This is a genomic window from Spirillospora sp. NPDC048819 (genome assembly GCF_040650055.1).
Lineage (GTDB): Bacteria > Actinomycetota > Actinomycetes > Streptosporangiales > Streptosporangiaceae > Spirillospora.
Window position 1 is genome coordinate 394,460 of record NZ_JBEZGN010000001.1, and the last position, 57,671, is coordinate 452,130.

At 70.5% G+C, this 57,671-nt stretch carries 49 protein-coding genes, 1 tRNA gene and 2 pseudogenes (2 of these 52 running past the window's edge); 15 read left to right on the forward strand and 37 right to left on the reverse strand.

Annotated elements, in window-relative coordinates; translation table 11 throughout:
- Window positions 1-1,761, reverse strand: partial view of an NHL repeat-containing protein gene (locus AB0C35_RS01940; RefSeq protein WP_358449415.1) — the 5' portion only. Its footprint begins 588 nt before the window's first position; 1,761 of the gene's 2,349 nt are visible here — the first part of the coding sequence; the start codon lies at window positions 1,759-1,761; the stop codon falls past the left edge of the window.
- Window positions 1,758-2,606 carry an enoyl-CoA hydratase/isomerase family protein gene (locus AB0C35_RS01945; protein WP_358449417.1) on the reverse strand — a complete coding sequence of 283 codons (849 nt, stop codon included), beginning with the start codon at window positions 2,604-2,606 and terminating at the stop codon, window positions 1,758-1,760. The genes AB0C35_RS01940 and AB0C35_RS01945 overlap by 4 nt, the downstream gene beginning before the upstream one ends.
- A 112-nt stretch (window positions 2,607-2,718) precedes the next feature.
- Here AB0C35_RS01945 and AB0C35_RS01950 point away from each other — a divergent pair, with 112 nt between their 5' ends.
- Complete coding sequence (locus AB0C35_RS01950; RefSeq protein WP_358449419.1) at window positions 2,719-3,342, forward strand: TetR/AcrR family transcriptional regulator; 624 nt, start codon at window positions 2,719-2,721, stop codon at window positions 3,340-3,342.
- A gap of 36 nt (window positions 3,343-3,378) precedes the next feature.
- On the opposite strand, the gene ricT is transcribed toward AB0C35_RS01950, so the two are convergent.
- From ricT to topA, 8 genes are all read right to left on the reverse strand, one after another.
- Window positions 3,379-4,221, reverse strand: a complete 843-nt coding sequence (ricT, locus tag AB0C35_RS01955) for a regulatory iron-sulfur-containing complex subunit RicT (RefSeq protein WP_358449421.1) — start codon at window positions 4,219-4,221, stop codon at window positions 3,379-3,381.
- Between the two features lie 66 nt (window positions 4,222-4,287).
- Entirely contained in the window at window positions 4,288-5,292 is a 1,005-nt protein-coding gene (locus AB0C35_RS01960; protein ID WP_358449423.1) for a hypothetical protein, read from the reverse strand.
- Window positions 5,293-5,428: 136 nt separating this feature from the next.
- Window positions 5,429-6,310 (reverse strand): fructosamine kinase family protein, encoded by an 882-nt coding sequence (locus tag AB0C35_RS01965; RefSeq protein WP_358449425.1) that lies wholly within the window; start codon window positions 6,308-6,310, stop codon window positions 5,429-5,431.
- Between the two features lie 2 nt (window positions 6,311-6,312).
- Complete coding sequence (locus tag AB0C35_RS01970; RefSeq protein WP_358449427.1) at window positions 6,313-6,792, reverse strand: low molecular weight protein-tyrosine-phosphatase; 480 nt, start codon at window positions 6,790-6,792, stop codon at window positions 6,313-6,315.
- A 144-nt stretch (window positions 6,793-6,936) separates the two neighbouring features.
- Window positions 6,937-8,544, reverse strand: a complete 1,608-nt coding sequence (locus AB0C35_RS01975; protein ID WP_358449429.1) for a S8 family serine peptidase — start codon at window positions 8,542-8,544, stop codon at window positions 6,937-6,939.
- Between the two features lie 232 nt (window positions 8,545-8,776).
- Entirely contained in the window at window positions 8,777-9,919 is a 1,143-nt protein-coding gene (locus AB0C35_RS01980) for a DNA polymerase III subunit delta' (RefSeq protein WP_358449431.1), read from the reverse strand.
- A 100-nt stretch (window positions 9,920-10,019) separates the two neighbouring features.
- Window positions 10,020-12,092 (reverse strand): dTMP kinase, encoded by a 2,073-nt coding sequence (tmk, locus tag AB0C35_RS01985; protein ID WP_358449433.1) that lies wholly within the window; start codon window positions 12,090-12,092, stop codon window positions 10,020-10,022.
- Between the two features lie 28 nt (window positions 12,093-12,120).
- A complete protein-coding gene (gene topA, locus AB0C35_RS01990) occupies window positions 12,121-14,826 on the reverse strand; it encodes a type I DNA topoisomerase (RefSeq protein WP_358449435.1) in 2,706 nt (901 codons plus the stop codon).
- 254 nt (window positions 14,827-15,080) lie between these two features.
- Between topA and AB0C35_RS01995 the strand changes: the two genes are divergently transcribed.
- Window positions 15,081-15,266 carry a DUF5703 family protein gene (locus AB0C35_RS01995; RefSeq protein ID WP_021596264.1) on the forward strand — a complete coding sequence of 62 codons (186 nt, stop codon included), beginning with the start codon at window positions 15,081-15,083 and terminating at the stop codon, window positions 15,264-15,266.
- 276 nt (window positions 15,267-15,542) lie between these two features.
- On the opposite strand, the gene AB0C35_RS02000 is transcribed toward AB0C35_RS01995, so the two are convergent.
- The 3 genes from AB0C35_RS02000 to AB0C35_RS02010 all read right to left on the reverse strand — a co-directional run bounded on the left by AB0C35_RS02000 (window position 15,543) and on the right by AB0C35_RS02010 (window position 19,829).
- On the reverse strand, window positions 15,543-17,603 hold the full coding sequence (locus AB0C35_RS02000; RefSeq protein WP_358449438.1) for a chaplin: 2,061 nt from the start codon (window positions 17,601-17,603) through the stop codon (window positions 15,543-15,545).
- Between the two features lie 137 nt (window positions 17,604-17,740).
- Window positions 17,741-18,430, reverse strand: coding sequence for a hypothetical protein (locus AB0C35_RS02005; protein ID WP_358449440.1), 690 nt, complete (start codon window positions 18,428-18,430; stop codon window positions 17,741-17,743).
- Between the two features lie 79 nt (window positions 18,431-18,509).
- Entirely contained in the window at window positions 18,510-19,829 is a 1,320-nt protein-coding gene (locus tag AB0C35_RS02010) for a M20/M25/M40 family metallo-hydrolase (RefSeq protein ID WP_358449442.1), read from the reverse strand.
- A 116-nt stretch (window positions 19,830-19,945) separates the two neighbouring features.
- Between AB0C35_RS02010 and AB0C35_RS02015 the strand changes: the two genes are divergently transcribed.
- The 4 genes and pseudogenes from AB0C35_RS02015 to AB0C35_RS02030 all read left to right on the forward strand — a co-directional run bounded on the left by AB0C35_RS02015 (window position 19,946) and on the right by AB0C35_RS02030 (window position 23,086).
- Window positions 19,946-20,034: transfer RNA gene (locus tag AB0C35_RS02015), tRNA-Leu, on the forward strand.
- A 323-nt stretch (window positions 20,035-20,357) separates the two neighbouring features.
- Window positions 20,358-21,728: a glucose-6-phosphate dehydrogenase gene (gene zwf / locus AB0C35_RS02020; RefSeq protein ID WP_358449444.1), complete on the forward strand. Its 1,371-nt coding sequence runs from the start codon at window positions 20,358-20,360 to the stop codon at window positions 21,726-21,728.
- A 323-nt stretch (window positions 21,729-22,051) separates the two neighbouring features.
- Window positions 22,052-22,210 (forward strand): annotated as a pseudogene (locus AB0C35_RS02025) (IS5/IS1182 family transposase); the annotation flags it as partial.
- Entirely contained in the window at window positions 22,187-23,086 is a 900-nt protein-coding gene (locus AB0C35_RS02030; protein WP_358449851.1) for an ABC transporter substrate-binding protein, read from the forward strand. The pseudogene AB0C35_RS02025 and the gene AB0C35_RS02030, both read left to right, overlap by 24 nt.
- 124 nt (window positions 23,087-23,210) lie before the next feature.
- Here AB0C35_RS02030 and AB0C35_RS02035 read toward each other — a convergent pair whose 3' ends face one another.
- From AB0C35_RS02035 to AB0C35_RS02060, 6 genes are all read right to left on the reverse strand, one after another.
- Window positions 23,211-23,924 carry a VWA domain-containing protein gene (locus AB0C35_RS02035; protein WP_358449446.1) on the reverse strand — a complete coding sequence of 238 codons (714 nt, stop codon included), beginning with the start codon at window positions 23,922-23,924 and terminating at the stop codon, window positions 23,211-23,213.
- Window positions 23,925-23,938: 14 nt separating this feature from the next.
- Window positions 23,939-25,201 carry a hypothetical protein gene (locus AB0C35_RS02040; RefSeq protein ID WP_358449448.1) on the reverse strand — a complete coding sequence of 421 codons (1,263 nt, stop codon included), beginning with the start codon at window positions 25,199-25,201 and terminating at the stop codon, window positions 23,939-23,941.
- A complete protein-coding gene (locus AB0C35_RS02045; protein ID WP_358449450.1) occupies window positions 25,198-25,929 on the reverse strand; it encodes a protein phosphatase 2C domain-containing protein in 732 nt (243 codons plus the stop codon). Before AB0C35_RS02045 ends, AB0C35_RS02040 begins: the two co-directional genes overlap by 4 nt.
- Before the next feature lie 623 nt (window positions 25,930-26,552).
- The gene (locus tag AB0C35_RS02050) at window positions 26,553-27,692 is read right to left on the reverse strand and encodes a hypothetical protein (RefSeq protein ID WP_358449452.1); all 1,140 of its coding nucleotides are present in this window, start codon (window positions 27,690-27,692) and stop codon (window positions 26,553-26,555) included.
- Complete coding sequence (locus tag AB0C35_RS02055; protein ID WP_358449454.1) at window positions 27,689-29,803, reverse strand: hypothetical protein; 2,115 nt, start codon at window positions 29,801-29,803, stop codon at window positions 27,689-27,691. Before AB0C35_RS02055 ends, AB0C35_RS02050 begins: the two co-directional genes overlap by 4 nt.
- A complete protein-coding gene (locus AB0C35_RS02060; RefSeq protein WP_358449456.1) occupies window positions 29,800-30,399 on the reverse strand; it encodes a hypothetical protein in 600 nt (199 codons plus the stop codon). Before AB0C35_RS02060 ends, AB0C35_RS02055 begins: the two co-directional genes overlap by 4 nt.
- A gap of 386 nt (window positions 30,400-30,785) precedes the next feature.
- Between AB0C35_RS02060 and AB0C35_RS02065 the strand changes: the two genes are divergently transcribed.
- On the forward strand, window positions 30,786-31,289 hold the full coding sequence (locus AB0C35_RS02065) for a hypothetical protein (protein ID WP_358449458.1): 504 nt from the start codon (window positions 30,786-30,788) through the stop codon (window positions 31,287-31,289).
- Window positions 31,290-31,317: 28 nt separating this feature from the next.
- Here AB0C35_RS02065 and AB0C35_RS02070 read toward each other — a convergent pair whose 3' ends face one another.
- The 5 genes from AB0C35_RS02070 to AB0C35_RS02090 form a co-directional block, all read right to left on the reverse strand.
- Entirely contained in the window at window positions 31,318-32,061 is a 744-nt protein-coding gene (locus AB0C35_RS02070; RefSeq protein WP_358449460.1) for a Crp/Fnr family transcriptional regulator, read from the reverse strand.
- 183 nt (window positions 32,062-32,244) lie between these two features.
- On the reverse strand, window positions 32,245-32,451 hold the full coding sequence (locus tag AB0C35_RS02075) for a cytochrome P450 (protein ID WP_358449853.1): 207 nt from the start codon (window positions 32,449-32,451) through the stop codon (window positions 32,245-32,247).
- Between the two features lie 138 nt (window positions 32,452-32,589).
- A complete protein-coding gene (locus tag AB0C35_RS02080; protein ID WP_358449462.1) occupies window positions 32,590-32,928 on the reverse strand; it encodes an alpha/beta hydrolase in 339 nt (112 codons plus the stop codon).
- Window positions 32,925-34,241 carry an MFS transporter gene (locus tag AB0C35_RS02085; RefSeq protein WP_358449464.1) on the reverse strand — a complete coding sequence of 439 codons (1,317 nt, stop codon included), beginning with the start codon at window positions 34,239-34,241 and terminating at the stop codon, window positions 32,925-32,927. Before AB0C35_RS02085 ends, AB0C35_RS02080 begins: the two co-directional genes overlap by 4 nt.
- Before the next feature lie 30 nt (window positions 34,242-34,271).
- Window positions 34,272-34,676: a nuclear transport factor 2 family protein gene (locus tag AB0C35_RS02090; RefSeq protein ID WP_358449466.1), complete on the reverse strand. Its 405-nt coding sequence runs from the start codon at window positions 34,674-34,676 to the stop codon at window positions 34,272-34,274.
- Window positions 34,677-34,760: 84 nt separating this feature from the next.
- Here AB0C35_RS02090 and AB0C35_RS02095 point away from each other — a divergent pair, with 84 nt between their 5' ends.
- The gene (locus AB0C35_RS02095) at window positions 34,761-35,315 is read left to right on the forward strand and encodes a TetR/AcrR family transcriptional regulator (protein ID WP_358449468.1); all 555 of its coding nucleotides are present in this window, start codon (window positions 34,761-34,763) and stop codon (window positions 35,313-35,315) included.
- Between the two features lie 1,020 nt (window positions 35,316-36,335).
- Window positions 36,336-38,051 carry a protein kinase gene (locus tag AB0C35_RS02100; protein ID WP_358449470.1) on the forward strand — a complete coding sequence of 572 codons (1,716 nt, stop codon included), beginning with the start codon at window positions 36,336-36,338 and terminating at the stop codon, window positions 38,049-38,051.
- Between the two features lie 197 nt (window positions 38,052-38,248).
- On the opposite strand, the gene AB0C35_RS02105 is transcribed toward AB0C35_RS02100, so the two are convergent.
- From AB0C35_RS02105 to AB0C35_RS02115, 3 genes are all read right to left on the reverse strand, one after another.
- Window positions 38,249-38,620, reverse strand: coding sequence for a hypothetical protein (locus AB0C35_RS02105; protein WP_358449472.1), 372 nt, complete (start codon window positions 38,618-38,620; stop codon window positions 38,249-38,251).
- Between the two features lie 1,286 nt (window positions 38,621-39,906).
- The gene (locus tag AB0C35_RS02110; RefSeq protein WP_358449474.1) at window positions 39,907-40,716 is read right to left on the reverse strand and encodes an FHA domain-containing protein; all 810 of its coding nucleotides are present in this window, start codon (window positions 40,714-40,716) and stop codon (window positions 39,907-39,909) included.
- 28 nt (window positions 40,717-40,744) lie between these two features.
- The gene (locus AB0C35_RS02115; protein ID WP_358449476.1) at window positions 40,745-40,909 is read right to left on the reverse strand and encodes a hypothetical protein; all 165 of its coding nucleotides are present in this window, start codon (window positions 40,907-40,909) and stop codon (window positions 40,745-40,747) included.
- 247 nt (window positions 40,910-41,156) lie between these two features.
- Between AB0C35_RS02115 and AB0C35_RS02120 the strand changes: the two are divergent.
- Window positions 41,157-41,603: pseudogene (locus tag AB0C35_RS02120) on the forward strand (ABC transporter substrate-binding protein); the annotation flags it as partial.
- 110 nt (window positions 41,604-41,713) lie between these two features.
- Here AB0C35_RS02120 and AB0C35_RS02125 read toward each other — a convergent pair.
- The 10 genes from AB0C35_RS02125 to AB0C35_RS02170 all read right to left on the reverse strand — a co-directional run bounded on the left by AB0C35_RS02125 (window position 41,714) and on the right by AB0C35_RS02170 (window position 53,254).
- Complete coding sequence (locus AB0C35_RS02125) at window positions 41,714-42,388, reverse strand: hypothetical protein (protein WP_358449875.1); 675 nt, start codon at window positions 42,386-42,388, stop codon at window positions 41,714-41,716.
- Window positions 42,389-42,472: 84 nt separating this feature from the next.
- On the reverse strand, window positions 42,473-43,114 hold the full coding sequence (locus tag AB0C35_RS02130) for a hypothetical protein (RefSeq protein ID WP_358449478.1): 642 nt from the start codon (window positions 43,112-43,114) through the stop codon (window positions 42,473-42,475).
- 128 nt (window positions 43,115-43,242) lie between these two features.
- Window positions 43,243-44,967, reverse strand: coding sequence for an alpha/beta fold hydrolase (locus AB0C35_RS02135; RefSeq protein ID WP_358449480.1), 1,725 nt, complete (start codon window positions 44,965-44,967; stop codon window positions 43,243-43,245).
- A gap of 64 nt (window positions 44,968-45,031) precedes the next feature.
- Window positions 45,032-45,790 (reverse strand): maleylpyruvate isomerase family mycothiol-dependent enzyme, encoded by a 759-nt coding sequence (locus AB0C35_RS02140; RefSeq protein ID WP_358449482.1) that lies wholly within the window; start codon window positions 45,788-45,790, stop codon window positions 45,032-45,034.
- Window positions 45,787-46,401 carry a TetR/AcrR family transcriptional regulator gene (locus AB0C35_RS02145; RefSeq protein WP_358449484.1) on the reverse strand — a complete coding sequence of 205 codons (615 nt, stop codon included), beginning with the start codon at window positions 46,399-46,401 and terminating at the stop codon, window positions 45,787-45,789. The genes AB0C35_RS02140 and AB0C35_RS02145 overlap by 4 nt, the downstream gene beginning before the upstream one ends.
- A 193-nt stretch (window positions 46,402-46,594) precedes the next feature.
- Window positions 46,595-47,785, reverse strand: a complete 1,191-nt coding sequence (locus tag AB0C35_RS02150) for an ABC transporter ATP-binding protein (protein WP_358449486.1) — start codon at window positions 47,783-47,785, stop codon at window positions 46,595-46,597.
- An 18-nt stretch (window positions 47,786-47,803) separates the two neighbouring features.
- Complete coding sequence (locus AB0C35_RS02155) at window positions 47,804-49,594, reverse strand: ABC transporter permease subunit (RefSeq protein WP_358449488.1); 1,791 nt, start codon at window positions 49,592-49,594, stop codon at window positions 47,804-47,806.
- Window positions 49,595-49,654: 60 nt separating this feature from the next.
- A complete protein-coding gene (locus AB0C35_RS02160) occupies window positions 49,655-50,740 on the reverse strand; it encodes an extracellular solute-binding protein (RefSeq protein WP_358449490.1) in 1,086 nt (361 codons plus the stop codon).
- 151 nt (window positions 50,741-50,891) lie between these two features.
- Window positions 50,892-52,175, reverse strand: coding sequence for a M24 family metallopeptidase (locus tag AB0C35_RS02165; RefSeq protein ID WP_358449492.1), 1,284 nt, complete (start codon window positions 52,173-52,175; stop codon window positions 50,892-50,894).
- Between the two features lie 470 nt (window positions 52,176-52,645).
- The gene (locus AB0C35_RS02170; RefSeq protein ID WP_358449494.1) at window positions 52,646-53,254 is read right to left on the reverse strand and encodes a MarR family transcriptional regulator; all 609 of its coding nucleotides are present in this window, start codon (window positions 53,252-53,254) and stop codon (window positions 52,646-52,648) included.
- A 161-nt stretch (window positions 53,255-53,415) separates the two neighbouring features.
- Here AB0C35_RS02170 and AB0C35_RS02175 point away from each other — a divergent pair, with 161 nt between their 5' ends.
- The 5 genes from AB0C35_RS02175 to AB0C35_RS02195 all read left to right on the forward strand — a co-directional run.
- Window positions 53,416-54,891 carry an aldehyde dehydrogenase gene (locus AB0C35_RS02175; RefSeq protein WP_358449495.1) on the forward strand — a complete coding sequence of 492 codons (1,476 nt, stop codon included), beginning with the start codon at window positions 53,416-53,418 and terminating at the stop codon, window positions 54,889-54,891.
- Between the two features lie 79 nt (window positions 54,892-54,970).
- Window positions 54,971-55,507, forward strand: coding sequence for a cupin domain-containing protein (locus AB0C35_RS02180; protein ID WP_358449497.1), 537 nt, complete (start codon window positions 54,971-54,973; stop codon window positions 55,505-55,507).
- A gap of 128 nt (window positions 55,508-55,635) precedes the next feature.
- Window positions 55,636-56,616, forward strand: a complete 981-nt coding sequence (locus AB0C35_RS02185) for a VOC family protein (protein ID WP_358449499.1) — start codon at window positions 55,636-55,638, stop codon at window positions 56,614-56,616.
- Entirely contained in the window at window positions 56,613-57,407 is a 795-nt protein-coding gene (locus AB0C35_RS02190; protein ID WP_358449501.1) for an aspartate dehydrogenase domain-containing protein, read from the forward strand. The genes AB0C35_RS02185 and AB0C35_RS02190 overlap by 4 nt, the downstream gene beginning before the upstream one ends.
- A protein-coding gene (locus AB0C35_RS02195; RefSeq protein WP_358449503.1) for an alpha/beta fold hydrolase crosses the window boundary here: on the forward strand, window positions 57,404-57,671 show its start. The gene runs 605 nt beyond the window's last position; the window shows 268 of its 873 coding nt (coding positions 1-268); it begins with the start codon at window positions 57,404-57,406; its stop codon lies off the right edge, out of view. The genes AB0C35_RS02190 and AB0C35_RS02195 overlap by 4 nt, the downstream gene beginning before the upstream one ends.

Below are 57,671 nucleotides of genomic sequence, written 5' to 3' on the forward strand. Positions count from 1 at the left end.
GGAGCCGTCGACGTCCACGGCCTGCGGGTAGTTGCCTCCGGTGAAGCTGATGTCGGAGGCGCCGGACGTCCGGTAGGAGAGGTTGAAGACGTGCTGCTGGTTGCCGGACGAGTCGTAGACGCGCAGCGAGCTGTCACCGGTGTACGGCCATGGCAGCGCGGCGTCGGCGGCGACCAGGACGGCGACCTGGCCGCCGAAGACGCTGAGACCGGTGACGCCGTACGAGACGTCCGCGAACTCTCCCTGATAGGTGCCGTCCAGGCCGTACTTGTAGACGACGGTGTTGGGGGTGTCGCTGACCAGCAGGGTGTCCGTGCTGCCGGGCAGGACGTCGAGCGCGCCCGCGGCGTGCAGCTGGCCGGCGAGGGTGCGGGGATGGCCCCAGAACTCGTGGTCGGCCGTGCCTCCGACACCGGCCGACACCGAGCAGCGCAAAATCTCCTGGCGGGTCGGGTGCTCCCAGCATTTCTTGATGCGGTGGTTGCCGGCGTCGCTGACGAGGAGGACGCGGGCGTCCGCGTAGAAGGTGCCCCAGGCCCAGATGTCCTCGGTGACGCGGGTGCCGTCGGGCTTCTCGACCGGGACGACGTCGTTCGGGAGCTGGAACGCCTGATCCTCGGTCAGCTTGGTGGCGGGCAGCCGGATCTCGACCTGGTGGATGCCGAGCCTGCCGTACGCCCAGGAGGCCGCGGCATCGCTGCTCAGGCTCGTCCGGTACGACGCGGTGTTGGTGCCGAGATTGGGGAAGCGGACGATGCGCCCGGCGTAGGTGTCGGCGACGTACAGGTTGCCCGCACGGTCGGTGCGGACGCCCCTGGGCCGCTTGAGATGCTCCGCACCGCCGTCGACGGTGAAACGGCCGAGGATGTCGACCAGGGCGAGGCCGCCGTCCGCGGCGACCTCGAACACCTTGATGCGGTTGTTGCCCTGGTCGCAGACGTACAGGTAGGTGCGTGAGCCGTCGGGTGACCGCCAGTACGTCATTCCTTGCGGGATGCGGAACCCGTCGCGCTTGAGCGGCTGACCGGCGTAGTCGTCGTAGTGGGTGGAGTCGGTGCCGTAGTCCTTGTCCTGACCGGGCAGGATCGGGCCGCCCTTGGAGCCGACCGTGGCGACCGGTGTCAGGCCCCAGGTGACCGGGTCGATCCGGAAGCCCTTCACCCGGTGGTTGAACTCGTCGGAGACGTAGAGGAGTCCGCCGGGTGTCACGGCCATGTTGCGGGGCAGCTTGAGGTCGTCGCCGCCGCCGGTGCCCTCCTGGCCGAAGGACGTGACGTACTGGAACGCGCCGGGATCGGCCGGGTCGGTGCGGAAGAAGTGGAGCCGGTGCAGGCCCGCGTCGTTGACGTACAGGCCGGCCAGGCGGTCGTCGGCGGCCTCGCCCTTGGACAGGAAGTACAGGCCGATCGGCGCGGCGATCTCCGGGACGGACGCGGCCGGGCTGTCCGGAGCCAGCGCGGTGTCGCCGTCGTCGAGCGCGCCGATGGCGCGGCCGTCCATGTCGTGCACCCGGATGATGTGGTTGCCCATGTCCGCGACGTAGACGCGGGCGTCGGCCGGGTCGCCGGTGACGGAGTCGCGGTCGGTGGTGACCGTGGTCGGGGTGTTGAACTGGTACCGCTGGTGCGGGACCTCGCCGGTCAGCTCGGCGCCGCGGTCCTCGTCGGCGAAGGTGATCACGGTCTCCGCCTCCGCGGGGGCGGCCAGCAGGGCCGCGGTCAGAACCGGCGCCGCGAGGAGCGCGGACCATCGTCGTCTCATGCCGGGCCTCCGTTGAGGAAGGCGATCATGCCTTCGCGGGATTCGGGGGTGGTGACCTGGCGGACGAAGGCGCGGCGTTCGGCGTCCAGGCGTGCCGCCACTGCGTCGAGGTCGGGGGTGAGGAGGCGCTTGGTGACGGCGACGGCGCGGCGCCCGGTCAGCTCGGCGGCGGTGTCGCGGGCGGCCCGGCGGACGTCGTCGTGGAGGCCGTGGGCGAGCCCCCAGGCGACGGCGGTGCGGGCGTCGATCGTCTCGTTGAGGAGCTGGACGGCGGCGGCGCGGGAGCGTCCGATGCGTTCGGGCAGCAGTGCGGTCCAGCCGCCGTCCGGACCGAAGCCCACCACGGTGTACCAGGGGGCGAAGGTCGCCTCGGGGCCGACCAGGACGATGTCGGTGGCCAGGACCAGGCCGAGGGAGCCGCCGGTCACGGGGCCGTGCACGGCCGCGACCGTGGGGACCTCCAGGCGCAGCAGCGCGAGGACGGCCCGGTTGAGGAGGCCGACGATCTCGTCGGCGTACTCGGCGAGGGCCTTGTCGCCCGCCTCACCGGAGCGAAGCGACCCGGGGGGTGTGGGGGGTCGCCCCTCCACAGGCGACTCGACGGAGCGAGGCGACCCGGGGGCTTCCACGGGCAACCCGGCGTGTTCGGCGAAGGCGCGGACGTCGCCGCCGGTGGAGAACGAGCGGCCCTCGGCCGCCAGCACCACCGCGCGCGTCTCGTCCGGAAGGCCCTCGACCGCCGTGAGGAGATCGGTCAGCAGCTGCGGGACGAGGCTGTTGTGCCGCCGCGGGCGATCCAGGGTGATGGTCGCCACGCCGGCGGCCGACTCCGTTCTGACCAGCATCGACCTGCCTTTCCGAGGCGAACATGAGACCTGAGTCACCTGGAAGGTACGCAGCCGCGGGTCAGCCCGTCAAGAGTGGAATGAGAGGTGATTCACCTGTTATCTTGACGTCATGAGCGCCGTCGAGACACCCACAAGCGCCCGGGGCACACCGCTGTCCAGCCGGGGCGAGCGCACCCGCCGCAAGTTGCTCGACGCCGCCGAGCGGGTCTTCGCCGAGCTGGGCTACTACGACGCCTCGATCGTCAAGCTCACCGAGGCCGCCCAGGTCTCGCAGGGCACCTTCTACATCTACTTCGAGAGCAAGCAGGAGATCTTCGACGAGCTCGTCGGCGATCTGAACCGCCGGGTCCGGCGCGCGATGCACGAGGCGTCCGCGCAGGGCACCACCCGGGCGGAGAGCGAGCGGCTCGGCTTCGCGGCGTTCTTCCGGTTCACCGCCGAACATCCGGCCCTGTACCGGATCATCCGGCAGGCCGAGTTCGTCTCCCCCGCCGCGCTGCACCAGCACTACGCCAAGATCGCCGAAGGCTACATCGCGGGGCTGCGCGAGGCCATGGACGACGGCGACGTGGCCGAGGCCGATCCGGAGGTGCTCGCCTGGGCGCTGATGGGGGTCGGCGAGCTGATCGGCATGCGCTGGATCCTGTGGGACGGGCCGGAGCCGCGCGAGGTCCCGCCCGAGGTGTTCGAGCAGATGTACGGGTTCATCACCCGCGGTCTCCTGCCCCGCTAGCTTCGCCGCGCGAGCGGTGCGTGAGCGGTGCGCCGGTCATCCCGCGTCGTCGCCGTCGTCCGGGCCGGGGTTGTACAGGGCGTCGTGCTGGCGGCGCGGCGAGCAGACCGAGGCGGACGGGCAGGAGCAGCGGCCGCCGCCGTTGAGGCGGACGGTGACCTTGTCCGAGGGGACGTTGCGTCCCACGACCTGGCCGGGGCCGTTCGGGGTGTCCACGCGGGAACCCAGCGCCGGCATCCGCTCGTGCGCCTTGACGTAGAGCGGGTGCTCGTACTTGAGGCAGCACATCAGGCGGCCGCAGGCGCCGGCTATGCGGAGGGGGTTGACGGGGAGGTCCTGTTCCTTCGCCATGCGGACGGAGACGGGCTCGAAGTCCTTGAGGAACGTGGCGCAGCACAGGTCGCGGCCGCACGGGCCGATGCCGCCCTGGAGGCGGGCCTCGTCGCGGGGGCCGACCTGGCGCAGTTCGACGCGTGCCTTGATGCCGCGTGCCAGGTCGCGGACGAGGGCGCGGAAGTCGACCCGGTGCGGCGCGCTGAAGTAGATCTTGAAGACGTTGTCGGCGTCGAGGTAGTCGACGCCGATGACCTTCATCGGGAGTTCGTGCTTGCGGATGAGGCGCTTGGCGATCGTGCGGCCCTCGGCGCGGCGGCGGCGGTTGGCCTCGTCGCGGGCCAGATGCTCGTCGGTGGCGGGGCCGGCGCACTCGGGCAGGCCGCCGATGTCGTCCGACACCCACTGGGGCGCCCACACGCACTCGGCGACCTCGGGGCCGGAGTCGGTGGGGACGAGGACCTTGTCGCCGACCTGCGGGGTGTGCGGACCTGGGTCGAGGTAGTAGAGCCGGCCGTACCGGGTGAAGCTGACTGCCATCACCATGCCCACGGTTTCGCTCCGTTCGCCCGGTTTCGTGCGATCCACTCTAGGCCGTCCGGGCGGCCGGGCTCACCAGGCGGCGTCGGCGAGGTCCTCTCCGGGGACGGCGGGGGCGCCCCGCGTGTAGAGATCACCGGCGGTCGCCAGGAGCCGCCCGCCCGTGTGGGCGGCGTCGAGGCCGGTCAGTTCGCCCTTCACCTCCTGCCGCCACAGAACCTTGGTCGGCTGCCCCGCCAGGGTGTACGCCTGGAGGGACAGCTGGGAATCCTTCACGATGCCGGCGACGATCGTCCTGCCGGTCAGGATCGCCGTGGTGCTGCCCTTGGGAAGGGTCAGGACGGGCTTGCTCAGCTTCAGGTCGCCTGCGGCGCCGCCGGTGTCGAGCGTCCGGACCTGGTGGCCGGTCTCCTTGAAGTCGCCGTCCACCGAGCGGACGGGGCTCCACACGAACGAGAGCGTGGCACCGGACCACGACAGGCTGCCGACCCGGCCGGACGACTTCGTCGTCCACACCTTGTGGGTGCCGGTGGCGACTGAGACGACGTCCACGCGGCTGCGGGCGCCCTTGTAGGTGACGAAGGCGACCTGGCCGCCGTCCGGGCTCACGGCGAGTTCCGACCACGGCGTGGACACGCCGGGGACGGTGGCCTTCGGCAAGTCCTGGAGATCCTTGGGACGTCCGTCCTCGTCGAGGAGGAGGCGCTGGAACGTCACCTTGCGGTCGGCGTATGACGCAACGACGTAGGAGCCGTCCTTGGCCGCCGCGACGCGCTGGAAGCGGCGGCCCTGCGGCGCGGCGACGGGAAGCCCGACGTCGGCGCCGGTGTCGATGTCGCGGACGACGAGCGCGGTGCCGGACGTGGTGACGCCGACGACGAACCGGGGCTCGGTCCTCTTCGCCTCCGCGGCGGCCTTGGCCTCGCGCGGCTTCTCGTCGGCGCGCTGATGGCGCTGCACGACGTCCACGCCCCCGCCGATGAACAGCGCGGCGGCCGCGGCGGCGCCGAGCGGGACGAGGCCTCTCCAGGAGCCGAGACGTGTCCCGCGGGGTCGCTCCTCACGCCTGTCGTCCATGGGGTCGCCCTACACCTGCCCTTTCATGGCTCGTTGCCTGACCAGTCGTTTCTACCTCATCCACATCGCACGAACAGCCGTGAACGCGGAGTTGCCCCGTCGCGGCCGAGCCGCACGCCCAGGCCGGGGGGCGGCGTCAGCCGAGCGCCGCCCGAGCGGCCTCCACCAGGGAAGCACGATACGAGCCGCCGAAGAGCGCCACATGCACGAGAAGGGGATGCAGCTGGTGCAGCGGAACCCGCGCACGCCACCCGTCCGCCAGCGGCGCGGCCTCGTCGTACGCGGCGAGGACCCGTTCGAGGAGCGGGGTCCCGAACAGCGCCATCATCGCCAGGTCGGTCTCCCGGTGGCCGCCGTGCGCCGCCGGGTCGATCAGCATCGCCCGGCCGCCGGTCCACAGGACGTTGCCCGACCACAGGTCGCCGTGGATGCGGCTCGGCGGCTCCGGCGGGCCGGCGAGCACCTCGACGTCCGCCGTCACCCGCTCGATCAGCCGGACGTCGCCGGACGACAGGTGGCGGGCGGCGAGGCGCAGGAACGGTTCGAGGCGGCGCTCGGCGTACCAGCGGGGCCAGTCCCGGTCGTCCGGCGTGTTGTCGAGCGGGAGGTCGGCGATGAAGCCGTCCCAGGACGCCCCGTAGGACGGCGGGCGGGCGCCGGTGTGCAGGGCGGCCAGCTCGCGTCCGAGGCGCTCGGCGGCGGACGGGGCGGGCGGCGCGGACGGCAGCCACGGCAGGACGAGCATGTGGTCGCCGGCCGCGACCACGTCGGGGACCGGCGTTCCAGGGCCTGCCTCGCCCAGCCAGCGCAGCCCCGCCGCCTCAGCCGCGAACACGCCCGCCTCAGCGGCGGCCGCCGGGAGGCCGGCTCCCCGCGGTGATGTGGACGCCGCCTTCACGAACACCTCGCGGCCGTCGGCCAGGGACGCCCGGTGCAGCGTCCACGCGTGGCTGGAGCCGAGGCCGCTCAGGTCGTCGACCCGTGTTCCGAGCAGCCGCTCAAGCCTGTCCCGCACCACGCTCAGCCGACCTTGAGCGCGGTGCGGATCTCCTCCAGAAGGCCCGGCATGGCCGCCTCAACCTGCTCCAGGACGAGGTCGAAGCCGTCGAGGCCGCCGTAGTAGGGGTCGGGGACGTCCAGGTCGGGGCCCGCGTCAGGGTCGAACTCGCGCAGCAGCCTGACCTTGGCGGCGGTCTCCTCGTCCGGCGCCATCGACCGCAGCGCCTGCAGGTGCCCGTCGTCCAGCGCGAGGATCAGGTCGTAGCGGCCGAACCAGCCCTCCTCGAACTGCCGGGCGATGTGCGCGGACCGGTAGCCGGCCCGCCGCAGCGTCTCCACGGTCCGGGAGTCGGCGTCATCGCCCACATGCCAGTTTCCGGTGCCCGAACTGTCCACCTCGACGTCCAGGCCCTCCTCCTCGACGTGGTGACGCAGAACCCATTCGGCCATCGGTGAGCGGCAGATGTTGCCGGTGCAGACGAACGTGACTCGGTACGACATGCCTCCATGATGGCCGACCCGCGCAACCTCGACGGCCGACCTGCCACCTCGCACGCCCGCCACCTCTCTCGCCCGCGGCCGGACGGCCCTTCACGAAGACACGGCCCCCGACCGTTGCCGGTCGGGGGCCGCGCTTGGGGTGGGTCAGCGCTGGACGGCGTTCAACGCGTCCACGATGCCGTTGCCGAAGAACCCGTTCCGGCTCTTCGACCCTTCACAGGTCTGCGTCGAGGTCTGCTTCACCCACTCGCCGTCGACATTGCGGTACCAGACGTACTCGACGGTCCGGGGGCTCGGGCATTCCTTGGCGGTGGCGGTGCCGCGCAGCACGTGCTCGACCGAGCGCGGGCTGAGTGTGAGGCCGCCGTGGCGCCGGTCCCTGTGCCCATACTTGCTGACGATGAGCGCGGCGACGCCGACGGCGTGCGGCGACGCCATCGAGGTGCCCTGGATCGACTGGTAGTAGGCGCAGTCGTCACCCTTGCAGCTGCGGATGAGGTACGGCACCTTCGGCGTCCCGTCGGCGTTCAGCTCGCCGCGGGCCTTCGCGAGCCGCTCGGGGTAGGCGGCCCAGATGCCGGCGCGGTCGTCCGGACGCTGGTCGGGCGTGTCGACCTTGTCGCCGCCGGGCGCGGCCACCGCGACGTAGCCGTCGCCGAAGCTGCTGTAGTACGACTTGCGGCCGCTCGGGCCCGTCGACGACACCGGGATGACGTGGTCGCCCTCGGACGGCATCGACACGCAGCTCGCCGGGATCGTCCGCTCGTACGGCTCCTCACCCGGCATGGACGGGAAGTCGGGGCTGCTGGAGTCGGTGTTCGTCTTGGTGTAGTCGACGAAGTCGTTGCCGGCGGCGGAGATCAGCGTGACGCCCCGCTCGTGCGCGAAGTCCAGCGCACGCTGCGTCGCCTTGATGATGGTGCGCTGCTCCAGTTGCGCCTCGGGACTGTCGGCCGGGTTGTTGCCGCAGTTCCAGAGCCACGGGTCCACGTAGTAGCTCATGTTGACGACGTCGATGCCGTGCTTGGCCGCGTACGTCAGGCCGTCGACGGTCGGCTGCAGGAAGAAGTAGCCGGAGTCCTGTCCGACGCGCAGGTTGACGATCGACACGTTCGGGGCGACGCCCGCCATGCCGATCCCGTTGCGCGGCGACGCGATCGTGGACGCGACGTGCGTGCCGTGGTCGTTGTCGTCCCAGTCGTTGGGGTCGACGCACGACGTGAACTCGCACGGCCCGTCGACCTCGTTGCCGTTGGCGTCCGTCGGGATGTCGTGGGTGAAGTTGCGGCTGAGGCGGCGGTTGAAGTTCGCCTTGATGTCGGGGTGGTCGCCGTCCACGCCCGTGTCGAGGATGCCGACGAGCACGCGCTTGTCGCCGGGCTCCTTCTCGTAGGAGCCGTCCGCCGTCGCGTGGATCTGCTTCATGTCCCACTGCAGGTCGGCGAGCGGCTCGGTGTCCTTGGACGGCTTCCCGGTGAGGGACACCTTGGCCTTGGTCCCGACGGTCTCCTCGACCATCGCGGCCTTCTTCTTCGGCTTCTTCGGCGCCGTGCCGATGATCCGGTTGTGCGCGACGCCCTCCAGGGCCCTTTCGCGCATCGCGGCGCGAATGAACTCCGGATTGTCCGAACGGACGGTCGCGACGCCCACGTCACGGTTCTCGTGGACGATCTTGCCTCCGGCCTCTCTCACCGCGTGGTGAGCTCTGCCCGGTGAGACGCCCTCCTTGTAAAGGACGACGTACTCCGACACCTCACCCTTCGCTTGCGCCGGATTCGGGGCCGCTGATGCTGGGAACGCGAGGGCCGTCACTGTGGTGACGGCGCACGCGGCGGAAATCAAGGCTCGCCGCAAAGCAGACCTCCTGGCCGTTGGGGGGATAGCCCGGTCGGTTGTTGATCAGCCAGGCGACGTTACTCGCGTTCTTGTTGAGAGTCGTGTACGAGAATGTAACGAATGGGGAGAGCTCTTGTAAGGCCCTTTATCACCCGGTTCGCAAGGCGAGGGTGAGCGCCTCCACGGCCAGCAGCGGGTTGACGTTCGCGTCCAGCCGCTCCCGGCACGCCATGATCGCGTCCAGCCGTCTGAGCGTGTCCTCGGGACGTCCGTTCCCCGCCGCCGTCCGCAGCTCGGGACCCAGTTCGGTGTTCACGAGGTCGCTGGCCGCCCCGAGCTGGAGCGTCAGCACGTCCCGGTAGTAGGACGCCAGATCGAGCAGCGTCCGGTCCAGGGCATCGCGTTTGACCCGCGTCGCGCGGGACTTCTGCCGGTCCTCCAGATCCTTGAGCGCCCCCGCCGTCCCCCGCGGCATCCGACCCTTGGCGCTCTCACCGAGAGCCTGCCGCAACGTGGACGTCTCCGCCTCGTTCAGCTCCTCCGCCTGCGTCTTCGCCTCCGCCTCGGCCGCCTTGACCAGCGCGTCCGCCGCCATCACCGCCGGGCCCACCGACGTCAGCCGGCGCGGGACCGCCATCACCTCCGCCCGGCGGCGCCGCGCCTCCCCGTCGGTCGCCAGCCGCCGCGCCCTGCTGATGTGCCCCTGCGCCGCCCGCGCCACCACCTCGGCGGTGTCCCGGTCCACGCCGTCCCGCAGGACGAGGGCGTCCACGACCGCGTCGATCGGCGGGGTCCGCAGCGTCACCAGCCGGCACCGCGACCTGATCGTCACCAGCAGGTCGTCCGGCGACGGCGTGCACAGCAGCCACACCGTCCGCGCCGGGGGCTCCTCGATCGCCTTCAGCAGGGCGTTCGCCGCCTGCTCCGTGGCCCGGTCGGCGTCCTCGAACAGCACGACCTGCCAGCGGCCCATGCTCGGCGACGACGCCGCCCGCAGCACCAGCGCGCGGGTCTCCTTCACCCCGTACGACAGGCCCGCCGGGCGGACGACCTCCACGTCCGCGTGCGTCCCCTGGAGGACCTGGTGGCAGGATGCGCAGTGCCCGCAGCCGCGCGGCGTCTCCTCGCACTGCAGCGCCGCCGCGAACGCCCGCGCCGCCGCGGACCGGCCCGCGCCGGGCGGTCCCGTGAACAGCCACGCGTGCGCCAGGCCGCCACCCGTCCCGTCGGCGGCCGACGACAGCTCGGCGACGACGGGCTCCTGCCCGACCAGGTCGTCCCACACGCTCATGCGAGAAGGCTAACCGGACCCGCAACCGCTGCGGGACACTCTCAGCCGCCGGGCAAGGCCCCGCCGGCAATGACATGACGCCGGGGCCCGGCCACGACGGTCAGTAGTCCCTGATGGCCGGGAAGGTGCTCGTGGCGTCCTCGGTGCCGGCGGGCACGGGGTCGGGGAGGATCTCGCGGATGCGGTACTGGATCTCGCGGCTCAGCTCGCCCTGCGCGCGGCTCGCGTCCAGGATCAGGTAGCGGTCCGGGTCGGCCTCGGCGAGGGCGTGGAAACCGGCGCGGACGCGTTCGTGGAAGTCCTGCGACTCCGACTCGATGCGGTCGGCGGGCGCCGAGAGCCGGTTCAGGCCCGTCTGCGGCGGCACCTCCAGCAGGACCGTCAGGTCGGGGACGAGGCCGCCGGTGGCCCACGCGTTGACGCGGGCGATGTCCTCGACCGCCTGCTGCCGCCCGAACCCCTGGTAGGCGAGGGACGAGTCGACGTACCTGTCGCTGACCACGATCGCGCCGCGCTCCATCGCCGGCTTGATCACGTTGGCGACGTGGTCGGCGCGGTCGGCGGCGTACAGCAGGGTCTCGGCGCGGTCGGACAGGCCGGTGGTGTCGCGGTCCAGCAGCATCGCGCGCAGCCGCATTCCGATCTTGGTGGCGCCGGGCTCGTGCGTGGTGACGACGTCATAGCCGTGGTCGCGCAGCCAGATCGCCGCCAGCCGCGCCTGGGTCGTCTTCCCGGCGCCCTCGCCGCCCTCGAACGCGATGAACACGCCGCGCTCGCGGCGGGCGGGCTGCTGCGGCAGCGCGACGGCCTGCTCCGGCGGCGTGTAGATCTCGCCGTGCAGGGCGGCCCGCAGGTCGGGGACCAGCGGGATGCCGCGCCGGTCGTCCAGCCGCCGGTACGCGACGAGGCTCGTCAGCAGGGCGAGGACGGCCGCGATGAGCAGCGCGACGCCCGATCCGTCGATGTCGTAGACGCCGCCGCCGAGTTCGAGGCGGTGCGAGCCGACCGCTCCGGCGATCAGCGGAACGCCGGCGAACGTGATCACCGCGGTGACGAGGGCGACCGACCGCAGGTAGGCGGACGGGCGGACCTCGTCCGGCGCGTCCGGGTCGGTGACCGCGGCGACGCCGTTCGACCAGGCGGCCCCGGCGAACATCCCGAGGAACCCCGTCATGAACACGACGACGACGAGGTTCTGCACGAGGGCGATGACGATCAGCGCGAGCGCCGCGGCGATCACCGCGAGGCCGAGGAGCCGGCGGCGGCTGAACGGGACGAGGGCGCGCGGCCCGAGGAACGCCCCGAAGCCGAGCCCCAGCGTGAGACCGGCGAGGACGCTGCCGTAGCCGGCGTCCCCGCCGCCCAGCCCGCCGGTGTGCACCCGAGCGACGGCGACGACCGCGCCCGCCGTCAGGGACGCCGCGGCGACGGCGACGCCGAGGCCGCGCGCGGCGGCCGTCCCCGGACCCTGGAAGATCGACTTCAGCGGAGCGGGGACCGGGATCGACCACGTCGCCGGGATCTCGCGGATCAGCGCGACGGCGGCGGCCGAGGCGAGGAACACGGCGGCGGTCGCGTACAGGGCGAGGTCGGCGCGGGAATCGCGGCCGAGCGTCCCGTCCGCGATCAGGGCGAGGACGGCGAACAGCAGCGCCGCGACGGGCGCCGGGCCGAACAGGACACGGGTCGCGGACCGGCGCGCGGCGGCGCGCAGATCCTCGTCCGGCACCACCGCGGGCAGCGCCGCACGCGCCGCCGGCGCCCACAGCAGGCTCAGGCAGGCGACGAGGAACGCGGCGGCGAACGTCCACGGCAGCATGTTCACGAGCGGCACCGTCACCACGACCACCAGCCGCAGCACATCGGCGATGATCAGCATGAGGCGGCGGTCGGCGCGGGCGGCGAGCATGCCGCCGAGCGGTGCGAGCAGCACCGCCGGCAGCAGCATCAGCGCGAGCACGCCGCCGGCCGCCTGCGCGCGGGTCGCGGCGTCGTCGTCGCGGGTCAGCGACACGGCCATCGCGGTCAGCGCCGGGACGGCGAGCCACAGGCCGAGGCCGGACAACGACAGTGCGAACCGGAGCCGCCGCAGCGGCCCGATCGACGAATGTGACGAAACGCCCGGCGGCGGTGATGCTGCGGGGTGCGGCCGGGGTGCGCCCGTTCTGGTCATGTCGGTCAGGGTATCGGCGTGGATGTCCCTAGGAGCCGGACTTTGCGGAGGTTCGGCGGCGCGTTGTGGTCTTCTTCGCCGTCTTCTTCTTCCCGCCACCCGCGGCCACCTTCTCCCGCCGCTCAGCGAGCAGCTCCGCCGCGCGCTGGATGGTGATCGACTCGACCTCGTCGCCCTTGCGCAGGCTCGCGTTCGTCTCGCCGTCGGTGACGTACGGGCCGAACCGGCCCTCCTTCACCACCACCGGCTCCCCGCTCGATGGGTCCTTGCCGAGCTCCCGCAGCGGCGCGGCCGCCGCGGCACGGCGCCCACGCTGCTTCGGCTGCGCGAACAGCTCCTTCGCCTGCTCCAGGGTCACGGTGAAGAGATCCTCCTCCGAACCCAGCGAACGGCTGTCGGTGCCCTTCTTGATGTACGGGCCGAACCGCCCGTTCTGCGCGGTCACCGGCTCCCCGTCCAGCTCACCGAGCGTGCGGGGCAGCGACAGCAGCTTCAGCGCGTCGTCCAGCGTGATCGTGTCGAGCGACATCGACTTCAGGAGCGAACTGGTGCGCGGCTTGGCGGCCGCGGCCTTCTTCGTCCGCTTCTTCTCCCCCTCGGCGGGCGGCGCCGCCTCCGGGATCATCTCGGTGACGTAGGGGCCGAACCGTCCCGACTTGGCGACGATCGTGCGGCCGGTCTCCGGGTCGGTGCCGAGCTCCCGGTCGCCGGACGGCTGCGCGAACAGCTCCTCGGCCTTCTCGGAGGTCAGCTCGTCCGGCGCGATGTCGTCGGGGATGTTGACCCGCTCGCCGTCCCGATCCAGGTAGGACCCGTACCGGCCGACCCGGACCATGATGTCGGAGCCCTTGATCGGGAAGGAGCTGACGCCCTTGGCGTCGATGTCGCTGATGTCGCTGACCAGCTCCTTCAGCCCCTCCTCGCCGTTGGCGCCGAAGTAGAAGCGCGTCAGCCAGCGGACGCGCTCGGCCTCGCCGCGGGCGATCTCGTCGAGACCGTCCTCCATGTGGGCGGTGAAGTCGTAGTCGACCAGGTTGCCGAAATGCAGCTCCAGCAGGTTCACCACGGCGAACGCCAGGAACGACGGGACCAGCGCCGTGCCCTTCTTGAACACGTACTCGCGGCCCAGGATCGTGCCGATGATCGCGGCGTAGGTCGACGGGCGACCGATCTCCCGCTCCTCCAGCTCCTTGACCAGGCTGGCCTCGGTGTAGCGGGCCGGCGGGCGGGTCGAGTGGCCCTCCGCGTCCACGGTGTTCGCGGTCAGCGGGTCGCCCTCGGTCAGGTTCGGCAGCCGCCGCTCCTGGTCGTCGCGGTCCGTGGACGGGTCGTCCGCGGACTCCACGTACGCCTTCAGGAACCCGTAGAACGTGATCGTCTTACCGGTCGCGTTGAACTCGGCGCGCTCGTCCCGGGTCGACAGGCCCGTCACGCGGATCGACACCGACTGCCCGACCGCGTCCTTCATCTGGGACGCGATCGTCCGCTTCCAGATCAGCTCGTACATCCGGAACTGGTCACCGGACAGGCCCGTCTCCGCCGGCGTGCGGAACGTCTCGCCCGCCGGGCGGATCGCCTCGTGCGCCTCCTGCGCGTTCTTCACCTTGGACGCGTAGACGCGCGGCTTGTCCGGGACGTACTCGCCGCCGAACAGCGCCGCCGCCTGCCGCCGCGCCGCCGTGATCGCCGTCTCCGACAGCGTGATCGAGTCGGTTCGCATGTAGGTGATGAAGCCGTTCTCGTACAGCTTCTGCGCCACCGACATCGTGTACTTCGCGGAGAAGCTCAGCTTCCGGCTCGCCTCCTGCTGGAGGGTCGTCGTCCGAAAGGGGGGATACGGCTTGCGCGTATAGGGCTTGCGCTCGACGGACTTGACCTCGTAGGGCCGTCCCCGCAGCCGATCGGCCAGCCCCCGCGCCGCCTCCTCGTCCAGGTGCAGCACGTCCCGCGACTTCAGGGTGCCGTCCGACGCGAAGTCGCGGCCCTGCGCCACCCGCTTGCCGTCCACGGACAGGAGCCCGGCCTTGAACGCCTTCGGCTCCTCCTCCTTGCCCGTGTCGAACTGAGCCGCGATGTCCCAGTAGTGGGCGGGGACGAACGCGATCCGCTCCCGCTCCCGCTCCACGACCAGCCGCGTCGCCACCGACTGCACCCGGCCCGCCGACAGCTTCGGCATGACCTTCTTCCACAGGACGGGGCTGACCTCGTACCCGTAGAGCCGGTCCAGGATGCGGCGCGTCTCCTGCGCGTCCACCAGCCGCATGTTCAGTTCGCGCGGGTTCGCGGCGGCGCGCTGGATCGCATCCTTGGTGATCTCGTTGAAGACCATCCGGTGCACGGGGACCTTCGGCTTCAGGACGTCCTGGAGATGCCAGGCGATCGCCTCGCCCTCCCGGTCCTCGTCCGTCGCGAGGTAGAGCTCGTCGGCCTCGGCGAGCAGCTTCTTGAGCTTCTGGACCTGCTGCCGCTTGTCGGCGTTGACCACATAGAGCGGCTCGAACTCCTGCTCGACGTTCACGCCGAGCTTGGCCCACGACTCGCCCTTGTACTTCGCCGGCACCTCCGCCGCGCTGCCCGGGAGGTCCCGGATATGGCCGATACTGGACTCCACGATGTACCCACGACCCAGGTACCCCGCGATCGTCTTCGCCTTCGCGGGCGACTCGACGATCACCAGGCGGGTACCGGCGCCGTTGCCCCGGCCACTGTTCGCGGTGCCGTTCTTGGCTGGCACAGTCGCTCCAACCTCGCTGTCTTGGTCCTCTTGCCTTACACGGGCTCTTTCTTACCGGCTTGCTACAACGTCAGATGAGGGCGCGTTCATGCCCGCGGGTCACTTCCGCCGCCTCACCACCGTCGTTCCGCCCCGGGGACGGGATTCTCACCGCCGCGCGCCCCAGACAGGATGACATGCCGCCGGACGCCGCGCGGACCGGGTCGCCACCGTACGGTGCCGCATCCCCGGTAGACCAAGTAATAATGGTCGCAATGGCGGAGTACACCTACCTCGTCCTGTCACTGCCCCGCGGCACCACCCGTGATACCGCCCGGCAGATCCTGACCGAGCACGCGGAGCGCGGCGGCTGGGAGATCGATCGGTTGCGCCTCTACCCAGACGGCCGCCGCCGTATTCAGCTCCGCCGCAAGGTCATCCGCGCCGTCCGCACGTTCTGAGCCTGCCCCGCCGCCCGGAGCGTAGCATTACGTACGTTCCAAATGACGCAACGTGAGTGTATTGCCAGGTGACGGGTGCAGGTGACAGGTCCGGCGAAGGGCCTGGTGACAAGTCCGGCGACAGGGCTTCTCTGGCGACAGGGCTTCGCCCGTCCCGGGGACCGCGCCTTCCGGGACGGGCGAAGCGTCTCGCTCACCGCCGCTGCACAGCACGCCGCGGCGGCCTCAACTCCTCGGCAGATCCTCAGCGGATCCGCGCGGATCCACAGCGGATACTCAGCGGCGTCCGAACCTGGTCCCGCGGGACAGCCCCAGCAGCCCGGCGGCGAAGGCCAGCATCGCGGCCGCGCCGACCGTCCACGTCGTCCCGGCCTTCGGCTTCGGCCCGATCGTCTCCTCCGCCGCGACCGGCCGCACCGGCCCGATCACACCCGTCGCCGGTGCCGAGAGCGCCCCGGTCTCCGGAAGTCCCGCCGCCGCGTTCTGCGCGGACGGCACGACCGGCGTCGAGGGCAGCGCCGTTCCGCCCGGCACACCGGGGATCGTCCGCTGCCCCGGCGTGCCGGCGGCGGGCAGGTTCCGCGTCCCGAGCAGCGACACCGCCCCGGGCGCGCCCCCGCCGGCCAGGGTCGGCAGGCCATCGACACCCTGAACCGACCCGACCGGGAGCTGACCCACCGGCGGCGTTGCGGTCCTCGCGCCACGCAGAATCGCGGGGTTCGGCACGGAGCCGAGCAGTCCGTTGGCCTTGGGCAGACCGCCCAGCCCGGAAACGCCGCCGGTGACGGGCAGACCGTCCTTCGACCGCGCGTCGCTACCGGGCACGCCGCCCACCTCGGGCAGCGACTTCGCGGGCAGGTCCGTCGTCTTCGCCAGGCCGCCGACACCGGGGAGGCCATCGGTCGCGTGTGCTCCGTCCACCTGGGTCAGGACGTTCGTCACGGGCGATCCGTTCAGCTCGGACAGGCCACCGTCCACGGGCAGTCCAACCGCCTTCGACCGCGCGTCATCCGCCGGGCCGCCGCCCACCCCGGGCAGCGCCTTCGCCTCCGGCAGGCCGGTCACCGTGAAAAGGCCGTCGGCCACGTTCAGGCCGCCGACTCCGGGGACGCCGCCGGTCGTCCGGTAGTAGGGGTCGTAGCCGCCGTAGCCGGGCTCGTCCTGGCACAGAGCCGACGCCAGGCCGACCACGGCGGCGGCGTTGCCGCACACGTCCGCGGGCGCCGTGACCGGCGCATTCGCCTGGTTGCCGCTGCCGGCGCCGTGCTCGCCGGACGTCCACGCACCGGACCCGTGCGAGCCCTTGACCAGCGTCTGCCCCTGGCAGTTCGCCGCCGCCACGCCCACGATCGCCGCGGCGTTGCCGCAGACCTCGACGGGGATGGAGATCGGCGCGTTGACCTGGTTTCCGGACAGGATCCCGCCCGTCCCGGACGTGTGCTGGTCGCCGCCCGAGCTGCTGCGCACGTGGGCGCCGCCCTCGCAGAACGCCCCCGCCTGCCCGACGATCGCCGCGGCGTTGCCGCAGGCGCTCAGCGGGATGCTGATCGGGGCGTTGGCCTGGTTGCCGGCGAGGACGCCGAAGTCGCCGCCGGTCGTCTGCCCGCCCGTCCGGTGGCCGCCGTTGCGGACGGACGCGCCGCCCTCGCAGGCCGCCGCCGCGCCGCCGACCGCGTTCCCGCAGACGTCGACGGGAATGGAGATCGGCAGGTTCGCCTGGTTGCCGCTGCCCACACCGAACACGCCGGACGTCTCCTGTCCGGACCCGGTGTGGCCGCCGTTCTTGACACTGGCGCCGCCTTCGCAGCCCGCCACCGCGGCGCCGGCGATCGCCACCGCGTTGCCGCACACGTTGACGGGGACGGAGATCGGCGCGTTCACCTGGTTGCCCGCGATGGCGCCGCCCGTCCCGTCGGTGACCTGGCCGCCCTTGCCGCCGCCCTTGACCTTGGCGCCGCCCTCGCAGCCCGCGTCCGCGTGCCCGAGCACGCCGGCGCCGTTGCCGCAGACGTTCACCGGCAGGGAGACGGGGGCGTTGACCTGGTTTCCGGAGGCGACGCCGTGCCCGCCGGACGTCTGCTGCCCGGCGCCGTCGCGCTTACGGATCTTGGTACCGCCGTGGGACGTGGCGTATGCGGTGCCGAGCAGGGAGGCGCCGTTGCCGCTCACATCGACCGGCGCGGAGACCGGCGCGTTGACCTGGTTTCCGCTCAGGACCCCGCCGGCGCCGTCCGTGACGTCGGCGAAGGCGTTGGAGGGGAGGGCGGTGACACCGAGGGCGACAAAGCCCGCGGCGAACACCGCGGCACGGGATGTGCCTTTTGCCCGCGTTCGCATGTTGCTCCGTTCATTGAAGGGGGGAGACGCACGGTTCTCGCGTGCGTCGTGGGATGTGCCGTGCGGAGGGCACGGCGAGTGACCGGACCGGCGCGCCCGAGCCGCACGGGCACGCGTCCGGAGCCTGTGACCGGGTGTTAGTCGGGCGCGAAGGACGGCTCGTCCGCGGCGGTGCGGACGGCCGGGGGAACCGCGCCGAAGAGGCGCGCATCCGAAGCGCGCGGCGGGGCCGGAGCCCACGCGACGACGTTCGGGAACCCCGCCGTCACACCGTGCAGGGCGGACGCGCCGGCCGGCGCATTGCCGTCCGGCCGATCAGGCGCGTGGAACGGCACCGGATGGTGCTGAACGACCTTTTGTGCCACAGGGCCGCCGACGGCCGAAGCCGTCCGGGCAACCTTGGAAACCGCCCGCACGCGCTCCTGCGCCTCAGGCACCCCGTGTGCCTCAGACACGGAACCGGTCGCGGAAACCGCCGGAACACGGCCCTCGTGCGCGGCCTCTCGAACGTCCGGGACCACCGGCAGCGGCTCCGCGTCCGGCGTCACCTTTACGATCTCTGGCGATTTCTCCGCCACGGCCCGCACGACCCGGCGCACCGGTTCGTGCTTGTGGACGGTCTCGACCGCGTCCCCGAGCACGGGCGTCTTCGCGACGACCCGCGTGACGGGCATCTCCTCGGCGTGCGCGGACTGCGCCGCACACCCGAGGAGCCAGCCCGCGATCAGCAGCCCGCCGAGGACGAGCAGCCGCTGGAAGGCCCGGCCGGCGACGACGCGGCGCAGCCGGGCGGAATCCGCCCGAAGCCGCGCCGCGTCACCCGCCACAGGACACCCTCCGTCACCACCGCGCCATCCTCAACGAACGGTGACGATAGCACCACGGAGCGCATTGGCGATGGCAAATTCAGGAGCGATCGAGGAATTTGTCGAGGACCCTGACGCCGAATCGCAGACCGTCCACGGGAACGCGCTCGTCGACCCCATGGAACATTCCGGAAAAGTCCAATTCCGGGGGCAACCTCAGCGGCGCGAAGCCGAAGCACCGCATGCCCAGCCGCGCGAACGACTTGGCGTCCGTCCCGCCGCTCAGGCAGTACGGAACCGGCAGGGCGCCCGCGTCCTCCGAGGTCAGCGCCGCCTCCATCGCGGCGACGAGCGCCCCCTCATAGTCCGTCTCGATCGCCTGGTCATGGTGGACGAAATCGCGCTGAACGTCCGGCCCGAGAAGTTCGTCCACTACCGCGAAGAACTCCTGCTCATATCCGGGCAAAAACCGTCCATCCACCTGTGCCGTGGCACTCTGCGGAATGACATTCGTCTTATACCCGGCGTCCAGCCGCGTCGGATTGAGCGTGTTCCTGAGCGTCGCCCCGATCATCCGCGCCAGCGGCCCGATCTCCTCCAGGCACTTCTCCGGCCGCTCCGGATCGAACTCCACCCCGTACGCCATGCACGCCCGCTCCAGAAACGCCCGCACCGACTTCGTCAGCCGCACCGGGAACTCATGCGACCCCAGCCTCGCGACCGCCGCCGCCACGGCCGTCACCGCGTTGTCCGGATGCACCATCGACCCGTGCCCCGCGGTCCCCCTGGCGGTCAGGTTCATCCACGCGATGCCCTTCTCCGCCGTCTCGATGAGATACATCCGCTTGTCCCCGGGCACCGTCAGGCTGAACCCGCCGACCTCCCCCACGGCCTCGGTGCACCCCTCGAACAGCTCAGGATGCTCCTTCACCAGCCACTGCGCCCCCCACTTGCCCCCGGCCTCCTCATCGGCCAGGAACGCCAGCACCACGTCCCGCGGCGGCCTGCGCCCCTCCCTGAGCCGCTGCCGCACCACGGCCAGGATCATCGCGTCCATGTCCTTCATGTCCACGGCCCCGCGACCCCAGACGCACCCGTCCACGATCTCTCCCCCGAACGGGTCGTGCGTCCAGTCCTCCGCCCGCGCCGGCACCACATCGAGATGCCCGTGCAGCAGCAGCGCGTCCCGCCCGGGGTCCTCCCCCTCGATCCGCGCCACGAGACTGGCCCGCCCCGGATGCGACTCGAGGATCCGCGTCTCCAGCCCGACCTCCTCGAGCTCGGCCGCGACATACTCCGCCGCCACCCGCTCCCCCGGCCCCGAGTGATCTCCCGGGTTGCTCGTATCGATCCGGATCAGCTCCTGGCAGAGCCGGACGACCTCGTCCTCAGCGGTCGGCTGCTGGCCCACAGTGATCACCTTCGCGCCTCGCGTCCACAGCTGTCGCCCCCATGGTGCCCCGTCGATCGACTTCGCCGCGACTCGTCTCCTTTGGTATGGTGAACCGGCCGCAGCCGCGCTGCGGCCTGCAACCGGTCCGGGTGGCGGAATAGGCAGACGCGCTAGCTTGAGGTGCTAGTGCCCTTTACGGGGCATGGGGGTTCAAGTCCCCCCTCGGACACCAGCACCCATTGAAGCGTCAGGTCTATGACCTGGCGCTTTGCGTTTCTCTGGCCATGGAGCCACTTGATGACCTCCAAGAAACTGCAGGTCAGAAGCGTGGGGATTCGGGTCCCCGGTTTGGTTGACGGAGAAGCGAATGCCGCCTTCGGGAAGCCCTTCGTCCGTCGACCATCTCACCAACGAGCACGGAACGACACGCGAACCGGGGTCGATGGAGACGAGGCGACACGTTCTGACCATGACCGAGCGCTATGCGACCCGTGGGACGCTTGTTCTCCGGATGGCCGAGGCGTCAAGCTGTGAGCCGAGGAGAGGGGGCCGGCGATGGAGCGGGCCGACGCGATGGTGCTGTTCGGGATCACCGGGAATCTGGCGTACAAGATGCTGCTGCCGGCGTTGTACCAGCTGACGGCGGACGGGGTGCTGGACCAGCCGATCGTGGGGGTCGCCAAGACCGACCTCGACCTGGCCGGGCTGCGAAGTCGGGCCCGTGAGGCCTGCGAGGCCAAGCACGACAAGGTGGACGACGCGGCGTTCGAGAAGTTCGCCGGGAACCTCCGGCTCGTCGCCGGCGACTACACCGACGGCGCCACCTTCGATGCGATCCGTGGCGAGGTCGGCGATGCGGGATTCCTCACTCACTATCTTGCGGTTCCTCCTTCGCTGTTCGCGACGGTCGCCGAGGGCCTGGCCAAGGTCGACCTGAACAGGAACGCCCGGATGGTCGTCGAAAAGCCGTTCGGCAACGACCTGGAGTCGGCGCGGGCGTTGAACGCCGAGTTGCTGAAGTTCTTCGACGAGGACCATCTGAGGCGCGTCGACCACTTCCTCGGCAAGGAGCCGATCGAGGACCTGCTGATGTTCCGGTTCGAAAACATGCTCCTGGAGCCGATCTGGAACCGTCACTACGTCGACAACGTGCAGATCACGATGGCCGAGGACTTCGACGTCGCCGACCGTGGCTCGTTCTACGACGCCAACGGCACGATCCGCGATGTCGTCCAGAACCACCTTCTGCAGATCCTCGCGCTCCTGGCCATGGACACGCCGCCGTCGACCGACTCACGCGCCTTCATCGACGAGAAATGGCGGGTGCTGCGCGCCGTCGAGGCCGTTGCACCCGGCGATGTCGTCCGCGGCCAGTACGACGGCTACCTCGCCACCGAAGGCGTCCGTGAGGGTTCGACCACCGAAACCTACGCTGCGCTGTGCCTGCGCATCAACAACTGGCGCTGGGCCGACGTCCCGTTCTACATCCGCTCCGGTAAAGCACTGGGCACCACCGATCTGGAAGTGGTCGCCCAACTCCGCACCCCGCCCATCAGCTTCTTCGACGGCGCCCCAGAGCCCAATCTGATCCGCTTCCGCATCCAGCCCGATGCGGGGGTCACATTCGACCTGCTCGCCAAGGTCCCCGGACGCGACAGCACCCGGCGAGTCCCGCTCAGCGTGGACTTCACCAAGGTCCTGGGCCCGATGGAAGCGGCCTACCAGCGCATCCTTACCGACGCGATGACCGGCGACCCCCGCCGCTTCGTCCGCTTCGACCTGGCCGAAGAATCCTGGCGCATCATCCAGCCCGTCCTCGACCTCCCCACCCAGCCCCTCCCCTACGCCAAAGGAACCTGGGGGCCGGACGAAGCCACCACCTTCGTCCCCGGCGGCTGGCACGAAATCTCCACCACCTTCGACTGACGCGTACGGGCCTGGATATGGGCCCGAGGGTGGCGACAACGACGATGCCGAGAAGCCGCAGACCGCCTCCCTCACCCGCGCCCAGTAAACGCCGTGGCACGGTTCACCCCGACCAGCCAAGCAGCACCCGAGATGTTGCCGTTCTCCAAATCCAGCGCCTCGAAGAACCTCGGCCACGGATCCAGACGATCAGAAGACTGAAGAAATTCCAACCTGAGTCCGCAGGTCACGGGCCGGTTGCGTTCCGCGCGGCGTGAGCGACAACGAGAGAGCTCCTGGTAGATCGAGATTTGCGACGATCTTGACCACCAGGAGCTCCGACGCTGTTCTATCGCGCTGCCCTCGATCTGTCTCGCTCGGCCCCCACGTTCGTGGCCGATCTGATCCGCAAGCACCGGGGCCGGGTCGGGTCACGGTGGCGGCGGTTGCCGCCGGGCCGCCAGGCGCTGCCGGTCCTGGTGCACCTGCGCCGCAACGAGACCCCGGCCGCGCTCGAGCCGGAGATCAAGGCGAAGAAGGTGCTCACCGTGCCGTCCTCGTTCGCCTCCTCCCTCCTGAAGAGCGACTACCTGGCGGTGCTGGGCACCACCTACGACATCGACATGATCAACGGCCTGGACTACTTCGTGAAGGAGGGGAAGGTCGCCGAGGGCGACACGGTCGGTCACATCTACTTCGAGGGCGAGTACGGCGCCAATGCGCTCAAGGGAAGCTCCTGGGCGGCGGAGCGGCTCGGCCTGACGCTGAAGGGAATCCAGATCAAGGCGACCGATGCGGATCTCACCGCCCAGGTCACCAGGTTGAAGGCCGATGGCGCCAAAGCGATCCTGCTCAGTGCCTCCGCCCGCCAGACCGCGTCGGTCACCGGCGTGACCCGCTCGATCGGCATGGACGTCCCGATCCTGACGCAGGCGCCCGGGTTCGACCCGGCCCTGCTGGACACTCCCGTCCGCGATGGCCTGGAGAAGCACCTGACCGTCCTGACGTCCTACGCGCCCTACGGGGCAGACATGCCCGGCCCCAAGGAGGTCGCCGCCGCGTTCGAGGCCAAACACCCCGACGCGCCCGCGGACGCACTGATCGGCTACGGCTACGTCTCCGCGCAGGTCCTCGGGGAAGCGCTCAAGCAGGCATGCGCGGACAAGGACCTGACCCGCGAGGGACTGCACGCCGCCTACCGGAAACTGAAGAGCGTCGACACCGGCGGGCTGATGGCCCCGATGGACTTCACCGTTCCCGGCGCGCCCGCGTCGACCCAGACGTTCATCACCAAGGTCGACGCGTCGGTCAAGGGCGGCCTCGTCCCGGCCGGGGGGCTCTACCGCGCTCAGATCACCCCGGACTACAAGCCGAACTGAGCGATCGTCCGCCCGGCCTCCCGTGCGGCCGGCGGCGCCCTTGGGTACCGAGGTACTGCTGGAACGCCGTCGGTGGATGCGGCCGGTAGGTCGAGTCTGCCGAGCGGACTCAATATGGACGTCGTTAGTCGACGGTCTCCAGCGGCACCGACTTGTAACCCTCGACCTCATGCGGCACCTGGAGCCGCTGCACCGAGGCGGAGGCCACGAGCGTCTGCATCACGGAGGTCAGCGCGCTGGACAGCGCCTTCTTGTTCTCTGCTTCCCTTCCGGGCTCCGCGATGTACGCGGCGAGCGTGCTCACCTCTTCGAGGATCGCCTCGCTGGCGCCGCCGAAGCCGTACGTGATGAGGTTGGGACGCGGGCGCCAGCCGGGATCGCGCAGCGCGGCGAAGGATGAGCGCCAGGCCGCGCCATCGCTCGGAATCCCGTCCGTCAGTAGGAAGACCACCGGCCGGTACGCCCGGACGCCGTTGCTCCGAAGGTTGCCGATGTCCCCTTCGATCTGGTCCCGCAGCAGGTCGAACATCGCACCGTAGACGGTCGTCCCCCGGCACTCGACCACCGGCAGACCGGTGAGCTGGGAGATGTCGGTCATCGGAAGGACCACATGCGGACGGGTGTTGAACGAGACGATCGAAAGGTGGATGAACTCCGCCACCCTCGGGCTGGCGTACAAGGTGTCGACGACCTCCGTCAGCGTGCTGTTCAGAAGGTGCTCGAAGTCCTTCATCGAGCCGGACGTGTCCAGCACCAGGTAGGTCGGCAGGCCTTTCTGCCCGCCGGGTTCGCGCTGATCGGCGTGTTCGGCGGCGTTCGAATCGGCGTGCGGTTCCAATTCTTCTCCTCGGGTCAGGATCGCAGGGCGATCACGGCGAGCAATGCGATGATCAGGAGCACGGCGATGACCCAGGCGGGGGAGCATCCCGATCTCCTTCGATCCGGTGGACGCCCCTTTCCGGGGTCGGTCTGCGGGGTGAAGGCCGACGAATCGGACGGTGCCCCGTGCAGGACGCGCGTCGGGATGTCCGGACGGGGGCCGGCCGGTGCGTCCCGCCGCGTTGCGTGCGGGGTCTGCGTCCGGGGCGGCGGGCTTGTCGGTGATCGCCCACCGGTCGGCCGCCACGGAATCGTCCCGGTCACGTTGGCTCCTTCGGGAGCTCCGCATCTCAGGCGCCGACCAGCAGACGACCTCCCGGAGTGGACGGCGGGGTGGCCCTTCCCGGTGCGCGGCCGGCCAGTGGACGGCTCACTCATCGCCGCGAGGATCTCCTCGAGCCGGGGGCGGGCATCGGGCGTCGGGGCGCCGATGCACTTGGCCAGCAGGTCGATGAGGTCTGGGTAAGCCGGGTACAGCGCAGCCATTCCCTCGACCGCTTTGAGTCGTTCCTGCCGGAGCCCCGTCGTCGTGCGGGCTACGAGCAGCGCCACCTTGTACCGGTCCGTATGAGTGGTGAGCGGTCGCGACTTGTCCGCCAACGGGTCGTCCCAGTTGTGCGTTTCCAGGTGGTCACGTTTCCCCATCCGCGCGGTGTCCATATCGATCACCAGGACGCGATCGGTGCCGGGGGCCCAGAACGCATTCGCGAAAGACCAGTCCCCGTAGACCAGGCCCTGGCGCTCGAAGAGCGCGGCGACCGCGACGATCTCCCGCATCGCCGCGAGCCGCAGCTCCGGCGTCGGCACCGGCAGGCCCAGCCGCCTGATGTCCCGGTCGGAATTGGCCAGCAGGTCCAGTTCGATCGTCTGCCGCCGGGTGCGCCCCTGCAGCAGCGCAAGGTCCCAGGAGAAGCCGTCGTCCGCGCGCGCCATGATCGTGCCGACGGTGCGGTATCCGTCGACCACGCGGGAGACCGGCCACGCGACGCTCCGGTCGACTAACGCGAGGTCCTCCGGAGACATCCGCCGGGGGAGCTCGATGAGGTCATCCAGCGCGATGTGCCCGATCCGCGCCGAGGGCTTGTAGCGCTTGACCAGCCACCCCGGGTGGCCGGGAGCCTCATGGATCACCGACGACTCCCCGTTGTCGCGGGCGATGACGGCGGACGCGTCGTGGCCCTCGACGTCGCACAGCCGGACCGTCCGGGGGAACGGGGAACCCGACCACGTCCTCACCGGGGTCCTCCTCCCCGGCTCGGGCACCACACGACCACCGCGGTCCGGTCGTCCAGTTCTCCCTTCGCCTCGAAGCCGACGTCGTCCACGAAGTCGCTGATGTGGGGCGGTCGCGTCCAACGGGCGGCGAACCAGGCGCCCAGGTCGGGATGGGCGAGCGCGTCACCGATACCGTCGGTCGTCAACGCCATCACCGCGCCCGGCGCCAGCTGGAACGTGGTGCAGGCAGGGTGCGGATGATGGGGCAGGAACGCGCTCAGCCTGCTTCGGTCGAAGCCGCTTCGCTCGTCCCCGGCGACCTGCCGCCACGATGAGCCTTCGCGGATCCACGCGCCGACGTCCGCGATCGACCACACCCGCACCCGCCGGGTGCCGTCCGTGGCGGCGTCCAGGTCGACCGCGGCGGCAAGGACCGCCGCGCGCACCGCTTCAGGACCGATCCCGCGCTGGTCCGCGGCGCCCGCCATCTGCCGCGCCGCCGAGACGAACCACTCCCGCGCCCGTGTGCCTGCCGGCCCGCCGGCGGCATCGGACCACAGGTGCCGAACGAGTGCGGTCGTCGCGACGTTCGCCCCGATGTGGGAGTGCGAGCTGTCGGACATCCCGTCGGCGATCGCGACGATCAGGTGGCGGCGGCTCTGGTCCACCGCGATCCGAAAGGCGTCCTGGCGCGGCTCCGCCGGTTCGTCGCATCGGTGGCCGGGGCCGACGATCGACGCGGCCCGCACTTGGAGGTCCCCCGCCTGGGCGCCGTCCGCCGTGATGCCGGACGGGCCGGGCTCGAGCGGAAGGAGCCAGGGGCGCCGATGGGCCGGGCCCGATGTTCCGAGCGGCCGGGGAAACCCCCCTTCCGCTCGGTGCTCGGAGGCCGGCCGCGCTGTCCGTTCCCCGGGGGAACCCGATGCCGCGTCCGCCTCCGTGACGGATGCTCCTTGCGAAGCGGGCATCGGTGCGGGGGTGGACGCCGCGCCGGGAGCACGGGCCAGACCTCGTCCGAATGCCGGGGGCATGGCGTCCGCCACCGGAGAGTCGCACGGTGCCGGAAGGGCCGGTGCCGGACGTGCGGAGGGCTGCTCGGCGGCCACGTACCGCTCCTTCCGATGCCGAACCTCGGCGAGGTCGTCCCTTCGTGCCTGGAGCAGGAGAGAGCAGACGATCAGGGCCGCGGCCATGGCGAGGCAGATGCCCGCCGCGGCTCTGTGGGTCCCGACCAGCACGCCGCCCGTGAGCATGACGAGAAGGGCCGTGGCCGCGACCGCTGCTCGCCGCCTCCGCACGTACATCTCCCGATGCGGTCCGGTGTGCGCACCTCGCCGGAATGCCCGGCCACGGCCGGCGGCGTCACCGCGCCTCATGCTTCCCGGTCTTCGTCGCGGCCCCCGAACGTCTTCCAGCCGGCGACGCCGTCGCCCGTCGAAGACTCGGCCGGAGTCTGCGTTCCGGCGGGAGCCGCAGGCCGAGCCGTGGGCGGAGGCGGCGGAGCGGGAGGCGTGGACGGCGCGTCGATGTATGACCACTCGGACGCTTCAGGCTCTGAGGAACCGTTCGCGTCCGGCTTCCAGTCCGTTCTCGAGTCCGGCTTCGGGCCGTCGATCGCCGGTGGCGCGGTCGGAGGCGGGGGGATGGCCGGCGCGCCGAACGCCGTGACCGCCGTCGAGTCCGCGACCCGCTCCAGCGGCTGCAGCAGCAGCCCGCGCATGTTCTCGACGTCCGCTTCCTGGATGAAACCCTGATCGACCATCCGGTCGAACAACGCCATCTGGGCGTTCTGCGTCATCTCCCGGCGCTGAGCGATCATCCGCAGGACCTCGCCGACCTGGTCCGGGTTCCGGGTCAGGAAGAGGAACAGCAGTTCGTCCTCGCCCTTCGCCGTCCGGCGCAGCGCCTCGATGCGCTGCCGCTCGAGTTCCACGTTCTGCCTGTCGGTCACCATGTCGCGCTCCAGGCCACGCGTCTTGTGCTGGAACTCGGCCGTGTGCTCGTCGATGTGCAGGCGGACCGCGACCTTGAAGAGCGTGATGCCCTCCTCCAAGACGAGCGGGCCGTGCAGCTGCATGTCCTGGAGTTCACGCTCGGCGGTGGTGCAGTCGTCGATGTCGTAACGTCGGGTGACCTGCCAGAAGCGCTCCAGAAGGCGGGCTTTCACGGTCTCCAAAGCATCCTCGACCGCGTAGGTGACGATGACCTCGGGAGCGGTCACCCCCCACGTCACGTCCGCCTCGAGTTGGAATCGCATCGCGTCGTAGCGGCTCGGCACGCTGGCGCTGATGGTGTCGTGACGCCGGCGCACATCGACCATGTACCAGTTCTTGTACCTGTGGGCGTCGAAGATCGACGCACGGCCGAACGGGGGAACGGCCACGCCGCTGCGATCCGAGTAGACGATCGCCATGCCCGGTGAAGGAGCCGGGCCACGGTCGCCGAAGGTCACATACCCGGAACCAACGATGAGGTCGGACTCGGTGGAGTCGGTCCCTTGGGGCGAATTCATCGGAGTGTCCTCCTCGCATCGAGAGCCGCGATGACCGCGGCCATGCTTTTTGGAGCGTGCGACCACCGGGACGCGGTGATCCGAACGATGCGGTCGGTGCGGCGGTCGAAGCGGACGGCCGCGAGAAGCCAGCCGAGGAGGGCGGGGCCGGACGGGGTCTCCTCCAGCAGCCGCGCCCATTCTCCGAGCACGTCCTTGGCGGCTTCGTGCAGGTCGGCGGAGTTCAACGTCGCGTGCCACAACCGGACGATCTCGTGCGCCATGGCGGGATCCTGTTCGGCGTGGCGCAGCAGCGTCGGCCGCCACGCGCCGTCGGCGGCCACCTGCCCGAGGTCGGCGGCGGCCAGCAGGAACCCCAGCCGTCCTGTGACACGGACCCCCGGACGGCGGCTGGTCACCCACTCGAGGAGCAGGCTCAGCGCCACGGACGCGAACGCGCCGTCCCGGTACTCCAGCATCTCGGCGACGCTTGTGCACACGGCCTCTTTGACCTCGGCGCGGTCGTCGTCGGCGAGACGCTTGAGCAGGGTCACGGCATCGTCGCAGTCCCGCGCCGCGTCTTCCTTCAGAGTCACCCGCCAGGCGCGGGCGGCGGTCGCGCGGAGCAGCGGTCTCGTGCCGTCCGTACTCCACGCGTTGACCAGACCGGTCACGGCGTCCCGCAGTTCCCCGCGTTCGGCGACGACGCTCAGCGCGGTGGCCGCCGCGTCGCGCGCCTCGTCGTCGTTCGACCTGGCCCACGGCAGGATGATCGCGGAGCGGATCTGGTCGAACGACTCCGCCGCGAGGATCCCCGTCGTGACGGCGGCCCTGATCCGGACAGTGGGCACCTCGCTCCGTACACAGAGTCGTAGCCAGGTCAGCAAGTTCGGCCTGATCTCGTCGTACTCCTCCCAGACGAGCAGCAGCAGCCGCCGAGCCAGCCCCCGTTCCTGGAACCGGACGACCAGTCCGGGGGCGGTGCCGCCGTGCCGCGCTGGGATTTCCGACCGGACGAGATGCGCCCCGATCGCGCGCAGCCGGCCACTGCGGGTGCCGCCGAACGGCGTCGGCGTCCGGGCCGGCTGGTCCGCGGGTTCGAGCCGCCGGGTGAGCAGTTCCGCTGAGTTCGCGACCAGGTCGTAGTGCTCCCCGCCGAGTGTCGCGACCGCGATGGCGAGAGTCTGTGTCGCCAGGTCCGCCATGCCGGTGAACCATCGCTCCAGGTCGGGAACCTGCTGCATCGCCAGCTGGGCACGGACGGTATCCGCGATCGGATCTTGCGCGATGGCGAGCAGACAGGCGAGCCGGACGGCCTGGGCGGGTGACGCGTCCCGTAGTTGATCGCGGCACAGGTCGGCGACGTCGGGGTCCCCCAGCAGGTGCTGAGCCCGCACGGGCGTCACCTTTGCCGTGAGGTGCGATCGCAGCACCTCGTGCGGGTCGGGCGGCGACACGTCCACGATGTGCCGTTCCAGGTCCGGGTCGGTGAGGCCGGCGGTGTGGGTGGTGGTGATGACGAGCCTGCGGTCGCCGCCGAGTTCGGTGGCGAGCCGGTCGATGTCGAACGCCCGGAGCTTCTCCGCGGCCTGCGGAGGCGGGTCGGCCAGGAGGTGACCGCCGGGCCCCAGGTCGGCGCCGGTGAGGGAGCCGAGGTCGGTCTCTGGATGCAGCCGCTGCACCGTCCCGAGGGCCAGGCCGAGCAGCAGCCGCCGGGCGAGTGCGTACCTCCCGGTCCCGTCCGAACCGCGCAGCACCACGACGCGGCGCTCGCGCACCGCCGCCTCTGCGAGGCCGAAGCGGGCCGGGGGGACGAAGCACCGGTCCAGCGCCAGATCCTCTTCGGTGAGCGCCACGAGGCGGATGCGAGTGACGGCGCCCGTGACGGTGATGTAGTTGACGTCACGTCCGACGAACTGGTCGGCCGTCACCGTCGCGCGCGCAAAGTAGGACCGAGCGTCGTGTTCGGCCCCGAGTCGCTCGCCGGTCTCACCGGGGTGTGCGGCGCGCTGCGAGAACTCTCGGCCGAGGTCCTGCGCGTCGCGCGGCTCCCGGTCTTCGGCGTCCGGCTGCGCGAGGTCCTCGGGCTCGTCCGCGGCGCCGTCCTGCGGCTCCGGCCCATCGGCGGTCATCGGCCGGCCTCGCCCAAGTTATTGTTAAAATCGCGTCCGATGAACTGCCTCGCCTGGATGTGCGCCCCGGCGTAGTCGCCGACGCGGCCTTCCGCTCGCGCGGCGGGTGGCGGCGCGCCGGGCGCTTGGGGGGTGGGGGAAGCGTCCGCGTTCATGTCGGTCCCGGTGTTGCGGTCGGTGCCGGCGGAGTCCAGGTCGAACTCGGTCAGGTCGTGTCCGGGCACCAGAACCCAGGCACGGCCCGTGAACTCCTTCATCCGCACGGTCACCTGCCGGAAGTCCGCGGGGTCGAGCGTCGTGTGCTCCTCGGCGACCGTCTCGGCGAAGACCCGCTCGGAGAGGATGACCGCGAGCGCTGCGCCCGTGCCGTCCAGCGCCCGGCGCAGCGCTTCGCTGTCGCACAACCGGCTCGCGACCACCAGTCCCGCGCCGGCGTAGCCCTTCGCCGCCGGGAGCGCGGGACCGTAGTGGACGGCCATGCGCAGCCGCAGTTCGCGGCCGGACGGGACGTCCCGGTTGTGCCGGCGCAGTTCCGCGTGCAGGTGCCGGACGTAGTCGTCCACGACGCGCGGTTCGGGCTCACCGTCAGGGAGCACGGAGACCTCTCCGTCTCCGGCCTCCTGAGTCCACCAACGGGAGCGCCGCAGTCCGGCTCGGTCGCCCGCGCCGTCGAGCACCGCACTCAGGTCGCTCTGTATACGCCGTTGCCAGTTTCCGGTGGCACCTCCGTAGCCCTTCGCGTCGAATGAGACCACCAGCCGGCGTGCGAAGTCATCGCCTTCCGCCACTGTTCCCAACCCCTTCATCGGTGGGTGTTCGCGGAAAGAGTGCCACCACACGCTGGGACAGATGTCGCATAAATACGGTGTCTCGCCATTCCAATGTCAGCGAGTCCCACCTTGCACTGGAGAACGTCGGATTAATACGTGATCGCTCTCCGACCGGTGGGTTTCACTGGTGCCGAATCACAAGAAGGAGGCACATGAACCAGCAGGAGACGGACACAGCGGGCCCGGCGGCGGATGAAACGGCCGACGTCACGGCGGACGACGTGGCGGTCGCGCTGGCCGTCATGACGGCCGGTCAGGCGTATGTGCAGCAGGCCGACATGAAGGTGTCCATCCTCATCGCGCTCCAGGCCGGTGCGGTCGTCGGGCTGACCGCCGCCCGCGCAGCCGGCTCGGCTCCCGCGACGATCTCCACCGCGTTGTTCGGGGTTTTCCTCACTGCGTCCCTGGTCGCCGGGTCCCTACTGCTTCTGGCGCTACGCCCGCGCCTCAGAGGGGACATGGCGCCCAGCCGCTACGGCATCGTACGAATTCCGGAACGACCGCCGGCCGGCGCAGCGGCGCAGCGTGACGAGGCGTGGGCGATGGCCCGCACTCTCGCCGCCCTGGCGGAGGTGAAGTACCGGCAAATCGGACGGGCGGTTCCATGGATCATCCTCGCGCTCATCACCGGCACGGCGGCCGAATTCCTCGCCTGAGGGGTCGCTCCCCGCGTGACGGACCCGTCTACACAGCGGGTTCGTCGTGGTCCGCGTCGGGTTCGGCCACGCGGCGCAGCCCGGCCTCGTCGATGATCACGATACTCCGGTAGGCGGAGGTGATGAAACCGTTCCGCTTCAGCATGGAGACCGCCTGATACACGGCGTCCTTGCCGGCACCGATGAGCATGCCGAGTTCTTCGTGGGAGAGGGCGACGCCCAGCGTCTTGCCGGTCGGCTCCACCGGTCGGCCGTGCTGGTCGGACAGCACCAAGAGGACTCGGGCGAGCCGGACGTGCACGGGGAATCCGGCGAAGTCCAGCCGGCGCTGGTTCGCCCACTGCAACCGGTCGGCGATCGTGGCATTGAGCGCGAGCCACGCTTGCGGATGCTCATGCAGGAACTCCATGAGCACCGCCGCCGTGATCTTGTGGGCCCAAACCTTCGAGCAGGCGGTGACCGTGGCCGAGCGGGGTTGCCGATGCAGCGCTCCGAGTTCTCCGACGATGTCGCCGGAGAGCCGAATACCGAGCAGCCCGTCCCGGCCGTCCGCCAGGCGTCCCATCACCTTGACGCAGGCGGTCAAGTCCGGGCTGTCCGAACGCAGGATGAAGGCGAAGTCGGTAAGGGCGTCGTCTTGCCCTATCAAGACGGTGCCCCGGGGGAACGATCTCGCGGGCGCCACGCGGAGCAGCGCCGTTCGCGTCGGGGCGTCCATCCGGGAGAGCAGTGTCCCCGTGACCCACTTGCCCATCACGTCGTTCGTCGGCACATCCGCCCCCAAGCAGAGCCCTACAGTCCGGGAGCCGGAATCATCATAAGAGAGGGTAAGTAGTCTGTGCCGTTTTTTCTCGAAGGCTCTCCGAGTTGCGAGGGTCCGCCGGCACATTGACGATCTTGACGGCGACCGGTTCCTCCAAGTGCGAACTGACAGCGTTTGCAACGCACGGGTGACTTAATTGCAGATAGAGACGGGGAGAGATGCGTAGCCGCGGATGGTGCTGTTGATCTTCCGTGTGGGTTCGCCGTTCCGCGTGAGCGTGATCCCGCGGCGGGCGAGCTTCTCAAAGAGGATGCGGCCCTCGAGCCGCGCGAGCGGGGCGCCCAGGCATGTGTGAGGGCCGTGGCCGAAGGCCAGATGACCGCCTGCGGATCGGGTGATGTCGAAGCGTTAGGGATCGGTCCAACGTCGTGGGTCGCGATTGGCCGCGCCGTACATGGAGCTTCATTGATCCAGCCGGTGACCTCCGCCGGGTCGGCTCCGGCATCCAGCGCGGCCCCGTACTGGACGAGCTTGCGATCACATCGCGGCGAGCATCCCACCGACACCGGCCCCACCGAGATGGGCGGTCCGGGCACCGAGTGCCCCTACCAGCGCTACAGAATCGGTCGCGAGATCCCGCAGGTCGTACGCGGGCTTCATCGGGTTGAGGGTCGTCGACGCCCCGGAGTCACGCAGGTCGTAGCGGACCACGCGCCGCCTCCCCGACGCGAGGCGCTCGCACAGCGCGTCGGGCCAGGACAGCATCGTCGTACCACCGACCAACAGGACCAGCGGATCGTCCACGCGCCCGAAGCTTTCGAGGCCGAGCTCCACACCGTTCACCTTCACCGACGTCATCACCGGCCGCTCGCTCACTGCTCAGGCTCCGATGCGGCCGCGCGGGGCATCAGAGCCACCACAGGGAGGCTCAGGGCGATGGCAGCGAGAACGACGACCAACGTGACCTCCATGGCATGAGCCAGACCGGCACCGGCGGCGTGGAAGAAGACCGACGTGACCGCAGCCGAACCGATCGCCGAGGCGAGCTGCTGGATCGAGCTGAGCGAGCCGCTGGCACTGCCGGCCTCGTCGGGCTTCGCGTCCCCGAGAGCCACGGTGGGGATCGTGGTGAAGCAAAGACCGGTACCGACGCCGATGACGATGAACGCCGGTGCCATCGCCCAGAGGCTGATGCTCGTCCCGGAGCCGTCGACGAGGGCCAGGATCCATCCACAGCCGACGAGGCTGACGGTCAGGCCGATGAACACGAGTCGGCGTCCGAGCTTGGCGACCAGGCCCCCCATGGCGGCGAACGTGGCGGCGATAAGGCCCACCGTAAGCGGCACCAGGCCGAGCGCGGCGTCTCGCGGACTTGCGTGCAGCCCCTCCTGCAAGAACAGCGACAACACGAAGAACAGACCCGTACTGGCGGCGAAGACCACCAGGCCCACGATCATGCCCGACGTGAAACCTCGGTTCTTCAGCAGCGAGGCCACGATGAGTGGGTGGGACGCGGTGCGCTGACGGCGGGCGAAGGCGGCGAAGGACAGCACGCCGAGGCCGATCGCGACGACCGGGACGGCGCTCCAGCCGTGGGTCGACCCCTCGATCAGGCCGTACAGCAGTCCGAGCATGGTTGCCGCAAGCAGGCCGGAGCCCCAGCCGTCGACGACGGTGGACCGGTCGCCGTCGTCGTCCCGCGGCAGGATCCTGACGGCCATGACCAGCCCGACAGCGCCGAGGACGATGTTCGCCAGGAAGATCGGGCGCCACGATAGACCGAACAGGTCGGCACTGATGATGAAGCCGGCGAGGACCGGGCCGCCGACGCTGGAGAGGCCGAGAACAGGGCCGAATAGCCCGAACGCCAGTGAGAACCCGGCGACGGCCGAGGCCAGGGTGAAGCCGCTCAAGCCGATCAGGAAGAGCCTGCGTTGGCCGAACTTGTCGCCCAGCCGTCCGCCGACCAGGAGCAGAACTCCCATGGCGAGCATGTACGCCGGCCCCAGCCACTTGATGAGGCGCTCCCCGCCGCCGAGATCGCTGGCGATGGTGGGGGCCGCGATGTTCGTGACCGTCGCATCGATCACGTCGAGGGCGTCGGCGAGCAGCACCAAGCCCAGGATCGTCCACATCCGGCGACTCGAGAGCTGCGCTGATGCCATGCCCGGCTCTGTCAGGCTGATCACGAGGCAACGTCCTTCCGTGTTCGTCGCCGATTACTCGGCGAGCTCCGGAAGCGGGAGCACCTCGCCGGGGGTCTTGGTGTAGCCGAGCTGCTCGATCACACGCCCGTCGCTGACCCGCGTGACGTTCACCCCGAGGACCGATTCCTCGTCGCTCGGTCCGAAGCGGTAGCGCCAGCGAACCGCCGCCCACTCGTCGGCGGTGAAAACGTGCTCGACCTCGAACGTCGTCGACGGGTCGGCCATCAACTCGGCCCAGAAGTCCAGGCAGGCGTCCTTCCCCACATACACGGTGCCGTCGGGCGCCGGCTGGGCGGACACCATCACGCAGTCGTCGTGGACGACGTCGGCGAGCGCAGTCGTATCGCCGGCCTGGAACGCGGCGTCGAACAGCGCGATGGTCTCGGCGGTGGTGCGAGTGGCTCGCGTGGCGGTCATGTTGACTCTCCCGTAGATAGACCAGTCGATCTACCGGCAAGGTATAGACTGGTCGATCTACTGTCAAGAGGAGGTCGGGAACCGATGGCGAGAGACCGCTCACCAGGCCCGCGCGAACGACTGCTCGCGGCAGGTCAGCAGCTCTTCTACTCCCGCGGAACGTCGGTCGGCGTCGACGCGCTGCTCAAGGAGGCGGACGTCGCACGAAGGTCCCTCTACGAACATTTCGGCGGCAAGGACGGGCTGGTCACCGCCGTCCTCAACCGCGCCGCCGAGGACGACATCGCGTGGTACGAGAACGCCTTGGGCAGGGCCGACGATCCGAAGGCGCGGCTCCTGGGGCTGTTCGACCAGCTCGACGAGCTCGTCTCCGACCCCGGCTTCCGCGGCTGCCGCTACTTCGCCGCCGACCTCGGACATTCGGACCCCGACCACCCGGCACATGCGGAGACCGAGGCATTCCGGCGACGGCTGCGCGCCCTGCTCGTACGCGAGCTCGAAGCGTTGGGCCACCCCAACTCGAAGCGGGCGGCCGAGCAGATTCACCTGCTCATCGAGGGCACCCTCGTGATGGGCGCAACCACCGACGCTGAACATCCAGCCCGCACCGCGCGCGATGTCGCCGAGGCCATCCTCTGAGCCGGCAGCACTCGGAGCGGAGCGTGCGACAGCCCCTCGCGCCGTGATGTGTCCACGCTGCGGGCCATGGACCGACCCTGGCAGTCGGGATGCTGGTGCTCGGCACGTCGCGCGGCGTCGTCGGACTCAACGTCCCCTACGCCGACCATTGGGCGTGCGCCTGGTTCGGGTGCGGACCGGCGTCCACGAGCCGGTACCCGTAAGGGGGCCGGGCGCCGAGGTAGCGGCCGGTCGGGCACCGTTGGTGACCTTTCGGCGGCGGGCCCGCCCTTTGTGCTTCGCCCACTCGCCGAACGGGTCATGAGACGACTGTTCTCGGATCGCCATCTTGGAGGCCTCCCGGGGGATGAGGTGACACTCCGATCTGACGACATGAGCCGTCGGCTATGACGCCGAAACATCGACGTCGTCCCGGACGCGGCGCCTTCCGCATTGCTCGCCTGATCGGGCCCCTGATCGCTTTAACGTCTCGCCCTTGCACTGCGGCTGCCGTTGCCGTCCTCTCCCACTCCTGACCGTGCCGCGCCCGGCGGCTGCGCGAGTCAACGGACGGAGGGCGCAGGCAAGTTCCAGCGTTTACGATCGTCGGTCGTGGCGACGAAGCGGATGAACTAGGACGCGTTCTACAGGGAACTGGCCGGTCTCGACGAAGACGCGTTGAAGAAGCTGCTGTGGACGTTGTACTGGCGGGGCACCGAGCAGTTCCGGGACCTCAGGAGAGGCACGGCCAGGCCGGGGCCGAGCTCGTGTGGGTGCCGGGCGCAGCCGGTTCTGCACTCTTGCGCTGACGGTTTCACCTGGTCTTCCGGACAATATCGGCCTCGGAAGGAACGGCTGCCGGTGTTCACCGATGAGTGCCGGCGTGCTTGATGCAGGACGACCAGGCTCACTGACGCGGCTTTATGACTATAGGCGATACGTGCGGTGACATCATGAAATGATGAGAGGGTCTTGTGGGACTCTCATTTGCGGGCTCCGGACACCGCGTCGCCTATCAGGCTGCGAAGGGGACAGCTGAATATGGAACCGTTACGCCGATCCGATCCTCGGATCCTCGGTCGGTACCGCTTGTTCGGACGGCTTGGCAGTGGCGGCATGGGCCGGGTCTACCTGGGGCGTTCTCCCGGCGGGCGCCCGGTCGCGGTCAAAGTGATCCATCCGTCGGTCGCGGACGAGCCCGCCTTCCGCACCCGGTTCCGACGGGAGGTGGAGGCGGCGCGCCGGGTCGGCGGGTTCCACACCGCGCAGGTGGTGGACGTGGACGCCGAGGCGGACCCGCCGTGGATCGTCAGCGCCTACATCCCGGGCCCGTCCTTGCGAGACGCGGTGAACGAGCACGGGCCGTTGCCTCCCGCGAGCGTGCTGACCCTGGGCGCAGGTATCGCCGAGGGCCTGTCGGCGGTGCACGCGTGCGGGCTGGTCCATCGCGATCTCAAACCGGGCAATGTCCTGATCTCCGCCGACGGACCGCGCATTCTCGACTTCGGCATCGCCCACCTGGAGGACGCGTCCACGCTGACGGCATCGGGCGCGCTGGTCGGCACGCCCGCGTACATGTCTCCCGAACAGGCGCGCGGGGACGACGACGAGCTCGGCCCGGCCAGCGACGTCTTCTCCCTGGGCGCGGTGCTGGCGTTCGCGGCTACCGGACGCAGCCCGTTCGCCGCGACCTCGATCGCGGCGGCGGTCTACCGGATCCTGGACAAGGAACCGGACCTGACCGGCCTGCCGGACCCGCTGCGCGGCCTCGTCGCCGGATGCCTCGCCAAGGCACCGGCGGACCGTCCGGACGTGGCCGAGCTGATCGAACGCCTGGCCCCGGACGCCAGGCATGAGGATTGGCTGCCCGCGTCCCTCATCGAGATGGTCGCCGAACACTCGCTGACGGCACCCGACGCCGCGGCCCCGGCGCGGGGCCCCGGGATGCCACCCGAACCCGAGACGCCACAGGCCACCGAGGTGCCGCAGGGGGGCGCCGGTCCGACGATCCCGGACAAGGCCGACGCCGCAGCGGCCATGCCCCGGCAGGCCGCCATGAACACCGCCGGGGACCGGTCGCCCGTCCGTCAAGTGGCCGGGGGCCCGCCGCCGGCCACGGACCCGATGTCGCCCTCGGCCGCGCCACGACATCCCAAGAGCGACGGCGAACCCTCTCGCCGCAAGTGGCTTATCGCGATTTCGGCCTCCGCCGCGGTGGTCCTACTCGTGACGACCGGTGTGGTAGCCGCCTGCGCCCCATTCGGGTCGGAACCGGAAGCGAATCAGCCGGGCGCGGTGGTGACGACGGCCAGACCGACCATGGCGGTGACTACGAGGGCCAGACCGTCCAAGGCGGTGACGCCCACGGTCACGCCCACCAAGCCCAGTCGCACGCCGACACCGACGCCGACCACGTCCACGTCCCGTTCCGTGTCGTCGAGGCCGCCGGCAGGACCGGTCGTCGTCCTCACCCGCGGCCGGACCGGCGACTACAACGAGACCTGCCAGGCGCCGGAGTGCGCGAAAATGCACATTGTGATGTCCGGCTTCGAGCCGAACACGGAGTACCACATCGAGCCCGTCTCTCCCACCGACGACTACTCCAACTCCGGCGCGGCGGTGACCACGAACAGCAGCGGCTACGCGGACACGGACCGCTTCGACTACAACGGTGTGGGCGAGAAGGTCTACATCGTGGTGGAGAAGAACGGCACCGAGGTGGCCAGGTCCAAGACCATCGTTTGGCCCAGCGGCTAATGCGGACGACAGTGAGCGATGGCAATCCGGCAGAAGTCGCGGCGGCCATAGCGGCCAACGTCCAGCAGGTGACCAAGGGCGATCCGAAGTTGGTCCAGATGGCGCTGGTCCTATTGACCGCGAAGTAGGCCGATCCGGTCTATCACCCCAGCGTTTGTGACAAAGCTTGACCAGCTCGCTGGCTCGGCCGGGTCGCGCTACTCGTCCAGGGGCCCGCCGGGAAGGTCCGACGGGAAGGAAGGGGGGTCGATCATCGGTGGGCGCATCGAGGCGGGCGGCTCACCGACATCGCCGGAAACGAGCCGGAGGACGACACCGCCCTTCGCCGTGCTCGCCACCTGCAGCGCCAAGACCCCGGTCTCTGCCGGCGGCGGAGGTTGGTTGCCGCCGCACGAGGTGCCTTGGCCGTATTTGTGAAGTTTGAGTGTGCAGTTGGGGTCGAGCGCACCGGATCCTGTTCCACCGTCCGACTTCATCTTGAAGCTGAGTCCGGGCGGTGCGACCTTGACCACGGACAGCGTGTCGATCCCGCCATGGCCGTTCAGTTCGATGTCGACGGGACCGGACACCAGAACCTCGCAGTTCCCGTCGGCGCACGCCGAGACGTTCGTGCCGTCCGCGGGGGTCACCGGGGGCTTTGACGCCGAGCCCTGCGCAGAGGAGTCGTTGGACTCGCCGCCGAAGACCCCGCAGCCTCCGACTCCCAGCATGATGAGCATCGCCCAAGCGCTGACCCGACAGCGATCGAGTACGGCTGGACGTCCTGACGATGTGCGGTTCGACATGCGGCCTGGTCTCCTCATCCGACGGGGGCGGCAGGCTAACAAGCCGATCTCGGGAGGGGTCCCGAGCTCGCCTGGGACGTGTGGGACGTGCGTCCGAGCAAGCCGCCGCAACAACGGGCGGTGGTGCGCACGGCCCGTCCACCCGACGCCCGCGTGAGCGACGCACCACCGCCATCGCCCTGGTCATCAAGGTTGAGGCACCCGTTCCCGAACCAGCCGCAGTCAGCGGGCGGTGGATCGGAGGACCGCTCTCATGCGCAGCATGTAGCCACGGCCGCGCCCCGGTCGAGCACGGCCTGCTCGCGGGGCTCCAACTGGTTCCGGCGGGAGGTGGCCGATACGTTTAACGCGCCCATCCTGGACGCGTGTCCGGATGCTCGGGTGCCATGGCTGTCACCGCCTGTCTGCCGGGACTGACGCTGCGGGAGGCGGTCAGGATCACCACTGCCCTCACGGTGCCGACGGTGCCTGTGCCGGCCGCGGGACTCGCCGAGGCGCTGGCCGACATCCACCGGGTGGGCTTGGCGCACCGCGATCTGAAGGCCGGGCAACATCATGCTGACGGCCGAGGCCCCCGGTTGATCGACTTCGGCATCGCACGGCCGGAGGACGGCACGGCGGTCACCAAGGCCGACGCCCTGCTGGGGACGCCCGATTTCATGTCGCCCGAGCAGGCGTCACGAAGCGTGGCCGGTCGAAGAGCGACGTCTTCTCCTACGGTGCGGTCCTGGGATAGGCGGCGACCGGGAAGGAACCGTTCCGCGGGAACGGCAAGACAGCCACCCTACGGCGCGAGATGTCGACCCAAGCCGATCTCAGCGGCATCGCTAGGGCCGGAATGTCCGATCTCATGGGGGGCCTGTCTGCTCCTAGACCCGGGGATCGGCCTTCGGTCGTCCAGATCCTGAACCCTGCCGGAGGATCGTCCAGATACCGCCCGGGCCGACCAGATGGCGGGTCGCCTACCGCTTCGGACGGGGCAGGCCGGTCTCCGTGGACGGCGTCGAGGGAGCGGGAATGTCGGGCTCCACCACCGGTAACAACCACACCGATTCCCACGACGGAACCGCCTAGCGGGGCTCCTCCAGCAGGTCGAGGTCCTCCGGTGTCAGGACCCCGCGCACCAGCAACGCGGTGATGAGGTTGTGGTTGAGCGCGTTGCCGATCGGCGGGGGGATCTCCTTTTCCAGCAGCCCGGCCACCCGGGAACTGTGCCTCTCGCGCACGGTCTTGACGAGATGCGGGGCCACCTTTTTCGTCCAGCCTCGCTGCGGTTGGAGATGGTGAAGTTCCTCTGCGACCTGGGACCAGGTCAGCGGTTGCGGCTGCGGTTCCTGCCGTAGATAGCGCTGAGCGAGACACACCAGCACCAGGCGTTCTTCCTCCGAAAGGTCCCATGCCTTGGGGTTGTCGGTCTCGTCCTCGTGCACCGCCGGTCCGTTCGGCCACATTCCTCCGATGGCGATCCGTACTTCGAGAAGGTGCTGCCGCCCCTCGGTTACGATGAACAGAGGCGCGTATGTGGAAGGCAATTCCGCGTATTGACCGCTGAGAACAATCTGTGAGTCGGGGAACCGGATCGCCCGCTTGCCGACGTTGCGCAGCACCCATTTCGAGCCTTCGCGCGTAATGGATCCGTGCCGACGGCTGACCTGCCGGTCGTCGGCACCGACACAGACATGGACGTCGCGTTCGCTGCGGCCGAACAACAGGGTGAAACCGGCGTCGGGCGCCACCCGCATACCGCCGTGCGAACCCATGACGAACAGTGTTCCCGACACCGCGGCCTGCGGAACTCCGTGGGCGAGACTGCCGAGGTCCTTTGACAGCAGGCTGACCTTCGAGCGTTCCAGGAAGCGTCCAGGCGGATCTATTGGCATGTATCGGCTCCTTTCATCTAGATGACCGTCACCCAACCGTCGTCATACTGCCAGCCAGCGTCGGCTTTTCCTTAATCGACGGGAAATCGCGAATCAAGTCGAGAGCATCAACCGGTACCCCTTTGACGGAACCGTTCATGATCACGTAGATGGTGAGCGCGATGACGGCGAGATGGGCGCGGGACTCGAACAATCCGAAAGCCGCCCCGCCCCCCTGAGCGGCCCCGGCGCAGCCATCGGCCCACACCTTTCTGGCCAGGCCAGGTGCGCGGCGGCGCAGGCCGGGCAGCGCGTCACCGTGACCATCGACTGTTGGCCTGGCTTGCTACTCATGACACCTCCTCCGCGATCACCTGTGACCTTGCCCTCGCCGTCTCACGAGCCAAGAATGCGGGGAGACCTCGGGACCCCTCCCGGCGCACCGATGTCATTCTCGGCCGGTGCTTGCCATTCGTCACCACCAGAGAAGGGGACATCGACACGACCGACAGTGCGCCAACGCGTTCAAGGGAAGCACCTGGGCGGCGGAGCGGCTCGGCCTGACGCTGAAGGGAATCCAGATCAAGGCGACCGATGCGGATCTCGCCGCCCAGGTCACCAGGTTGAAGGCCGATGACGCCAAAGCGATCCTGCTCAGTGCCTCCGCCCGCCAGACCGCGTCCGTCACCGGCGTGACCCGCTCGATCGGCATGGACGTCCCGATCCTGACGCAGGCGCCCGGGTTCGACCCGGCCCTGCTGGACACTCCCGTCCGCGATGGCCTGGAGAAGCACCTGACCGTCCTGACGTCCTACGCGCCCTACGGGGCAGACATGCCCGGTCCCAAGGAGGTCGCCGCCGCGTTCGAGGCCAAACACCCCGACTCGCCCGCGGACGCGCCGATCGGCTACGTCTCCGCCGACGGCGGAGCCCCCAGAGCACGGCCGGCCACCTGCCGAGAAAGGCCGCGGCGGCCATGCGGGATCGGCGCGCGAAAGTCCGCTGGCTGCGGGCACCACTACGGCCTCGGAAGGTCCATTCCAAAGTCGCCGGTGCGGTCAGCGGGCTTGAGCCTCGGGCAGTACGTCCAGTGCGCGGGCGAGGGCGGCAGTGAGCGAGGCAGCGTGGGCGGGGATGTGCCGCTCGGCCCACGAGGCGGCCAGGCGTGGAAGGCGATCAGGTCTCGTTCGGTGTCGGCCAGCAGACGACGTAGGTCGGCGACGGGCAACTCGATCACCGGGCTGTCATCGCGCTCGGCGTCGACGATGAGCCGGACGATGTCGCCGTGACGTTCGGCGAGGGGATCCGGATCGTGGCCGAGATAGGGGGTCCATGTGTGCCCGTCGACGAGCATGAACCATTCGCGCCATTCCTCTATGCCGCTACAGCAACCGGGCACCACTGCCGTGCCCGTCGCGGTGTCGATGACTCGCAGCCCTCCGGGTGCGAAGAGCGGCTCCATGGTGAGCAGGCCGTGCAGGAAGGCACCGGGTGCGTCGTCGGGACGTGGTGGACGAGCGTCCTCGGGATCTACGTCGTTGGCTTCGGCGAGCCGCATCACCGCCGTGCCGACCTCGATCGGTCCGAGCGTGCCGCCGAGCGGCAGGTATCCGGACGGCTCCGACCAGGCGACCGGCCAGAGGGTGAACTCCTCCGGCGGGAACACCTCCAGGACCGGCTGCATCTCGATCACCTTCGAAGTCTGCCTCACACCCCAGCGGCGCTTCACAGGAAGTCGAGCCGGTGGGAGTCGATCAGTTCGAACGAAGGCCTCGGCTCAGTCCGGGGCGGTGAGGAAGTTCAATCCGGTGTCGCGCACGTCCACGGCGTACCTGTGATGCTTGTTCCGATCGTCGGTGGAGTAACAGAAGTAGTTCGTCCGGCCTGGCCGGACCAGGGTCTTTTCCGGGATCCGGTCGCAGCGGAGATCTTTGTCTCCGGCTCGTGTCCGATCCCGCCAGAACTCCGCGTGCACGCCCGCGCGGGTCACCGGCAACTGTTCGGCTCGCTGGTCCCACCTGAATGTGGAGAGTCCGATCGCACTCGCGTTGGTCACGTCGGTGATATCGACTCGGAAGGGCACCCGCAGGCCCATGTATTGGACTGTGCACTTGAATGTCCGGGGCTGCGGCGGGATCTCGGAAACTTCACACTGGGCCGTGGTGGGGGCACTCACCCCACCCACCTCGACAACGTCCTCCTGTAGATCGTATTTGATCTCTTCCAGGCCCGAGCCGTCTTCGGGTTCGGGGACCATCGGGGTGGGAGTCGCATGACCGGCGGGGGGCCTGGATACCGGTACACCCGCATCGGAGTACTTGTCGCGCCCTTCGAACCACCAGGCCCCAGCGGCGGCGACCGCCAAGAGGAGGGCGAAACCCGACAGCCTCAGCAGGACGGCAAGGCATCCTTGATTCAACGCGCATCCTCGATTCTCATTTGCTGCGGACGAGGCCGATACCGGATCCAATGACATCGACCATGTACGAACCTTGATTCGCAGGTCACAGCGCCGAGCGCGTTCTCCGCCAACGCTTCGTCCGGAGGTCAGGTGACCGTTGCGAGGAGTTGTGCGAGTTCGGTGATGACCGGGTCGGTTTCGCCGAGCCAGATGATGTGGTCGCCGGGCATTTCCACGTAGCGGGCGCCGGGTATCCGCTCTGCGAGGTAGCGGCCGTAGAACGGGTGTGAGAGACGATCGTCCAGGCGTTGCAGGACCACTGTGGGCACCCGCACGTCCGGCAGGGCATCGCGTACGTCGATGTCCGGGATCAGCCGGAGCATGCGGATGAAGTCGTTCGGACTGACCGACATCCGCTCTCGCCGGCCGACCAGCTCGCGGGCACGGCGGGAATCCGCCAAGTGCCGGCAGTACCATTCGATCGTGTCGCCTTGCCCCCACGTATGCCGCGCGGTGTTCTCGAGGGAGGTCATCGCCCGCTCGAAGCGGTCACCGCACGGATAGTCGGCGTCCGGCGTCCATCGTGCGGCCCCGCCCGCAAGGACCAGACCGGCGACCCGATCGGGATGGGCGGCCGCGCAGGCGATGCTCACCGGGACGCCCTCGGAGATCGCGAACAGCACCGCACGGCGGCTGCCGCACGCTTCCATGATCGCGAGTACGTCGCCGGCCTGTCCCTCCGGCGAGTCGTCCCCCATCGTCCGGTCGGACAGGCCGGTGCCCCGTTTGTCGAACATGATCAGGCGGCCGAGCGCGGCCAACCGGTGGAAGAAGCCGGCTGTCTGGGGGTCCTCCCACCACAGGTCCAGGTGGCTCAGCAGCCCGGGCACCACCACGATGTCCGGCCTGCCCGGCCGCTCAGGACCGACCACCTGGTAGGCGAGATGGACCTGGTCTCTTCGCACGTACCTGACCGGCGCGGCCGGGCCGGGCGAGCGGCGCGGGTGCCCTTCCGGCGTGCCGACCAGGGCCGGATCGGCCCGAAGTGCGCGCACCTCCAGATCGCGCAGCCTCCTGGCGGGCTCGAGACCGAGCTCGTCGGACAGGCGCTCGCGGAACTCCCGGAACACCTTGAGCGCACACTCGACTCCATCGGTCCGGCACAGCGCGATCATGAGTTGCTCGACCAGCGACTCGGCGAACGGGTAGCGGTCGCGCGCCTGCGTCAGCCGGTCCACCACGGCCTCGGCGCGTCCCTGGTCGATCGCGGTGCGCGCCCATTCCGCCAGCACCCCGCCATGTTGCAGGTCCAGGCCGTCCCGTGCGCGGTGCGCCCACGGGCCGGGCACTCCCGACAGTGGCTCGGCCCGCCACAACGCCAGCGCTTGATCGAACGCCGCCAGCCGTTCCTGCGCCGAGGTCGCGGTGCGCGCCTGGCGCACCAGGCGCTGGTACCGGGCCAGATCAACGCGTTCGGGGTCCACTTCCAGCCGGTATCCCTGGGAGTCGCGGGTCAGCGACCCGCCGGGGCTTGTGCCGTTCATGAGGGCGCGAAGCCGGGCGATGTAGGAGTACAGGGAATTGTGGGCCTGCGCCGGGGGCTCGTCGCCCCACACCCGATCGATCAGCGTCTCGACCGGCACCGCCGCCCCGGGCCTCCACAGCAACGCCGCCAGCACGCACCGTTGCTTGGCCGACCCCACATCGACCACCTCCCGGCCCACAACCAAATCGACCGGCCCCAGCAGCCGAAACCGCACAGCGCCCCCTCTCGACACCGGCTGCGCCGCGATCATGACCAACCGGGCATCGGCGGCGCCGAGGTCTCGCCGCCACTGGAGCAGCTCAGGTGGGCTGTCGACGTCAGTCACGGAAACTTCTCTCCAGCTCGATGCGCTTGGCCTGGGGAGTCCCACGGATTGGGGCCGAAGGGCGTCAGAAGGGGACGAAGGTGTCCAGGAGCCCCTCGGCGCGGGCGCTGCCGCGGCCGCACAGGACGCGGCAGAACTCGACGGCGTCCATCTCGATGACAGGACCCCCGTGGGCGCTCTCAAAGGACCCGCCGGCGGGGCCGGTCAGCCGTAGTGTGCAGGGCTCCCCGTGCCGGTCCGCCCATTCGGCGACGACGTCGGCGACGAGCACCCCGTCGTGGTCGGCCGTGAGCACGTGCTCCGCCCCGGTGGCACGGACGACGTCGACACGATGCATCCAGGGATCGCGGGTCAGGATCACATCGAACAGGTAGCCGATCGTCCACGGCTCGTCGCGGTCACCGACCCGCTGGGGCGGGTCCAACCGGCGGCGGCGCACGAACCCGGGCGTCAGACGCCGCCGGCGCGCGGCCTTGGGGGCACGCGCGGCGAGTCCCCCGACGATCTGCCCCGGCGTCATGCCGGCGCGCTCCTCGACCTGAAGCGCGGTGAGCTCGTCGATGAACACCCCGCCGCGTTCCCGCGCCAGCTTGATCTGCCGTCGCTGCTCCCGGTACGAGGCGGCGATGTCCACCATGCCCAGCACGTGCGAGGCCATCGCGCGCACATCCCAGCCGGGGCATTCGGTGGGTTTCGCCCAATCCTCGGCGCGCAGTGACCGGAGCAGATCCACCCATCGCTGGTACTCCGCCGCGGCCAGCCGCATCGCCGTGCCGTGCGGCAGTGCCGCCGCCCGCGGCGCCTCCCGCGTGGTCGTGGTCACTGGATGCTCCTCAGACGCGGGCCGGGCACACCGACCTCATCGCAGTACATGTCCACCAGGCGCAGTAGCTGGCGGCGCCAACGCGTCCCACCGGGATCGTTGGCGAGTTGCTGATCGACGAACCCGCTGAGGATCCCCGTCCAAAGGTCGAGGTCGTCCCGGCCGCCCACGCCGGCCGCGCGCATCACCGCGGCCATCTCCTGGAGACCGTCCCGCGAGATGGCGAAGGACTCCTCCGTAGGTGTGAAGCCGGGGATCGTCCGCTGATTCATCAGCTGGTAGCGGGGCAGATCGGCCGCCGCGAAGTCGAAGAACAACTCGGCCACCATCAGCAGGGACCGGCGGCCGGGCTTGGCCGGTAGCTCCAATGCGTCGAACGCCCTGCGCAGATCGCTGTAGGCCTGCGCGAACATCGCGTCGTAGATGGCGTTCTTGGAATCGAAGTGCGAATACAAGGACGGCGAACGCATCCCCACCCGGCGCGCGATCTCACGCAGAGTGATGTGCGACAGCCCGGCCTCCCGGGCGACGTCCCAGGCCGCATCGACGATCTCACGGCGAGTTGCCTCACGGCGTTCGGTGCGCCTATCACGATTAGGAATAGCGCTCACGGTTCGGCAGATTGCCCATGGATGAGCGCCGGGTCAAGGCGTATGGCCGAATACGGCCACAGCGCGAAGCGACGACGTCGGCCGCAGGCGGCGTCGTGGCAGCCGGGCGTGGACGCCGGGTAGTGCCTGGGGGCCGTCGCCGGAGCCGATCGTGGCCATCGCGCGCTGCCGGCACGGCCTGCTGCACCCTGGCTCAGCGGCGGCTTGGTGAAGATCGAGGACGTCCTGCGTCACCACGCTCCTTGTCGGGGGCTGGGGAGGACATGGCGATGAGGCTTCCGGCGGGGAGCCGGAGGCGGACCCGGCCGCCCACGAGGCGGTCGGGGGCGATCCGCGAACGGACGTTCAGCAGCCCGAGCGGGGTCTCGATCTGGTGGAGGAAGAGGCCGCCCAGGTAGTGGTGGCCGACGGGGCGTCCGGCCACGAGGTTGGCCTCGGCGTCCGATGGTCCTTGCGGGTCGGCGCCGTTGCCGCCCTCCGGCTCCCCGTCCGGGTGGAGGACGATGTCGTCGGGCCGGATGCCGATGGTCAACTCCGTACCGACCGTGTGATCGCCCTGCTCCACCCGCAGGTCCGCGCCGCCCACGGTGACCTCGATGCCGGCCGGGCCGCGTCCGGTCACCGAGCACGACCGGATGAGGTTCATGCGGTCGAGGAACGTCGCGACGAACTCCGACTCGGGGGCGCTGTAGAGCCGGTCGGGGGTGTCCTCCTGGGTGATTCCGCCGCCGTCCATGACCCCGACCCGGTCGGCGAGCATCATCGCCTCCTCCTGGTCGTGCGTGACCAGCAGGCAGGTGATGCCGGTGCGGGCGGCCAGGTCCTTCAACTCCATTCGCAGGTCCATGCGCAGCCGGGCGTCGAGGTTGGACAGCGGCTCGTCCATGAGCAGGACCTTGGGCCGCAGCGCCAGCGCCCGGGCCAGCGCGACGCGCTGCTGCTGGCCGCCGGAGAGCCGGGTGACCTTCCGGTCCGCCTGCTCGGTCAGCCGGAACAGCTCCAGCACCTCGTCGACGCGAGCGGCCACCCGGTCCTTGGGAAGCCGCCGGACGCCGCGGCGCAGCGGGAACGCGATGTTCTGACGGATCGTCATGTGCGGCCACAGCGCGTACGACTGGAACACCATCGCCTGCGGCCGTTCCTCCGGGCCGACCCAGACGTCGGGGTCGCGGCCGAAGACCCGCTCACCGTCGATCCACACGGTGCCGTCATCGGGACGTTCCAGCCCGGCCACGATCCGCAGGGTCGTGGTCTTGCCGCAGCCCGACGCCCCCAGCAGCACATAGAACTCGCCCTCGCCGACCGACAGGGACACCCCGCGCAGCGCCGGGACGCGGTCGCGGTCCTGGACGAAGGACTTCGTGACGCCGTCGAGCTCGATCATGGTGTACCTCCTGGAGGCTTAGAAGGACTGGCGGCGGGCGACGCGGCAGAACGCGGCCAGCAGCACCGCGATCAGGGCGAGCTGCATGACCCCGAGGGCGGCGGAAAGCCCGGTCTCCCCGGCGGAGCTGTAGCCGAAGATCCGCGTCGACATCACATCGGTGCCGTCGCCGGAAAGGATCACCGTGATGGTCAGTTCCCGGATGGTGAGCAGCGCGATCCAGAACCACGCGTACACGAGGCTGCCCCGCACGGCGGGCAGCACCACCGACACGAACGACCGGCCGCGGCGCACTCCGGAGACCGCGGCCGCCTCCTCCAGCTCACCGTGGACCTGGAGCATCGTGCCGTGCAGCGTCCGGTACGCCGTCGCCACGAACCGGGCGGACACCGCCAGCGCGAGGAACGCCACGGTGCCGTAGATCGGCAGCCAGCGATACGTCGACAGCCCCACGTAGAGGAACGAGACGGCCAGGACGATCGACGGGACCGCCAGGGTCATCATGATGAGCGCGTCCAGCCCGCGCCTGCCCCGCACCCGCGTGCGGGTGACCAGCCAGCTCCCGCAGGCGGCGAGCACCACCGCGACCGTGGGCACCGCCGCGACCAGCAGCAGTGTCGCGGGCAGCACCTCCGCCAGGTCGTAGGAGGCGTCGGTGTACGCGGTGAACGACAGGTCGGCGAACGCCTCGGCCGACGGCGGTTGCAGGTAGGGCACCAGCGAGGCCCAGATCAGGGTGAGCACCGGCAGCGCCACGCCGACCAGCGCGTACAGGCCGACGAACCCGTACCCCGACCACCGGCCGGCCCGCGTCAGCCGGATCGGCGCACCGGCGGCGCGCCGGCCGGTGACGGTGGCCATCTGGTCCGCCCTGCGCATCGCCCGGTAGTAGCCGAGCATGATCAGGCCGATGGCCAGGGCCATGCCCAGCCCGACCGCCGCGGCGTTGCCGTACTCGGGGGCGCCGGTGGCGCCCTGCGAGTACTGGTAGATCAGCGTGGACAGGACGGTGATGCGCGCCGGCATCCCGAGCATCCCGGCATAGTCGAACACCTCGACGGCCGCGATGAAGAAGAAGATCGACACCCCCGCGATCGCCGGGGCCGCGATCGGCAGCAGGAGTTGCACGGCGGCCCGCCACCGGGGGACGCCGTGGACGGCCGCGGCCTCCTCGACGTTCGCGTCGATCACCCGCAGCGTGGGGACGAGCATGAAGAACGCCGGCCCGGCGAAGTCCAGCCCCTGCAGCAGGATGATCCACTTCAGGGTGTAGACGTCGGTCAGCGCGCCGCCCCCGGTGATGTCGCCCCACCACGTGTTGATGATCCCGTTGCTGGGGTTGAACATGAAGATGTAGCCGAGGGCGACCAGGAAGCCCGGGATCGCCATCTTCACCGCCGCCAGGACCAGGATGGCCGTCTTGCCGGGCAGGTCCGTCCTCGCGTACAGCCAGGCGAGCGGGACGGCGACGACCAGCATGACCGCGACGCTGCCGACGCCGAGCAGGAGCGTGCGCAGCAGGGTGCCGGTCAGCCCGGCCGACCCGAGGACCGTCCGGAAGTTGTCCAGCGACAGGCTCCCGCCGCCGAACCCTTCCTGCGGGCCGAGCGACGCCCACACCAGACCCGCCAGCGGCACGATCAGCAGCGCGCACAGCAGGGCGATCAGCGCTCCGACGACGACCAGCGGGAGGTCGACGCGGCGGCGCCGGGTGCGGCCCGACCGGAAGCGGCCGGGCCCCGGCCGGGCCTTCCGGCGCTCGGCCGGGCGCGCGGTGGTCAGGTCAGCCGACACGGTGTCCGACCCCATTTCCTCTTCTGGTCCGGTGTTTCTCTCGGTCCCGGCCGCCTTGTGGCCGTGGGCGGTCGGCTACTTCCGCAGCAGCCCGGCCACCTCGCGGTTCGCCTTCTCGTAGTCGTTCATCCACCAGTCGAGGTCGGCGGTCATGACACCGCCGGCCTTCTGCGCCAGCTTGTACAGGTCGGTTCCAGGCGTGGTGTAGCGGGGCCAGTCGAGGACCTCGTACGCGAGCTTGCGGCCCTGGTCGGTGGCATTGAGCCAGTAGAGGAGGAGTTGCGCCGCGGACGGGTTCTTCGCCCCCTGGACGACCAGTCCGACGCGCGGCACGGCCGGCACCTTGACCGGCGCGTAGTCCACCGGTGCCTGCGACCGGCGCTGGCTCTCACCGATCCGGATGCCGTACCCCAGGGGGAACTCGCCGCTGGTCACCTGCGTGCGGATCGCGGTCGGGACCGAGGCCAGCGAGACCCGCCCGTCCTCCAGCAGCCGGCGGACGAAGTCCATCATCTTGTCGATGCCCAGCCCGGCGGCGAGCGGGCTGAACACGTCGGGCAGCCCGGCGGTGACGATCTTGCCGCGCCACTGGTCGGTGAGCAGGTCGTCCAGCGTCTTGGGCGGTGTGCCGCCGATCGCCTCGGTGTTGTAGATGACCGTGCGGGCGATCTCGGCGATGTAGATGCCGTTGTAGGACTTCCACACGTCCTTCGGCGCGACGCCCTCGAGGGACCCCCAGTCCACCTGCTGGACGAGGTTCGCGCCGTTCAGTTGCTTGACCACCAGCGGCGTGGTGACGAAGACGTCGATCGACGGGGCGACCTGCGCCTTCGCCTCCTGGACGAGTTTGTTGGCGAAGGCCGGGTCGGGCTCCCCGCTGACGAACTTGATGTCCAGGTCGGCGCCGGTGTCGTCGCGCAGCGCCCGGGAAAGTTTGCGCGCGTGCGCGGGTGAGCGGGAGTCGGTGCTGACGAACAGCCGCACCGTCCCGTCCTTGGCGGCCTTGTCGGCCAGACCCTTGAGGGAGGCGGGCAGGCTGCCGCCGCGGGCGCCGGCGGAACCGCCGTCGCCGCCGCAGGCGGCCAGCAGGCCGCCCGCCCCGGTGGCGGCCACGCCGTACAGGAAGGTGCGGCGGGTGAGCGGGGAAGAGTGAAGCGTCATGATCGAGATCACCTTGCCGGGGGGAGGCCCGGACGTACCGGGCCGAGGGACGGGGAAAGGCGGGGGCGGGACGGGGGCGGTGTGAGGTCGGGAACGAGGGCGCGCATGGATCGACGCGCGGTCAAGGAGTACGCGGATGTGCCCGGAGCCGTCAGAGCTCGACCGAGTTGACGCGGGTGGAGACGGTGTTGAGTTCGCGGCAGCCGGTCTCGGTGGCCGCGACGACGCCGCCGACGAGCGCGCCGTGCCGGCCGATCCGGGCGTCGGGCTGCAGCGAGAAGGTCATCCCGGGCTTGATCTCGAAGTCGAAGAACGGCCCGGCGTGCCCGTCGGCGTGGGGGTACGTCCCGGCGAAGGAGGGGACGTGCTCGCGGATGCCGAGGCCCGATCCGCCGCCGGACAGCAGCGGGTTGAGCGAGGCGAACTGCGGGGTCAGGTGCCACATCCCGGCCTCGGTGAGGGGCACCTCCATGGCCGCGCAGACGTCGGCGAACGAGGCGCCCGGCCGCACCGCCGCCGAGCCGGCCTCGTACGACGCGCGGGCCACCTCGGCGCAGCGCAGCGTCTCGGCGGGCGGGGTCCCGACCGTGAAGCTCATGTTGACGTGGGTGTTGAGCTCGGCGTAGTTCGGGAAGATCTCCGCCCACACCATGTCGGGGCGGCCGAGCACGCGGGCGGGCTCGGGACGGGTCAGCCAGGTCGGCTCGCCCCAGGCGTAGTTGTCGAGACCGGTCTGGAAGAGCATCCAGGTCACGCGCATCCCGCGGCGCAGCATCGCGGCGACGCCCTCGGCGTACAGCTCCGTCTCGTCCACGCCGGGCCGGGCCGCCGCCATCATCGCCTCGATCGCGGCGTCCCCGGCCGCGGCCGCGGTGGCGAGGTGCTCCACGTCCTCGTCGCTGCGCTGGGCCATCACCAGCCCGTAGTCGCGGGTGACGTCGAGCAGCTCGGCGTCGGGGAGCCGTTCGCTGATCGCGTCCCAGACGGGCTTGGACACCCATCCCCCGGGGTAGAAGGGCGACCCGTAGCCCGCGCCGATCACGCCGAGCCTGCCTCGGGCGAGCCCCTTCTCGCGGGCGATCGCGGGCAGCAGCTCGGGGGCGGGGCCGACGCGGATGTCGTCGATCCAGGTCTGCAGCCCCCGCTCCCGGGTGAGCATGTGCTGCGCCGCGACCTGGGCGGCGAAGGCGACCATCGCGGGCTCGCCGTCCCGGGGGACCACGAAGTGCTGGTAGCGGCGGTCGCGGAAGAGGTACTGCCCGGCGTCGTAGCGGTCGCTGCGGTCGGCCCCGAAGACGAGTAGGCCGTCGAGGCCGTGCTCGTCCATGAACGCGCGGGTGCGCCGCATCCGGAACTCCCGCTCGTCGTGCGGCCGGCCGGCGGTGGCCGGTGCGGCGCTCCGCGAGGTGGTCCCGGCTGGGGTCTGGGTCGGCACGAATGCTCCCTTCATGGTCCCGCGCACCCCCGGCGGGAGGGCCGGCGGGGGCGGGCTCGGGTCCGGTCGGACGGGTGTGCGGCGCGTACCGCTCGATCGGGCTGCGGCAAGCCTGTGACCTGCGAGTTGGTCCCGACGTTGTCGAGACAATAGACCCCGGTATCTCAAGTCCGCAAGACTTAGAGCAAAGAAGCTTTGTGTTGAGTTATTTCGGGGCCGTGTCCCGTCCGGACAGGCTCCGCGGCCATTCTCGCCCGCGCCCGCGGAAAACATCCAGGTCGGACAGGCGGTTTCGGACACGCCGAATTCGGCTTCCATCTTCCCTGCCGCCGACTTGGACGCGTGGGTCGCCCTCCGCGCGGTGACAGGGCGCGACGGCGATGCGCCGGTCGCGCTCGGCGTACAGCTCCTCCGGTGCGGGCGCGCCCGTGCACTCGGCGGCGGGGCGGTCGACGCGGGAGACGACGGGGTCAGGCCAGGTCGCGGAGGCGGTGTTCGAGTTTGCGGAGCAGGTGGGCGAGCTGCTCCTGCTCCTCGTCGCTGAGGGTGGCGAGCATCTCCCGCTCCCGCTCCAGGTGGACGTCGATGATCCGGTCGATGAGCGCGAACCCGGCCGGGGTCAGCTCGGCGAACACGTTCCTGCGGTCGTCGGCGGACCGGATGCGGCGGACCAGGCCGTCGCGCTCCATGCGGTCGAGCCGCATCGTCATGCCGCCCGAGGTGAGCAGGGACGAGGTGGCCAGCTCGCGCGCGGTCTTGCGGTAGGGCGGGCCCATCCGGCGCAGGCCGGCCAGCACGTCGAAGATCGACTGGTTGATCGAGTGCTCGTCGTACAGCCGGTTGGACAGGTTGCGGACCAGCAGTCCGCAGCGGGTGATGCGGCCCAGCACGGCGATGCTGTCCGGGTCGAGGCTCGGCCGCTCGGCCCGCCACTCGGCGATGATGCGCTCGACCTCGTCGGGCTCGGCATCGCCGGGCCCGGCCGGGGGCGACTCGTCCGCGGTCTCGGACGGCTGGGCCGCCGTGGGGGTGGATGCGGCGGACCTGTCCGCCGAACGGCTGCCGGTTCTTCGGGTCACGCGCGTGCCTGTCTACGGGTTCTGATGCGGCGAACGATCGAGCGCTAAGAATAACAGCCCGAGGTATTGACGCCCTAAGTAGCTTAGATCTAAGTTTTCATGCACTGAGCTATCTCGGCGCGATGGCATCCCATCGCGCCCCGACCAAGGGAGGCGCGCCCATGAGCGCGGTCGTCCGCGAGGACCTCATCGTCGCGGGACGCCGGCGTCCCGGACGCGGGGCCGTCCTCCCCTCGATCTCCCCGGTGGACGGCCGGGTCGTCGCCGAGGTCGCCACGGCGAGCCCGGAGGACGTCGACGAGGCCGTCACCGCGGGCGCCGCGGCGATGCGCGACCCGGCCTGGCGCGGGATGCTCCCCCACGAGCGGGCCCGCCTGCTCCACCGGGCCGGCGCCCTCATCGAGGACGACCTCGAAGGGCTCGCCCGGCTCCAGACCCGCGACAACGGCAAGCCGATCACCGAGACGCGCGCCCTCGTGGCCAGCGCCGCCGGGACGTTCCGGTACGTGGCCGCGGCGTTGGAGACCCTGGACGAGACGCTGACCACGCCGCGCGGCCCGTACCTGAGCATGAGCGTGTACGAGCCGATCGGCCCGGTCGCCGCGATCACGCCCTGGAACTCGCCGATCGCCTCGGAGGCCCAGAAGGCCGCCCCCGCGCTCGCCGCCGGCAACGCGGTGCTGATCAAGCCGGCGGAGTGGTCGCCGCTGACGGCGCTGCGCCTCGGCGAGATCCTGCTGTGCGCCGGGATGCCGCCGGGCCTGATCAGTGTGCTGCCGGGGGCCGGGCCGGTCACCGGCGAGGCGCTCGTCCGGCATCCGGGCGTCCGCAAGGTCTCGTTCACCGGCGGCACGGCCACCGGACGGCGGATCGGCGCGATCGCCGCCGAGAAGCTCATGCCGGTGTCGCTCGAACTGGGCGGCAAGTCCCCGACGATCGTGCTGCCGGACGCCGACCTCGACCACGCCGTCAAGGGAGTGCTGTTCGGCGTCTTCTCCTCGCACGGCCAGGCGTGCGTGGCCGGTTCCCGGCTGTTCGTCCACCGCTCGATGCACGACGAGATGGTGGACCGGCTGGTGGCGGCGGCGGAACGGCTGGTCATCGGCGATCCGGACGACGAGGGCACCCACATGGGCCCGCTGATCTCCGCCGAGCACCGCGAGCGCGTCGAGGCGTACGTGCGGCTGGCCGCCGAGGAGGGCGGTCGCGTCCGCACGGGCGGCGAACGGCCGCGGGGGGCCGGTCTCGACGCCGGCTTCTTCTACCGGCCGACGATCATCACCGGGCTCGACCACGGCTCGCGCGTCTGCCGGGAGGAGATCTTCGGGCCGGTGCTCGCCGTGCTGCCCTACGAGGACGAGGACGCGCTCCCTGCGCTGGCCGACGCGACGCCGTACGGCCTGGCCTGCGGCATCTGGAGCCGCGACTACCGCAGGGCGTGGCGGCTGGCCCGCCGGATCGAGGCCGGAACGGTGTGGATCAACACCTACAAGCAACTCTCCGCCGCCACCCCGTTCGGCGGGGTGAAGGAGAGCGGCGTGGGCCGGGAGAAGGGCCGGGACGGCATCCGCGCCTACATGGCGCAGAAGGGCGTCTATTGGGGCCTGGACGAGGCCCCGATGCGGTGGGGCGACTGAACGTCCGGCCCGCCGTCGTCCCCGCATCCACTCACCTTTGAGTCTCTTACCGATGAATGACCCCGGGAAAGGAAACCTCGTGACCGATCGACCGGCCGCCCCGAGCGACGCCCCGACCGAACCCGACCTCCAGCGGCTTCTCGACTCCTGCGTGGCCACCCGCGAGTCCCGCCTGGAGGACTGGGACACGCTCGGCTTCCAGGCCAAGGCGGGAGAGGAGTTCCGGCGCGCGCAGATCCGCTACATCGGGTCCGGCGCGACCGGCGACCACCAGGACGACGCCCGCATCCTCGCCGCCGAGCACTTCACCTTCTCCAACATGCGGCTGCCGTCCGGCGCGGTCGGTCCCGAGCACACCCACCACGACGTCGAGGAGGTCTTCTTCGTACTCGAAGGCACCCTGGAGGTCACCGTGCACGACGCCGCCGACGGAACCCGGACCGCGAGCCGCGTCCTGGGCTACCGGGACCTGATCCGGGTGCCGGCGGGCGTGCCGCGCAGCCTGCGCAACATCGGCGACGGCGACGCCCTCTTCTGCGTGACCATCGGCGCGGCCAAGCCGCAGCTTCCCACCTACCCGCCGACCTCCGCCATGCACGGCATCACCCGGGACTGACCGGCCCGCGCCGCCGGCCCGCACCACCGGCCCGCGCCACCGGGCCTCGCCGTCGCCCGGCGCAGCTCGGACGCTCGGGACGAAACGCCGGGATTCCGGCGCGATCAGAGGAGATCTGGGGGATCCGCATGTACGAGTCCGTTCACCGGCCGGTCGCCCGGCTGCGGTCGCTGCGGTCGGTGACGCTGCTGACACCGCGGGCGGCCGAGTCCGCCGACTTCTACAGCGAAGTGTGGGGCCTGGTCCCGGTGGAGCGCGACGGCGCGGCGGCCTGGCTCCGCGGAACCGGCCGCCAGCACCACATCCTGGAGCTGGCCGAGGCCGAGCGGAACGCGCTGGGCAAGATCGCCTTCGCGGTGGCCGGGCGGCCGCAGGTGGACGAGGCCGCGCGGCGGCTGACCGGGCACGGTGTTCCGCTGGTGACCGAGCCGGGGCCGCTCGACCAGGTCGGCGGCGGATACGGCCTGCGGTTCGCCGACCCGGAGGGCCGGCTGATCGAGCTGTCCGCCGACGTCGAAGCGGTCGCTCCCGGGGACCCCGGCGGCCTTCCCGCGGTGCCGCGCAAGCTCGCCCACGTGGTCCTCAACACCGTGGACATCGACGCCGCCTGCGACTTCTACACCCGCGTGCTGGGGATGCGGATCTCCGACTGGTCGGAGCACCAGATGGCGTTCCTGCGCTGCAACACCGACCACCACGTCATCGCCTTCAACCAGGCCGAATGGACATCGATCAACCACGTGGCCTACGAGATGACGTCGATCGACCACTTCATGCGCGGTATCGGCCGGCTCCGGCACCACGGCCTGACGCCGCTGTGGGGACCGGGGCGGCACGGCCCGGGGAACAACACCTTCTCCTACTTCGCGGACCCGGCCGGCCTGGTGTGCGAGTACACCTCCGAAGTCGAGCAGGTCGAGGAGGACACGTGGCTGTGCCGCACCTGGCGGCGCACCCCCGAGTTGTCCGACCTGTGGGGCACCGCCGGCCCGCCGTCGCGGGACGTGCGGGTCCGCATGGCGGGCGTCCCAGATCCAGGTCATGCGGCCGTCCACCGCGCGGGGACACCTCCGCCCGGCGAGGCCCCTTCCGAGGGGACGACGCCGTGAGCGGCCGCGGGGAACTCGCCGTGGCCGTGCTCGGGCACGGCGCGATCGGCTCGGTCGTGGCGTACGCCCTGCACACCGGGCAGGTTCCCGGGGCGGGGCTGGCGGCGGTCGTCGACCCCTGCCCGCCGCCCCCGCCGCTGCCCGCAGCGTCCCTGGACCAAGCCATCGACCGGGCCGACCTGGTCGTGGAGTGCGCCGGCCAGGACGCGTTGCGCACTGCGGGCCGGGCCGTCGTCGCCGCCGGGCGGGATCTGCTGGCCGTGTCCACCGGGGCGCTGGCCGACGCCGCGCTGCACCGCGACCTGCTGGCCGGCCCCGGACGGCTCCGGCTCTGCGCGGGCGCGATCGGCGGGCTCGACGTACTGGCCGCCGCCGCGCGCGCCGAGGCGTTCGACCGCGTCACGATCCGTACGACCAAGGCCCCGGACGCGCTGCTGCGGCCGTGGATGGACGAAGACCAGGTGGCGCGGCTTCGCGCGGCGGCCGCCCCGGTCGAGGTGATGCGCGGCTTCGCGCGGGAGGTCACCCGGGCGTTCCCGGCCACCAGCAACGTCGCCGCGTCGGTGGCGCTGGCCGTCGGCGACTGGGACGTGGTGGAGGCCGTGGTCGTCGCCGACCCCGCGGCATCGGTGAGCCGCCACGAGATCGAGGCGCGCGGCCCCGCCGGCCGGTACCGCTTCGAGGTGGCCAACCGCCCGTCCCCGGACAATCCCCGGACGAGCGGGGTCGTGCCGCACGCGGTGCTCCGCGCGGTCGAGGTCCTGGCCGGTGCCACGGGACGGTTCGCGTGAGCGCCGCCCGGACGGTCGACGCGGCAGTGCGGATGTGCGCCGACGTGGCCGGCGAGCGCGGTTCGCCGGTACTGCTGCTCCACGGGATCGGATCGGCGGCGGCCTCGTTCGCGGCGCAGCTTCCCGTCCTGGCCCGGCGGCATCGCGTGGCCGCGTGGGACGCGCCGGGATACGCGCGGTCGTCCGACCCGGTGCCGCCGTACGGGATGGACGACTTCGCGGAGGCGGCGGCGGCGCTGCTGACCGCCCTGGACATGGTCCCCG

Excerpts from the sequence above, each read along its gene's own strand:
- AB0C35_RS02095 (WP_358449468.1), top strand. The coding sequence starts at position 34,761 with ATGGCGAGAGACCGCTCACCAGGCCCGCGCGAACGACTGCTCGCGGCA.
- AB0C35_RS02065 (WP_358449458.1), top strand. The coding sequence starts at position 30,786 with ATGAACCAGCAGGAGACGGACACAGCGGGCCCGGCGGCGGATGAAACG.
- AB0C35_RS02100 (WP_358449470.1), top strand. The coding sequence starts at position 36,336 with ATGGAACCGTTACGCCGATCCGATCCTCGGATCCTCGGTCGGTACCGC.
- AB0C35_RS02160 (WP_358449490.1), bottom strand. The coding sequence starts at position 50,740 with ATGACGCTTCACTCTTCCCCGCTCACCCGCCGCACCTTCCTGTACGGC.
- AB0C35_RS02055 (WP_358449454.1), bottom strand. The coding sequence starts at position 29,803 with ATGACCGCCGATGGGCCGGAGCCGCAGGACGGCGCCGCGGACGAGCCC.
- AB0C35_RS02150 (WP_358449486.1), bottom strand. The coding sequence starts at position 47,785 with ATGATCGAGCTCGACGGCGTCACGAAGTCCTTCGTCCAGGACCGCGAC.
- AB0C35_RS02155 (WP_358449488.1), bottom strand. The coding sequence starts at position 49,594 with ATGGGGTCGGACACCGTGTCGGCTGACCTGACCACCGCGCGCCCGGCC.
- zwf (WP_358449444.1), top strand. The coding sequence starts at position 20,358 with ATGGAGCGGGCCGACGCGATGGTGCTGTTCGGGATCACCGGGAATCTG.
- AB0C35_RS02110 (WP_358449474.1), bottom strand. The coding sequence starts at position 40,716 with ATGCCAATAGATCCGCCTGGACGCTTCCTGGAACGCTCGAAGGTCAGC.
- tmk (WP_358449433.1), bottom strand. The coding sequence starts at position 12,092 with ATGACCAGAACGGGCGCACCCCGGCCGCACCCCGCAGCATCACCGCCG.
- AB0C35_RS01970 (WP_358449427.1), bottom strand. The coding sequence starts at position 6,792 with ATGTCGTACCGAGTCACGTTCGTCTGCACCGGCAACATCTGCCGCTCA.
- ricT (WP_358449421.1), bottom strand. The coding sequence starts at position 4,221 with ATGGTGATGGCAGTCAGCTTCACCCGGTACGGCCGGCTCTACTACCTC.
- AB0C35_RS01960 (WP_358449423.1), bottom strand. The coding sequence starts at position 5,292 with ATGGACGACAGGCGTGAGGAGCGACCCCGCGGGACACGTCTCGGCTCC.
- AB0C35_RS01980 (WP_358449431.1), bottom strand. The coding sequence starts at position 9,919 with ATGAGCGTGTGGGACGACCTGGTCGGGCAGGAGCCCGTCGTCGCCGAG.
- AB0C35_RS02090 (WP_358449466.1), bottom strand. The coding sequence starts at position 34,676 with ATGACCGCCACGCGAGCCACTCGCACCACCGCCGAGACCATCGCGCTG.
- AB0C35_RS01945 (WP_358449417.1), bottom strand. The coding sequence starts at position 2,606 with ATGCTGGTCAGAACGGAGTCGGCCGCCGGCGTGGCGACCATCACCCTG.
- AB0C35_RS02000 (WP_358449438.1), bottom strand. The coding sequence starts at position 17,603 with ATGCGAACGCGGGCAAAAGGCACATCCCGTGCCGCGGTGTTCGCCGCG.
- AB0C35_RS02175 (WP_358449495.1), top strand. The coding sequence starts at position 53,416 with ATGAGCGCGGTCGTCCGCGAGGACCTCATCGTCGCGGGACGCCGGCGT.
- AB0C35_RS02050 (WP_358449452.1), bottom strand. The coding sequence starts at position 27,692 with ATGAATTCGCCCCAAGGGACCGACTCCACCGAGTCCGACCTCATCGTT.
- AB0C35_RS01995 (WP_021596264.1), top strand. The coding sequence starts at position 15,081 with ATGGCGGAGTACACCTACCTCGTCCTGTCACTGCCCCGCGGCACCACC.
- AB0C35_RS01950 (WP_358449419.1), top strand. The coding sequence starts at position 2,719 with ATGAGCGCCGTCGAGACACCCACAAGCGCCCGGGGCACACCGCTGTCC.
- AB0C35_RS02185 (WP_358449499.1), top strand. The coding sequence starts at position 55,636 with ATGTACGAGTCCGTTCACCGGCCGGTCGCCCGGCTGCGGTCGCTGCGG.